A 42,326-nucleotide genomic window follows, 5' to 3' on the forward strand; every position below is an offset into this window, starting at 1 on the left:
GGGTTTTCTGTCGCAATGGAGAACGCAGCACGTGAGACAAAAGCTATCGCCAAATATTTAACAGATTCAAATGAAGAAAGCGGCGTCGGAAGAGCCATTATGAAGTACGTCAAACAGGAAAATGAATAAAAAAATGGACTGAGCAATCAGTCCATTTTTTTTATTCAATGATTTGGATGACTCGAGCAGGTACGCCTGCAACTACGACATTATCGGTCACATCTTTAGTGACAACACTGCCACTCGCTATGACTACATTGTCTCCGATTGTCACACCTGGATTAATGACTGAATGGCCACCAATCCAGCAGTTGTGACCAATCTTAACAGGTTTGGCATACTCGACGCCGCTGTTACGTTCAACTGGATTCACCGGATGTGTCGCGGTATAAATATGCACGCCGGGCGCAATCATACAGTTATCACCGATATCAATACGCGCGACATCAAGCAATGTTAAATCAAAGTTTGAATAAAAATTTTCACCCACGTAAATATTATAACCATAGTCGACTCGTAGATTACTTTCGACATGAATCTGTTCACCTGTTGAGCCGAAGATAGCCTTCACTTTTTTCGCACGTTCTTCTGCTAAGTTTTCAGGTATCGCATTGAAACTACGTGTTGCAAGTTTCGCCTGAACACGGTCACTGACAAGTGTAGGATCTTGCGGATTATAAAGCTCGCCGCGCAGCATCTTTTCTTTTTCAGTCATAAGGGCTCCTTATTTACTGTATTTAAGACGGGCAAACGCATCATGCTGGTGAATAGATTCCTCGTTACGACATTCAATCTCAAATCCTTTGATGAATGGTAATTCTACTAAATCAGCAGCAATCAAACGCAGTAAATCTTCAACAAAACGAGGGTTTTCATAAGCACGTTCTGTAACAGATTTTTCATCTGTGCGTTTTAAGATAGGGTACAGCATACTTGATGCGTTGATCTCCATCGCTTCAAGCATCTGTTCTTTGTAATCAGCGGGCAGTTCTTCAGCAAGGTCCGCTTTGACCGTCACGACGCCGCGCTGGTTATGTGCAGAATATTCACTGATTTCTTTTGAACATGGGCAAAGCGTCGTCACTTGTGCTTTAATCGTCAATGACTGGCTGATGACTTCTTCATCAGCGACTGTCATCTCAAATGTGGTATCCGCATGGCCGACTGCTTTTAAGTTAGTGATCGGGCTGTAACGGTCGAAGAACCAGACACCTTCTACTTCAACAGAGGCGTTTTTTTGTTTCATCGCTGTCTGAAGTGTAATGAGAACTTTCTTCAGAGTATCGAAGTCGAGTGTCAGACCATTTTCATAATGCGACTCAACAGATTCCAGAATACGACTCATGTTAATGCCTTTCTCATCTTTTGCCAGATGAGTAGACAGACTGAAATTGCCGACTGTCTGGAAATCACCGATACGGACAGGATAAGTCAGATTCTTGATACCGACATGGTCGATTTCAAATAAAAAGTCTTTTTTAGAGCTCTGTAAATCCATCATCAATTCTTTTTCGGTCGGTTTAGTACCTTTGATCGGGTCAACGGAACCAAAATGTCTCCAGCGACCTTCACGTGTCTTTAAATTATATTCTTTCATTTTACTAATCTCCTAAGTTTCGTTATACAGTATAGCTGTAAAAGCGTTCTGTTTTCATCCACATATCACGCGCTTCTTCTGCCTGCTGAGAGTCTGCGGCGAGATTTTTAAGCATTGGACCTGTCTGTGAGGCATGTGCTTCCAGCACGCGCATTTTCTGTTCTTCATATCCTGTTATATCAACGACAACGTCTGGTGCACCTAGAACATCAAACGTATCATGACTGAAAGCGACAAGATTGAGTTTAGGTCGTTCATTTTCAGGCAGGCGTCTGACTGCTTCAATCACTGCATCTGCTGTAGCCTCGTGGTCCGGGTGCACAGCGTGGCCTGGATAGAATGAAATGATGAGAGAAGGTTTCAGTTCATCTATTAAAGCACCGACCATGTTAGCCAGGTCTTCGGTTTTTTCAAATTCCAGTGTTTTATCGCGGTAGCCCATTTTTCTTAAATCTTTAATACCGATAGCTTCCGCTGCACGTTCCAGTTCCTGTTCGCGGATAAAAGGAAGTGACTCGCGCGTTGCAAACGGGGGATTACCTAAATTACGGCCCATCTGTCCAAGCGTTAGACATGCGTAAGTAACAGGAACGCCTGCATCTACGAACTGTGCAAGGGTACCTGAAACACCGAATGCTTCGTCATCAGGATGTGGGAATACAACTAATACTTGTGATTCTGTCATTTTGTGCACCTCTTATAAATGAAATGGTGTTCGACTGATTTCAAGAGCGGCAGCCAGTTGTCCATCATAGTTATGGCCGGCCATCAGAAAAGCACCATCTTCTGCGATTTCGTAATGCGTAAGTCCTTGTACATAAACCCAGCCGCCTTCGAGCTTTAAGCCGACGCGGTACGGATCTTTTTTACCACCCGTGATCTTGCCTTGAATGTAAGTTACTTTAATATTGCGAAGAAAAGTACCCGCATTGAAGACGCGTTCATCGAAATGTGATGCATATGCGCCATTTGTTGTCTCAACATGAAGATAGACAGGTGTATTGGCGAATTCGTCCAGATGCTGCTGTACAGTTTGTTCATTAATTAATTCCATCATTATAACTCCTCATGAAATACTGCTACTATTTTACTAAAGTCAGCAGCTGATTTATAGCTTTTATTGATAAAGAAGAGTGCACCATAAGGTCCACTCTCCGCTGTCGTCAGTCTATACTTCTTTTGTTGCTACTTCGATTTTCTCTACTTTATTAGAAGCACCGTGCTGAACAGGTCCTACGAAGTCATTCATTTTCCAGCCGTGTTTAATAGCAGAAGCGACGAATACTTTAGCATTGATGACTGCTTCACGTGGAGACTGACCGTTCGCTAAGTTTGCTGTTGTCGCAGCAGCGAATGTACAGCCAGCACCGTGATTATAAGAAGACTGGAATTTTTCTGTTGTCAGCAATGTATAAGTTTCACCGTCAAAGTAAAGGTCAACTGCTTCTTGTCCTTCAAGTGCTTTGCCACCTTTAATGATGACGTGTTTCGCACCGCGTTCATGAATAATACGCGCCGCTTCTTTCATCTGGTCGATAGAAGTCAGTTTACCGAGACCCGATAATTGGCCAGCTTCAAAAAGGTTAGGTGTAACGACTGTAGCAAGTGGTAACAGTTCTTTGATCATCGCTTCAGTATTACCAGGATTTAAGACTTCATCTTCTCCTTTGCAGACCATAACTGGGTCCACAACGAAAAAGTCAGCATCTGAATCTTTGTAGGCTTGTGCTGCACGGCCGATAATCTCTTCTGAACCGAGCATACCTGTTTTGATTGCATCTGGACCGATAGATAATGCAGTCTTAATCTGTTTATCTAATAAATCGATTGGTAGTGGTGTAACATCATGACCCCATGTTTCAGGATCCATTGTAACAACTGCAGTCAGTGCGACCATACCGTATGTGTTTAACTCCTGGAACGTTTTTAAATCGGCCTGCATGCCTGCTCCGGCACTTGTGTCAGACCCTGCAATAGTTAAAGTTTTCTTAAGTGACATGTGACATACCCCATTCTTTTTCTGATTATTATTATCATAGCATGAATACGGGTATGACAAAATAAAATGCTTACAAATTATGATACAATCCATATGAAGAGGTGATGAGATGAATTGGGATACAATATTCAAGGAAATCAAGGGAAAACACGATTTTACGGAGATGGATTCATTTCTGGAAGAAGCTTATGAAACAAAAGAGATTTATCCGGCGCGTGAGAACATCTATAACGCGTTTAAATACACGCCGTTTGATAAAGTAAAGGTTGTGATACTCGGGCAGGATCCTTATCATGGTCCGGACCAGGCACATGGTTTAGCGTTCTCAGTCAAGAACGGTACCAAGTTGCCCCCTTCACTGCGCAATATGTATAAGGAACTTGAAGAAGATACAGGCTGTGTCAGACAGACAGGTGAACTGACAGGCTGGGCAGAAGAAGGTGTCCTGTTACTCAACACGGTCATGACTGTGGAGAAAGGACAGGCGAACTCACACCGTGGCATCGGCTGGGAAACCTTTACGAACGAAGTGATTAAAGCAGTCAGTGATGAGAAAGAGCATGTTGTGTTCATACTCTGGGGAAAACCGGCTCAGAGTAAACTGCCTCTTATTGATACGACGAAACATCATATCATTACAAGCGTCCATCCGAGCCCTTTAAGTGCTTTTCGCGGCTTCTTTGGTTCAAAGCCTTATAGTCAGACAAATGACTATTTGAAAGCACAAGGTCTTGAACCGATTAACTGGTGCAAGGAGGTTGTGATGCATGAAAAATAAGGTCATTCAGCAGATAGAGGCTGAACTGAGTAAGGCAAAGATGTCAGACGGTGAAATGTTTGCAAGACATATGTACGCAGTTGAAACACTTGCAAGACTTGCTGCAACTACCGCGGATGCAGATGAGAAAGTGCAGTACGTGAGTCATTCAAATCCAACCACCTCTCAACCTGTCATATCTGCTGCAGAGCTGAAGATGATGGGTGCGAAAGTCCCAACGAAAGAAAATAAAGCAGTAACAGATGATGGTTTTGGCAATGGCGATTCATTATTTGATTTTTAGGAGGATAACATGAAGACATTTATTATAATAGGTGCACTTAATGCACTTATCGCAGTGGCGCTCGGTGCTTTTGGTGCACATGGACTTGAAGGAAAGCTGAGCGAGAAATATCTCGACATCTGGAACAAGGCGACGACTTATCAGATGTATCATGCACTAGGATTAGTGTTGATCGGTATCCTGATGGGGACGACTAAACTGAACCTAAATACAGCAGGATGGCTGATGACAGCGGGTATTATTTTCTTCAGCGGTTCACTCTATGTGCTTGCCGTAACACAGATTAAAGTACTAGGCGCGATTACACCAATCGGTGGCGTTCTCTTTATCGCCAGCTGGGCGTTGATGATTCTTGCAGCATGGAAAGCATAAAAAAATGACCCTCAGACGAGGGTCATTTTTTTAGCGGTTATAGTTGTTTGTGTTGTTACGTTTGTTTAACTGACGTTGTAAAATCGGTAAAATGATGGGTGCTAATTTAATTAATAATGAGATTAATCTTTTCATATTGAACTCCTCTTTTCACGGTTTTCTTATTTATAGCCGTTAAATAAATAGCTTAAACATGCTTTTTAAGGAACAGATAAAAAGGAATACCGACGGCAACGATTATCAGTGAATAAAGCGCCCCAAGGAAGTCACTCTGCAGGGTACTGATAATGATGAACAGACCTCCTAGAATAGCGACAATCGGTACGACTGGATAAAGTGGTACCGAGTAAGCTCTTTGACCTTTAAAACGTTTTCTGAGCAGGAATAAACCGACAAAAGCCATGATATAGAAAACATAGATGACAAAAATACAGATTTCGGATAAGTAGTCCGCATTGACGACTTTAGGAAACGCCATCGTCAGAAGGACGAGCAGAAGGCCAAGCAGATAAACGATACTGAGTGCGCCGACTGGTGTATTTGTTTTCGGGCTGACGTAACCGATGACTTTAGAGAATGGCAATAAGTGATCGTCTGCCATCGCAAATGGTACACGAGGGAATGTCATGATCTTACCGTTCAGACAGCCGAAGATGGAGATGATGACACCGATATTGACGAATTTTGCCCCGATAGAACCGAAGAGAACAGTCGCTGCCTGTGCTGAGCTGGTATTACCCATACCGATCAGTTCTGATGCAGGAATGACATGGAAGACGGCAATATTGATGAAAACATAAGCGAGCGTCACGACTGACAGGCCGATAAGCATCGCGAGCGGCAGATTGCGTTTCGCATTTTTCATCTCGCCTGTTAAGTTCGTCAGCATAATCCAGCCGTCGTAAGCGAATAGCGTCGCGAGTACAGCACGACCGAAGTTGATCTCATCCCCATCTTTAATAAGACTCGTTACATCTTGATTAAAGATATCTGCTTTCCCCCATAATAATCCAAAGATGATAATCGCAAATACTGGAATCAGTTTAGCGACTGTTGTGAAGTTCTGCATCGCTCCGCCAAGACCAGTACCCAGAATATTAAGAATGACTAGGAATGTGAGTGCTGCAATCCCAATCCAGATACCCAGGCTCTCACTGAAACCAAAAAAGTTAGCTACTAAAATACCGAAGAATAAAGTGAGAGAAGCGATAATGGCTGGACCATAAATAACAGTCTGGACCCATCCCGTTAAGAAGCCCCAGAAACGACCGTATATATCACGAATATAAGCATAAAGCCCACCTGTCTTCGGAATCTGAGCACCGACTTCAGCGATGGTCAACCCCGCAGCAAGCGTCAGCACACCCCCGACAACCCAGGCTGCAATCGCCATATTGCTGGATCCTGCATGGCCGAGAACGACTGATGGCTTAACAAATACACCGGATCCAATAATCGTACCGATAACAATTGTGATGGCTGTCATCAAGCCGATGGATTTCTTCAGAGAATCCTCCTGATGCATAAAAATACCCCCTTAAATTAAATAATACTCTCTCAATATAGCATGAAAGAGAAGACATAAATACCCCGTAATGAATGCGTATACAAAATAATAAATATTTTTTTCTATTAAATAGGAAAGATTAACATGTTATTAAATTAAATACAGAAAAAAGGTTGAAATGCGTATTAACTTTGTTATCATTATAAATGATAATGATTATCAATTGCAGAGGAGCTTTTTCATATGAAGTTGCGGTACCTGGTTATCCTACTCATTGTACTGTCTATGCTGTCTATTTTTATCGGTGTAGTGGATCTTGCGCCCAGACACCTTTTGCAGCTGACAACCAATGAAAAAAATATATTGATCAACAGTCGACTGCCGAGGACTATCTCGATCATTCTGGCAGGTGCTGCTCTCAGTATTTCAGGGCTGCTGATGCAGCAGCTGACACGTAATAAATTTGTTTCACCGACAACAGCAGGAACGATGGATTTCGCGAAACTCGGTATTCTGATTGCCATAATTTTCTTCACGGAAGCCCATATTCTCATCAAACTCATCTTTGCGATAATGGCTGCGATTATTGGAACGCTCTCATTTATGTTCATCGTCAACCGTATCAAATACAAAGATGCCATTTTTATTCCGCTCGTCGGACTGATGCTCGGTAATATCGTTTCCAGTTTTGCGACGTTCATGGCGCTTCGATTCAATGCGATGCAGAGTATCGGCAATTTCTTTGTTGGTGATTTTTCGATGGTGACGTCGGGACGTTATGAGATTCTCTATATTATTATTCCGATGGTCATACTGATTTATTTCTTCGCACATCATTTCACCATTGTCGGCATGGGAGAATCGTTTAGTCGCAATCTAGGCATTCCATACGAACGCATCATGAATATCGGTGTTATCATCAGCGCCGTGGTATCGGCGACAGTCGTTGTAACAATCGGAGTTCTGCCGTTCCTAGGTCTTGTCGTGCCGAATATCGTTTATATGCTTGTAGGCGACCACCTGCAGAAGACGCTGCCGTTTACAGCGCTGATTGGTTCGATCCTTGTAATGGTTGCGGACATTTTCAGCCGCCTGATTATTTTTCCTTACGAAATCCCGATTGGTCTGACGCTCGGCATTATCGGCAGCGTGCTTTTCATGCTGCTTCTCTTGAAAAGGAGGAACGAGTATGTCGCCAAAATCTAAGAAAGTTCTGCTATTACTAGTGACGGCGGTCGTATTAATTGGTCTTTATATTCTGATACAGCTGAATATGAATGCACTCGGCTACGTTTTACCTGCACGCGTGCGTAAAGTTGCAGTTATTATTCTGGTAGGCGCAGCCATCGGTGTCTCATCACTGATTTTTCAGACGCTGACAGAAAATCATCTGCTGACGCCGTCAGTCATCGGCCTTGATGCTGTCTATTTATTCCTGCAGACGGTCATCATCTTTATATTCGGGGCTGTCAGTTCGCTGCTGATGAATACGTATATTAATTTCTTTCTTTCTGTTGCTCTAATGGTTCTGTTTACACTCGGACTTTTCAAACTCGTTTTCAGAAAAAATACATCAGTTTACTTTATCCTGCTCTTCGGTCTGGTGATGGGAACTTGCTTTCAAAGTCTTTCAAGCTTCATGCACATGGTCATGAATCCCGATGATTTCCTGATGCTGCAGGACAGATTATTTGCAAGCTTCAATACAGTAAACGAAAAGCTGCTGATTCTCTGTGCAGTTTTAATCGGTTTACTGCTCATTCTCGTCTACCGCAGGAGTCATGAACTGGACGTTTTAAGTCTTGGGAAGATTCATGCGGTCAACCTTGGACTTGATGTCGACAAGTTAACGCGTTCAATGCTGCTGATTGTTGCAATTCTTGTCAGCATTTCAACAGCCCTTGTCGGACCTATCACATTTCTGGGTATCATCGTCTGTAACATTACCTATCAGTTTATCCGGACTTATGAACATAAGCTGCTCATTGTCTGCACGATACTGATTTCAGTGATTACGCTGCTGATCGGTCAGATGATGACCCAGTATATTTTTGATGGGACGACTGAAATTACGATTATGATCAATTTTGTCGGAGGACTCTACTTCATCTATTTACTCTTTAAGGAGGGCGCACATGATTAAAGTCAGTCAATTATCGCTTGATATCGGAAAGAAAAAAATCCTTAAAAATGTATCGACAGAAATCAGACAAGGCGCTATAACGGCGATTATCGGTCCTAACGGCGCGGGTAAAAGTACATTGCTCAATGCTGCGACACGTCTGATTGATGTGACAACGGGTTCTGTTGAACTGAACGGGACTGAAATCACTCGTCTGAAAAGTGATCAGGTTGCAAAGGAACTGGCTGTTCTGAAGCAGAGCAATCATACCAATTTAAAACTTACAGTCCGTGAACTGGTGAACTTTGGCCGTTTCCCGTATTCGAAAGGACGACTATCGAAGACAGATAAACAAGTGGTCGATGAATCGCTTGAATATATGGGACTGACGAACATGCAGGAGGCTTATTTAGATGAGCTGTCAGGCGGGCAGAGACAGCGTGCTTTTATCGCGATGACGCTTGCGCAAGATACAGACTATATCTTTTTAGATGAGCCGCTGAACAATCTGGATATGAAACACTCTGTTCAGATGATGCAGCTACTCAGACGTCTCGTAAGAGAAAAACAGAAGACAATCGTCATTGTCATACATGACATCAACTTCGCTTCATGCTACGCAGATTATATCGTCGCGATGAAAGAAGGCGAAATTCTGCTCGACGGACCAAAGGATGATGTCATCACGCCGGAAGCTTTAAAGTCTATCTATGATATGGACATCAACATTGAATGTATTTTTGGGCAGCAGATCTGCGTCTATTTCGATGATGAAAAAACAGTGGATGACTACGTCAGAGAAGTACAGATGGTATAGTCACGCATAATGAAAGGAGTGATGCTGGGGATTAAGTGTTACGTTGGGCGCAAAAATTCGGGGAAAAATTTAAAATACAAGGAGATTACCATGAAGAAATATTCACTTTTAGTACTTAGTTTTGCATTAATTTTAATCTTAGCAGCATGTGGCAGCAAAAAAGAAACGACAACAGAAGAAAAAACAGCAGGAGACTCATCAGAAAATACTGTAGAAATCACAAATGAATACAAAATGATGGGTGAAAAAGAAGATGGCAGCGATGCAAAAGATGTATCAGAAAAAGTAGAAGTCCCTAAAAACTCTAAAAAAGTAGCAGTATTTGATTACGGTACATTGACAACAATGCAGGAACTAGGTCTGAATGATCACGTCATCGGTTTACCTAAAGGTGAAGGTAATCGCTCTGTCCCTGAATTTTTGAAAGAATTCAAAGACGATAAATACACAAACCTCGGCTCACTTAAAGAACCTAACTTTGAAAAACTCGCTGAACTGAGTCCGGAAGTCATCCTTATTTCAGGACGTCAGGCATCAGCTAAAGTCATGGATGAAATGAAAAAAGCAGCACCAGACGCTAAAATTGTCTATGTCGGTACTAAAGATACAGCTTATGTCGACAGTGTAAAAGCCAATACAGACAACATCGGTAAAATGTTCGATAAAGAAGACGAAACAACAAAATTAAACAAAGAATTAGACGACAAGATTGCAGAAGTGAAGAAAATGACAGAAGCATCTGACAAAAAAGGTCTTTTCGTATTAGCGAATGAAGGCGAACTTTCAGTGTTTGGTAAAGGTGGACGTTTCGGCTTCATCCATGATGTATTAGGAGTAAAAGAAGGGGACAAAAATATTAAAGCAGAAGGTCACGGCCAGGTCGTGAACTATGAATATTTCAACAAAGTGAATCCTGACATCATCTTTGCGATGGACAGAGGCGTAGCAGTCGGTGGTAAATCATCAAGCAAGCAAGTGTTATCGAATAAAGTGATTAAAGACGTCAACGCTATTAAAGAAAACAAAGTTATCGAATTAAACCCATACTTATGGTACTTCTCAGGTGGCGGCGTTAAAACAACAATGCAGCAGATCGATGAAATCGAAAAAGCTTATCAATAAACTTAAAATCCGGCAGCAGCCGGATTTTTTTGGTATAAATTGACATGTCAGTAGGGCAGTATTACACTGAAGAAAACTTTGAGGTGACATGATGAATAGAGGATGGTTATGGTGGGCAGTATTGATCATTGCAGGACTAGGTCTTACGATGATGACAGTCATACAGCAAAGAGAAGTACAAAATAGCGGGGTTGAGCCTGTCCGTGATGAAGCTATTGCTCAAGTAGAAGCCGAGACTTATGCATCTGTAGATGAAGCTAGTAAAGCTGTGAAAGAAATACTTTACAAGGATATGGAATTGAATGGGAATAGTTATGGTGGCGATGGGAATCACTATATCGGTACAGCGAGCTATTATAAAAATAAACAATTATACTTAACGCTTTACTATTTTGTAAAAGAAGGAAGTCACTTTAAGCTTTTCATTGGCCGTCATGATATTAAAGCAACACATGATATAGAGAAGTGGCAGGACCATGCGGGTTCTTATACTTTCGATTGTATGTTAGGACCGTACGACAAAGTTAGGAAGTATGAAAAGAAGTATAATTCTTTGAATAGATTTGAAGACAATACCACTCTTTTGGTTAAGGGAGATAAGTCATCTTAAAAACAGCAGTAGGGATGAGGGAGTGTCCGTTATCCTGAGTTTGTCGGACACAACTCACTCGCCTCACAACCATTCGATAGAGAAGTGTCCGCCATACTACATTTGTCGGACACAACTCGTCCGCCACGCGACTATTCATCAGGGAAGTGTCCGCTATCCCGCATTTACCGGACATAACTCGTCCGCCACGCGACCATTCATCAGGGAAGTGTCCGCTATCCCGCTTTTACCGGACACAACGCGCGGTCACATAACTATCCATCAAAAAAGAGTCCGCTATTCATAAAATAGCGGACTCTTTTACATACACATATTACACCTTAGACTTCAAATAATGACGACAGGTCATCCTGCGCTAAGATATTACCAACGAAGAACTCACCAAACTCGCCGTAGCGGGCAGAGACTTCGTCAAAACGCATTTCATATACTAACTTTTTGAACTGCAGTACATCATCAGCGAAAAGTGTTACGCCCCATTCATGGTCGTCAAAACCGACAGAACCTGTGATGAACTGTTTCACTTTACCGGCGTAGCCGCGTCCAATCATGCCGTGTGAACGCATGAGGCCTTTGCGGTGATCCATGTCAAGCATATACCAGTTATCATTGCCCTCGCGGCGTTTATCCATTGGATAGAAACAAACGTACTCTGTGCGAGGAATTTCTGGGTATAAACGTGAACGGACGTGAGGGTTCTGATATGGATCTTCGTCAGAGTCACCAGCTAAGTAGTTGCTGAGTTCAATGACTGATACGTATGAATAGGTCGGGATTAAATAGTCGCTGATAGCCAGTTTATTGAATTCTGTTTCAAGTGCTGTCAGCTGTTTCATTTCAGGGCGCAGCATCCAGAGCATTAAGTCTGCTTTCTGGCCAGTGATATTATAGAACGCATAAGAACCTTCTTTTGCTTCATGGTTCGCTTCAAGTTTAGTTAAATATTCTTTCAGCTCAGTGACCATCTGTTCGCGGTCTTCTGCTTCCACTAGTTTCAGGCTTGTGAAATCGATGGCATAAAATAAATGGAGGCTGTACCAGCCATCTAATGTTTTTGCTGCTTCAATCATTCATATCTCTCCTCTTGTCTTAGTCCTCTCCAATATACCATAATTAGCGGAAAATTCTGCATTCAGACTTTTACAAATTGATGACGTGAATTCTATTCGCAAATGCTCTATAATAAGGATGTAAATTGTATGAAACACTACTAGGAGGCTATTATGGCTAATTTAATGGATGTATTAAAAGGCAAATTAGAAGGTAAGAATGTCCGCATCGTCTTCCCTGAAGGTAACGATGAGCGTGTTCTCGCAGCAGCAGTGGAACTCGGTAAATCTGATTACGTATCACCTATCGTGTTAGGTAAAGAAGAAGAACTGAAATCACTTAGCGAAAAACTCGGTGTATCTTTAGACGGTTTAGAGACAATCGATCCTGCGACTAGCGAATTACGTTCAGAATTAATCGCTTCTTTCGTTGAGCGTCGTAAAGGTAAAGCAACTGAAGAGCAGGCTGAACAAATGATGAACGACGGCAACTACTTCGGGACAATGCTTGTTCATACAGGTAAAGCAGCAGGGCTTGTATCAGGTGCTGCTCACTCTACAGCTGATACAGTGCGTCCAGCGCTTCAGATCATCAAAACAAAACCTGGTGTTGCGAAAACATCTGGCGTCTTCTTCATGTTACGTGAAGATGAACAGTATGTATTTGGTGACTGTGCCATCAACCCGACTTTAGAAGCATCTGACTTAGCTGAAATCGCTATCGAGAGTGCGAAGACTGCACAAAGCTTCGGCATGGATCCTAAAGTAGCAATGCTCAGCTTCTCAACTAAAGGTTCAGCAAAAACCCCTGAAACAGAAAAAGTCGTAGAAGCGACTCGTTTAGCACAGGGAAAACAAGCAGAAGCGGGACTTGAAAATGTCGTAATCGACGGTGAATTCCAGTTCGATGCTGCATTCGTTCCTTCTGTAGCTGCTAAAAAAGCACCTGAATCTCCAATCCAAGGTGATGCGAATGTCTTCGTATTCCCAAGTCTTGAAGCGGGTAACATCGGTTACAAAATTGCTCAACGTTTAGGTGGATTTGATGCGATCGGACCTATCCTTCAAGGTTTAAATGCACCTGTTAACGACTTATCACGTGGCTGCTCAACTGACGATGTCTATGACTTAGCAATCATCACAGCAGCACAAACACTTTAATGTCCAAGTTTCAGGACAGATGGCAATATACTGATCATACGACAGGACTGCAGCCTATGCAGTCCTTCAGTTTTGATGACACCTTTTGTCATTTGGTCGGCAAGGAGAACTGGGACAGTGTCGTACGCACGTGGGTTCACCAGCATGTCGTTATATTAGGAATCCATGACAGCAGACTGCCGCACTTAAAAGAGGGAATTGATTATCTTATTGAGCAGGGGTATGGTGCCATCGTTCGGAATTCAGGTGGACTAGGTGTTGTACTTGATAGTGGTGTCTTAAATATCTCATTAATATTTAACGGCGGTGAATCGTTCTCGATAGATGGTGGCTACGAGCTGATGTATGACCTTATTAAAGAGATGTTCAAAGAGTATGGTGTCATAATTGAATCGAAGGAAATCGTGCACTCGTATTGTCCTGGCAGCTATGATTTAAGCATCAATGATCGTAAGTTTGCCGGCATCTCACAGCGCAGGGTGCGTGGCGGGGTCGCCGTGCAGATTTATCTCTGTGTAGAGGGTAGTGGCAGCGAGCGCGCCTGTCTGATGCAGGAATTCTACAAGCGTGCACTTCAGGATGAAGAGACAAAATTCAGTTATCCAGAGATTCACCCTGAAGATATGGCGAGTTTAAGTGAACTCCTGGGATTTGAACTGACCGTACAGGACATTCTGTTCAAGCTGCTCGGTGCAATGAAATCTCTCGGTTCACAATTATCGATGGTAGAGATGACAGATGAGGCCTGGTCATTGTATAATGATTACTTCGATAGAATGATTGAGCGTAATGATAAAATGAGAAAAAATATGGAGGATGTGAACAGCAATGCGCAATAAGTTTCAAGTCTGCGATGACTGTCAGGCGGTTAACCTGCGAACTTTATTACCTAAACTCGAAAAAATAGATCCAGATGCGGAAATAGAAGTCGCATGTCAATCTTACTGTGGTCCCGGACGAAAGAAAACATTCGCATTTGTTAACAATCGTCCATGTGCGGCTCATACAGAAGAAGAACTGATGGAGAAAGTCGAGAAACGACTAGCTCAAAAGCGTGATCCGGAAGAAGAGGCGAGACTTCAGAAACGAAATGAAGAACGTAAACGCCGGATGGAAGAGCAGGAAGCTAAAATTAAAGCAAAACGTATGAAGTAAAGTTCTACCGTTATAAACGGTGGAACTTTTTTTCTTTACAATGTAACAACATTATCTTTATCTCAAATTTACAGGACCTTTACAACTGGCTGATATAGTAGAGGAGAAGAATAATGACGAGATGAAGGGTGGACTCATACAGATGAAACGTATTCTGATAACAGGTGCACGTGCACCGATCTCTTATGCAGTGGTTCAACAGCAGGTCGCACTCGGCAATCAGGTTTATCTGACAGATTCAACAAACAAAGTCAGCATCAAAAATACAAAATTCATCGAGAAATTCATCATGACGACTTCTCCCCGCTTTTCTACACAGGAATATATAGAAGATATCAATTCCATTGTGCGTGAATATGATATCGATTATATTCTGCCGCTCAACGAAGAATCGTTCTATCTTTCATACTCTAAACATTTGCTGGCGGCACCGGTCTGGGTAGAAGACATCGATAAAATGCTGTCTGTCCATAATAAATTCAATTTTACAAAGCTGATGCAGGAGATGGGATTTAAAGTCCCTGATACCTCTTATGTCTATAATAAAAAGGAACTGACATCTTTTATTACAAACCATCCGGATGAACACTATATCGTTAAACAGCCTTTCGGACGTTTCGGTCAGTCTGTGCGTAAACTATCAAGATATTCACTGGAGTTCGGCAATGAAGTCCGGTTTCCCTTTATGATTCAGACGCTTATCTACGGGACAGAATGGTGTTCTTATTCGATGGCTTATGAAGGACAGGCTCTGTCAACGTCACTCTACTTGTCTAACACACATGAAAGTTATAACTGTTCCACTCATTTTCATTCACAGAAGAATCCTGAGCTGCAGGCAGTGATTGAAGAAGTGATCAGCAAACTGAACTGGTCTTATCAGATCGCGTTTGACGTTATTCAGTGCAGTAAGACAGGAGAATTCTATTTCATCGAGTGTAATCCTAGAGCGACAAATGGAGCTTTATTCATGAAGCCTGAAGTCTGGAATCTGGAAGTCACTGCACCGACCTATGAGGTCAGACAGCTGATTTTCGTCTCGCTTTTCAACTGGATGAAGAAACCGAAGAAAGATACATTTGAGAAACTCAAGTACGGTAAAGATGTCTTCTGGCACCCTAATGAAAAAGTGATTTTCTTTGAACAGCTGATCAGCGGTGCCCAGTGGTGGGTATCAGCGAAAAGAAAGAAAGTCGCAGTCAATGCGATAACGACGTATGATATTGAATGGAACGATGAACTGATCAGCTTATAAAGCGAGGGATTCTATGATTTACACGAGATTTGAGACCATTCCGTTCGAACAGGTCACTGATCTGCACATCAATAAAGACTATCTTAAATATATGATGAATGGCATGGAGCGCGGCATCACAAATGTACACGCTAAAGTAGAAGTGCTATTGATAGATGGACACTTAATTCCATACAGCGTTAAATCAGGTGCTTATAATGACAGCTGGATTCATTCATTTACCGGGCAATATATCGAGGAAATGGTCAGTGAAGTTGAACGCATGACCCTACCTTCTATTGCTCGAAAGGGTGCTGCTCTCCTGCTCAGTGCAGGGCGATTAATCTTAAAAGGAACAAGGGAAAAGACAGTCACGGTCTTCCCGTCATTTATGTCAACGACGCTCTATAGCGATAATCAGCTGAAGTATATCAGTCAGCTGACAGAAGAACTAAGCCGCCGCTACCCTCGTCATGCGCTTGTCTTCAGGACAGTCAGCGAAGAAGCAGTTAAAGAGCAGCTGGAAGCAGCGGGCTACGCACCGTTGATTTCACGCGCCATCTATGTTTATGATGCTGCTGAGTCTCATACTAAGAATGAACGAAAAGACCTGAAAAAAGATATTAAAAAACTGGAGAAAAGCGGACTGTCCGTATCTGATGAACTATCAGCAACTGACTTTGATGCACTCATTCCTTTATATACTCAAGTTTATCTTGATAAATATTCTATACATAACCCGCACTACACCGCTGACTTTTTCCGTTTTATATATGACTATGTGCCCCTTAAATGGTTTGTTCTAAGAGACGGTGACCATATCGTTTCGTTTATGGTGGTGCAGCAAAAAGGGGATATGCTCTTTCCGGCATATTTTGGCATGGATCAGTCTTATAAAGGATTATATTTTATGACAAGCGGACTGCTCTATCAGTATGCTAATGATAAAGGGCTCAAAATCAATAACAGTGCGGGCGCAAAAGACTACAAATTAGCGCGAGGCTCGAGACCTTTTCTTGAATATCACCTCGTCTATACGAAACATCTGAAAATCGAGCAGCGTATCTTCTATGATTTATTTGTTAAATGCGCCACACCCCTCGGTGCATTTTTACTCAAAAAACTCCAGTTTAAATAAATAGTTTATCTACTATTCTGACAATTTTAGGCGTATAATAAATCTATCATTTTAAAAAGAACAGTCGGACGCAGGTCCGTCTTTTCTTTTTTTATAACGAGGTGTGGAATATGGTTAATATCAGAAAAGCGAATGTAGAAGATATACCGGCTATTCGCCGTGTTGCGACGATGGCCTGGCATGACACTTATCAGAATATCGTAGCAGCAAGCACAATCGCACAATTTCTTTCTGCAGCTTACAGTGATGAACGTCTGACTAAAAGACTGGATAGTTCTGTATTTCTAGTGGCAGAGGAAAATAACGAAGTCGTTGGTTTTACAAACTTTATCAACGGCACAGAACTCTTCTTATCAGCCATTTACGTTATACCCGGTTACCAGCGTCAGAATATTGGCGGCAGACTCATTGCGGCTGGTCTTGAAATCTGTAACGACTATCATGAACTTTTCGTTGAAGTGGCAAGCGATAATGAAACAGCCGGTAACTTCTACCGTAAAAATGGATTTGTACTTGTTCGTGAATACGAAGAAAACTTGTTCGGAGAGAAAGTCACAACAGGTTTACTGAAGAAAAAACTATAATTAGACGAGGAAACGCGATACGAGAGCGTTTCCTTTTTTTATGGTAAAATTGATATATTCTATGTTGGAGGACACGAATGAGCTATCAATTTCAGAAAATGCCTGAAGAAAAAGTATTTAAGGATCCAGTCCATCGTTATATCCACGTCAGAGACCAGCTGATCTGGGACCTGATTAAAACGAAGGAATTTCAACGACTGAGACGTATCAAGCAGCTCGGCACACTCTATCTGACGTTCCCGTCTGCAGAGCATTCAAGGTTCACACATTCGCTCGGTGTATATGAGATTGTAAGACGGATGATTGATGAAATCTTCAGAAACAGACCGGCCTGGCATAACGAGGATCGACCGCTTGCGCTTTGTGCAGCGCTTCTGCATGATTTAGGGCACGGACCATTCTCACATTGTTTTGAGAAGATATTCAATACCGATCACGAAGCCTATACCCAGGCTATTATTACAGGTGATACAGAAGTCAATGCTATCTTGTCCCGTGTACATCCAGGTTTCGCTCAGGAAGTAGCTGATGTCATCAACAAGACGCACAAAAATAAACTGGTCATCTCGATGATCTCTTCACAGATAGACGCTGACCGTATGGATTATCTGCAGCGAGATGCTTACCATACAGGTGTAAGCTACGGCAGTTTTGATATGGAGCGTATCTTAAGGCTTATGCGTCCGACAGAAGATGAAGTCGTCATTAAAGAAAGTGGCATGCATGCGGTTGAAGATTACTTGATGAGCCGTTATCAGATGTACTGGCAGATTTATTTTCATCCGGTCAGTAGAGGCGGCGAAGTACTGCTGAACCGTTGTTTTAAACGGGTAAAAGTATTATACGAAGCAGGCTATCAGTTTAAGTCACAACCCATGCATCTGCTGCCGTTTTTTGAAGATGCGGTCTCTGTTCAGGATTACTTAAGGTTGGATGAGACGGTTCTATTTTTCTATCTCCAGGAGTGGATGAACGAGGGAGATGCTATTTTAAGTGATTTGTCGCGTCGATTTGTGAACCGGGATCTATTTAAATATTTACCGTTTGATGGTTCTGTCATTACAATCGGTGAACTGACAGAGCTCTTCACGCAGGCAGGTATTGATCCGGAATATTATTTTGTATCAGATGCATATAGTGATCTGCCTTATGACTATGACCGACCAGGCTCGAAAAATAACCGTAAGCCCATTCATCTGCTGACAAGGCAGGACCAGATAAAAGAGATTAGTACTCAGTCCGTCATCATCAATAGTATTACCGGCGTCAATCGGATGGATTATAAACTCTACTATCCAAAAGAGATGATTGTGAACATAAAAGATCCAGCAATTAAAGGCGCCATCATTAATCTGCTGAATGAATTAAACTAGAGGTGAAGTCAAATGGCACAATTTCAGTTCAATATTATTAAGAACGACCCTTTAGACGGGCACAAAGGAACAAATGCAGGTTCTATCAGTCTTGAAAATGTCGCACCGGTCTTTATTGACGTACTGGAGAAGCGTGCTTTTATAGATATCGGTGCGATGCACGCCAGAAGTGAAGTGGAAAAACGCGTGAAATGGATAGATGACGAGCAAGAAGTAAAAGGCGCGGATGCTAAACCTTACTGGCTGGTCTGGGTGACAACAGAACGGGGTGCAAACGGCCCTTACTATGCTGGGGTGACAGCCTGCTACATGCTCGTCAATAAAACGAAAAAAAGAGCATTCAAGCGCATGCATGAACATGTCAACATGATGGATAAATCGATGAAACATCACTTTATTCTCGACCAGATTGGTGATGACAATAAGCAAGTTCTCGCTGAATTTCTAGAGCAGCATAACAAAGGGATGTGGCAGAATGCGCCGCAGGAACTAAAAGCGCAGTTAAATGTGTCAGAATAGTGAAACCCTTGAATTTTTAGAGTGAGAGTCGTAAGATGGTACTAGCTATCAAAATAGCTAGGACACTAAAGAAAGCAGGTCACTGTACCTGCTTTCTTTATTTTTTGCTATAATGTTGGCAGGTGAATAAAAATGAAAATTTGGGTAACGACAGAGCAGAAAATTAAACAGCATAATGAACTGCAGAAATTCAGAGGGGAGAGCGCTGGCGAGCTGACCGAAAAACGAGTGGCTTATCTCACTTATACAGAAGAAGTGGGCGACGAGGCAATCGCTGTCAGAGTGAAGCTTGACCCGGCAGGTATCCGTATATCCCGTAAAGGCACGATCAATATGGATTTTCTGTTTATAGAAGGAAAAACAACGCAGAATATTTATGAAACCCCAGCAGGACGTACTGTCATGGATGTCCATACTACAAAACTCGACTATAAAAAACTATCGGCCGGTGGCCGTCTTGTCATTGAATATGAACTCAGTGAGCAGAACATCAGTCACGGGCATTTTAGATATCAACTAGACTATAAGGAGAGATTACAATGAATATTGTTAACGCGCTCAAAAGTACTTTGATCGAAGAAATCAAAGCTGCTATTTTAAAGGCAGAACTCGTGACTGAAGTACCTGAAATTAAGATTGAAACACCGAAAGATACAGCAAATGGAGATTATGCTTCTAATATTGCGATGGTATTGACAAAGCTTGCTAAACGTAATCCGCGTGAAATTGCCCAGCTGATCGTAGATAACCTCAATGCATCTAAAGCACATGTTGAAAAAGTGGAAATTGCCGGCCCTGGTTTCATCAACTTCTACATGGATAACAGTTATCTGACAGATATTATCTCTCAAGCCTTATCTCAGCAGGACAAATTCGGCCATCAGTCTGAACAGAAAGAAGAGAAAATTCTTCTTGAATATGTATCTGCGAACCCGACAGGCGATTTGCATATCGGACATGCACGTAATGCGGCAGTCGGTGACACACTGGCCAATGTTCTCGCGGCAGCAGGTTATCCGGTAGAAAGAGAATATTACATCAATGATGCCGGTAAACAGATTGAGAACTTAGCGTATTCAATTGAAGCACGTTACCTGCAGGCACTCGGTCAGGACGCAGAACTCCCGGCAGATGGTTACCACGGTAAAGATATCATCGGTATCGCAGAAGACCTTGCTAAGAAGGATGCGAGCTACAAGGATATGCCGTCTGAGGAACGTCTGAAAGCGTTCCGTCAGCTAGGTCTGGAATATGAGATGAAGAAACTGAAACAGGATCTCTCTGATTTCAATGTTCATTTTGACAACTGGTTCAGTGAGACAACGTTATACGAGACAGGTAAAATTGATACGGCGCTGTCTAAGATGCGAGACAATGGTTATATTTTTGAAGAAGACGATGCGACATGGTTACGGACTACTGATTTCAAAGACGATAAAGACCGTGTCCTGATTAAGAAGGACGGCAGCTATACTTACTTCCTGCCTGACATCGCCTATCATTATGACAAAATTGAACGCGGTAACGATACGCTGATCAATTTATTCGGTGCTGACCATCATGGTTATATCCCACGTCTGAAAGCGTCTCTTGAAACACTGGGTATCGATTCAGAACGTCTGGAAGTTCAAGTGATGCAGATGGTTCGTTTGATGAAAGACGGCCAGGAGATGAAGATGAGTAAGCGTACGGGGAATGCCATTACATTACGTGACATCATGGACGAAGTAGGTATTGATGCTGCACGTTATTTCCTGACGATGCGAAGCCCTGACACGCATTTTGACTTCGATATGGAACTTGCGACAAGTGAATCAAGTGATAATCCTGTTTATTATGCTCAGTACGCACATGCGCGTATCTGTTCAATCATTAGAGCGGCAAAAGAACAGGGAATCGAGATTGATTCAAATGCAGATTTCAGTCTTATCACAAATGATAAAGCGTTTGAACTGTTGAAACGTGTTGCTGACTTTGAAAGTACAATAGAATCGGCAGCAGAACACCGTGCCCCGCACCGTATTACAAACTATATTCAGGATTTAGCAAGTCATTTCCATAAATTCTATAATGCAGAGAAAGTTCTGACAGAAGATGCTGCGAAGTCAAGCGCACATGTTGCGATGATTGAAGCGGTCAGAATCACATTGAAAAATGCACTGGCATTAATCGGTGTTTCTGCACCGGAAAAGATGTAAATCCTAAGCGGAACTGAAGAATCAGTTCCGCTATTTTTCTATATTAAGGGAGATGTCGATGAAAAAGTCAGTATTAATATTCTCGTTATTTATGCTCAGTGGTTGTCAGGCGGATCAATCGGGAGATCGAATCGTCAGTCTGATGCCAAGCAATACAGAGATTCTTTATGAAATGGGGCTCGGCGATGAAGTCGTCGGTGTTTCAACAAATGATGACTACCCAAAAGATGTAAAGACTAAAGAACAGTTTGACAGTTTTAATCTCAATAAAGAACAGTTACTGCGAGCGAAGCCTTCAGTGATTGTCACCCATGAATCTGCACGTGCGAGTCAGCAGAAAGTACTGGATTCTCTAAAAGATAAGGGTATCAAGATTGTCTATGTCAAAGAGGCGAAGAAGCTGGATGAGATAGATGACACAGTGATGCAGATTGCTGAATCGGTGGATCATGAAAAAGAAGGTAAAGAGCTGGCAGAGCGCATTGATCAGGATAAGAAAAGGGTCCTGAAAAAGTACAGCCATTTACCTGAAAAGAAAGTATTTATTGAAGTTTCATCAGAGCCGGACATCTATACAGCAGGCCAGCATACGATTATGGACGATATGCTGTCGAAACTTAAAATGTCTAACACATTCCATGATATAGAAGGATGGCAGCCAGTTGCTCTTGAAACAGTCGTGCGACGAAAACCGGATGTCATGCTATCTGTGACGGGTGCTAAGGCTGAGGATTACAGGGCACTTGTCAAGAAGCGTCCAGGACTGAAAAATGTAAAGACCCATACATTGAACGATGACTGGATAACGCGCCCGGGTCCAAGAATCTCGAAAGGACTGGAAGAGCTTGCAAAAGCGCTGGAAGATTAAGCTCGCCTGCGTCCTGATAGGTGTTATGTTCTGTCATATTTTCTTTGTCAAAGGACATCTTCTGCCAGTCGATGCCTTTGACTGGCTGATTATCCGTGATATCAGGTTGCCACGCACGATACTCGGATTCCTGACAGGTTTCATCCTTGCGATCACAGGAGCAGTTTTTCAGACCATCTTCAATAATAAACTAGCTGATTCTTTCACACTTGGTATCGCAGGCGGTGCAAGTCTCGGTAGTGCGCTTGCGGTCGTGATAGGTATATCAGCGGCAGTCATGAGTGTCGCAGGAAGTCTGCTGACGCTTCTCGCAGTCGTCTTGCTCACGCAGCTTTATTTTCGTCATGAGCAGCGTACAGGTATGATACTTTTCGGTATGTTTATTAATTTCTTCTGTTCAAGTGCACTGTATGGCCTGGTCATCCTATGGCCAGGCCAATCGAGACAGCTCTTAAATTACCTTTTCGGCAGTATCGGCACAGCCGAATGGCAGAATATCTATGTGCTTATTCCCGTTACTTTAATCGGCCTGGCTGTTCTCCTTAAACTGGCCCGTCCTATCATGATAGTTGCGAGCGGTGAGACCATTGCACGCGGTGTAGGCGTTGAACAGCAGAAAGTGGAATATACAGCGCTCATTATCTCTTCAATCATGACTGCTGTTCTGGTCAGTATAACCGGCATTATCGGGTTTGTCGGATTGATTGTGCCGCAATTTTTTAAACAGACAACAACGCTGCTGATAACAGGTATAGTAGGCGGAATTGCAGTTATAGCAGCAGATTTTCTGGGTAATAATATGTTGACGCCATTACAGATACCCGTCAGCGTGCTTCTTTCACAAGTAGGACTTCCTTTACTGATGATGATCATGCTCAAAAAAGAATGGAAAAGGAGATAGCGATGACTACTTACTATCATTATCATGATGGCAGCTGGACCAAACAGACACTTCATTTAGATACTATCAGGCCAGAAGAGATGACCTGGACAGAACGGATTGATGAAATGTCGGGCCTGACTGGAAATATACTGAAGATTGAAACTAGAGAAGACCATGAGTCATTATGGGGCTCACATATTTACAGACAGAGTCTGGAGGACGAATCTGATCACGCAGACTTTCAGTTTTATCTCGACAGGGATGACTTAGTCTTGATCAATATCGATGTACCGAAGATGTTCTCCTATACAGAAGCAGAACTCTTGAATGACAAGAGTAAGCGTTCAGCCGTCGAGACATTCTATATCATCATCAAAAATACGACACATGAATATATGTCGCAGATCGATATATTTGAGCAGAAATTGCATTCAATTTTATGGGAAGTTAAAGAGCGTAACAACATCAAGATTCTTAATCAGGTAGCTGAAGCGGACCATCAGCTGCTGCTCTGTAAAACACAGATTGTGACGGTGACTGAACTCTTTATGATGACTGAAGAAGTTTTTGGCAAGGAAATTACTGAAAGCAGATATCATCATCAGATGAAGATGCGTGTTGAACGTGCACGTTTCTTGATCAATGCTTATGAAGAAGAGATTGATGCATTACTTGACTTCGAGAACCTTGTCTCATCATACCGAGGCAACGAGATCACGAAAACATTAACGATTTTCACTGCTTTGTTTGCGCCAGCGACACTGCTCGGGGCTATATGGGGAATGAACTTTAAACATATGCCTGAACTGGACTGGAAACTTGGCTACTTAATTGCACTTCTATTGATGGTAATGGTGACTTATACCATCTATATCTATTTGAAAGGTAAAGGCTGGATGGGCGATCTGCTTGATAACAAGTCGCATCATAAAAATAAGTTTTTCTGATAGAGATGGAACTGATAAAGTGAAGCAATATGGAGTGCGTTCTGAAACTGACCATTGATAATAGCTGTTTCAGCTTCAGAGAGAGGCATGAGTTCAGTAGAGATAACTTCGAATGAATCCATTTGAGTCTGGCCTGTATCAATCGTTTCTTGGATCAGCACCGTATGACAGCGATTCGTCTGTACAGCAGGATTAGGCAGCATCTCGCTTAGCAGTTGACCGTGTCCTTTATAACCGGTCTCCTCCAGTAGTTCACGCTCTGCTGCGGCAATGATTTCTTCTCCATGTTCGATGATTCCGGCAGGTAGCTCCAGTATCTCTTTATCGCAGCCAATTCTATACTGTTTTTCGACAATAAGCTGTCCTTTATGGAAAGCGATAATATTGACCCAGTCAGGCTGTACAATCTGATAAAAGATTCCTTTTTCACCATTAACCATCATTTCCAGTGTCTTAATTTTAAAGATATGATAGTCATGCTGTGCAATTAGTTTTTTCACGAATGATTCCTCCTGTCTATTCGTTACTATCTTAACAAAAAGGGTATAACATAAAAAAACATTTGGTAGAGGAGCTGTGAATGACAGTGGAGAGACAAGATGGAGGTATTTTTGAAACGATTCACTTGGACCAATCTGTAACTTATGCCTCAAGTGTTGAAGCGAATGAGATAGACGTGCAAAGTGGCTCTGTTGTTATTGAAGGACGACTGAATGCGCCTTATTTAAGCAATGCAGGCGGGCTGGAAGTCACATCAACTCTTGAAACAAATGAGCTGGCGAATAAAAAAGAGGCGCATCTGAAAGTCGCAGATAATGTTGTGGCGCAAACCGTTAATAATGCAGGTACTCTGGAACTCGGCCATCACTTTAAGGCAGAAACAATTGAATCGACTGGGAAACTAGTCGCTGCTGGAACGATTGAAGCCACATCGGTACGTTTATCGGGATTCATTCAATTGCATGATATTCGTGCGGAACGCTTGGATATCACCGTCACTCACAATAGTTCAGCTGATTATCTGGCAGCATCAGATATTAGAATCAAGGCTCAGCGAGAAGCTCTTATTTTTAAGGACGATGATCATTCATTAAAAGTAAACGAAATAGACGGCGGAGAGGTCTATTTAGAGAATGTCATCGCTGAACTTGTCAGAGGCGACCGGGTCACTATCGGTCCGAACTGTACCATTAAAGTTGTAGAATATACAGAGGATTACAAACTGGATGAACAGTCTGATGTCCTTGAACTAGGGAAAATAACAAGAGACTAGGAGAACAACATGAATATTATTGTAACGGAAAATGATGTAGCGATTCATTATGAAGTGAGCGGAAGAGGATATCCGCTTATTTTACTGCATGGACAATTTATGAACGTGACTATGTTCAATGACTTTGAGACAGCCTTAAAAGAGCACTATCAGCTGATCAAAATCGATTTAAGAGGGCATGGTTATTCAGATAAACCTTTCAAGATTCGTATAGAAGATTATATGGAAGATGTGCTGACGGTGATGGACGAACTTCTCATCAAGCAGGCTCATTTCCTGGGTTATGGTCTAGGCGGGATGGTCGCAGAAGCTCTCGCAAGCAGTTATCCGGGGATTGTCCAGCGCCTGATTCTGGTGACAGTCGGCAATGAACCGTTTAACGTCTCAGAAGATAAATTTCAAGCGCAGTACTCTAATATCCTGCGGACGATGAAGCCTGAAAAACGTGAAAAGTTTCTTGAAGAGTATATGTATCATGATGCTAAAAAAGTGAACAGATGGAAGAAGTCACTGCGCGATACAGATACTAACTTAACTAAACGAGAACGGCTGGCCGTCATTCGTTCAACAGAGAATATTGATTTACTCCGGAGCGCACATCTTATCACAGCGCCAACACTTATCATCAGCGGTAAACATGATGAACTGATTAAACCGGATAATGGTTATACATTAAACAGAGAAATACCGAATAGTTTTCATTATCTTTATGAAAACAGCGGACATGCACCTATGATTGAGGAAAAAGAAAGATTTCTTGAAGATGTTCAGACATTTCTCTCTATAGAAACACAAGTTTAAAGAAACACAGTCATGTGTTTCTTTTTTATTTATCTATAATTATTTACAACAGTGAAAATTGGGTAATAGACTAGAAAGGAGGAGCTTGATTATGAGTGAATTTAAATCGATGGACGGCACAATGATTAATTATGAATCAACAGGCTCCGGTGAACCGCTTATTATGATACATGGAATAAATGGTAACCTGAAGATGTTTGAAGGAATAAAAGAAATTCTCGCAGAAAACTACCGCGTTATTACATATGATGTCAGAGGTCATGGCCGTTCAGACCGGCCTGTCAATTATACTTTGGATGATCATATAGATGATTGTTTAGAACTTTTCACACATTTAGATATCAAGAAAGCGCATATTTTAGGGTATTCAATGGGATCTTATATTGCATTAGGCTTAGTCACACGTTATTCGCGCAAAGTAGATAAACTAATCTTAGTAGGTGCAAAATCTAATGCAGCAGTCAGTTCATTTGCCCGTATCATGATGGAACATCGAAGTGAGATTAAAAATAAATCTAAAAAAGAAGTCCTTGAAGTTCTGGATAACTACATTTTCTATAATAAAGATAAAGTGAAAGCATGGCAGAGCGACATGAATCATTACAGTAGTACGTTAGATGCAAATGAAGAAGCAGTCGCTTCTAGAAGTATCAGTGGTTTTGATTATCGCAATGATTTGTCTAAAGTGCCTAATCCGACTCTTCTGATCACAGGTGAACATGACCAGCTGAACCCGCCTGAAGAAAGTGAACTGATTGCTCGGAAAATACCGAACAGTCAGCTTGTGAGATTTAAGTATTCCGGACATGCACCTCTTGCGGAGGAACCTGAACGTTTTGTAGCAGAAGTACAATCATTTTTAAGACAGTGAGAATAGAGAGAAGAAGATAACTTCGACAACAGTCGAAGTTATTTTGTAGAGATAAGCTATACAGATGTAAGAGGCGTCCGCTATAATATATAAGTGAAAAAGATTATTGAGGTGTAAGATGTCGAACAAGTTTAGTTTAGAACAGATGACAGAAGAGGAAATCAAGCACTTCGAGCAGCCGCTTGCTTTTTATCTTCAGCATGAGAAGATGGAAACATTAAAAAATATCTGTAAATATTATCAGATGAAAGGCTATTCAAATAAAAAGAAGAGTGAGCAAATTGACTTAATTGTTTCTCATGTCTTTAAGGACTTTACAGCGGCTGACCGCATGTTCGAGAACATGTCTGTAGAGAACTATAACGTGTTAAACCATTTACTGATTGCAGACGTATTCTCTTCAGAAGAAAACAGAGAAGTACCTGCTCAGCATTTCTTATTTGTTAAGGACGGCTATGTATTTATCCCGGTGGATATAAAAGAATATTTAAGACGCTATGTGGTTGAAAAAAGTCAGTCACAGGAACTGAGCGATGGCGTTAAGCTGCTTGTCAGTGCTGTTAACCTGTATGGTTACTTCTCACTCGCTCATTATAGAGTACTTGCTGAACGCTTTATGTCCAGTCAGCAGACAGAAGAGCAGCTGGCTGAAGAACTGCATGGAGTTGCTACTATAAAAGATGGTTTTGTATTAAATCCGCTTATTGAAGCTGCTCATTTTAGCGGTGTCGGCATAGAATCTAAACGTCAGTATTACATTCCGGATAGTTGGGAAGATTTCCAGAATTACTTTGCGTTTGAGTATCATGAAGAGAGTTCTGGAATCGAAGTATTACTGCAATTCCTTAAGCCTTATATTATTGATGTCAATCAGCAGAAGGATGTTCGTGATACAATTATTGTGATGATGAAAATGATTGATAATCCTGCGAATTTAACATCTATTCTGCAGGATATGATCGACCAGAGCGTGCTCAGAGCATTCGATGTGAATCAAGCTTCTGTACTGATGCTGAATGCTTACCAGACCATTCGCAACTGGCATCTTGGCGGGTATAAAATGACCGAGATGAAACAGCCTGAAAAACGTGTAATTAATAAACGTGTAGAAAAGAAGAGTAAAAAACGAAAAAAGAAAAATATCAGCCGCCTGAAAAAATAAGCTGCCATTGGCAGCTTATTTACGTCTCGTTCACTACAAGGAATGTAACACTTTCCTGAGTGTGATTGTACCAGTAGTGTGGCTCAGTCGCTTGATACATATATGATTGATGAGGTGTCAGATTATAGTTTTCATCTCCGACCACAAGGGTAAGAGTACCTTCCAGACAGTAAACAAACTCTGTTCCCTTATGAGAAATACGGCTTGAAATCTGCGAATTAGGCTGAATAGTAATTTTGAGGGGTTTGAAAATGCTGTTTACATGATTACTGAGATCCCGGTAGTCAAAATCATTCTTATTCACAACAGTAGGTTCTGTCAGTTCATTGTAATCAAAGAAAGCACTTGGGTGGACACCTAACACATCAGCTATATTGCGTAACGATCCCATAGTCGCATTGCACTTATCTCTCTCTAGTTGTGATAAGAATGGAATAGAGAGCTCTGTTTTCTGTGCAATTTGTTTTAAAGTCATTTTCTTTAATAGGCGTATTTCACGTATCTTTTGTCCGATAGTCAATCCTGACACCTCTCACAATTCTGATTATTGAAATTATAGCATTTATCAGACAAATTAAATATACGTTTTGAATATATTTTTGATGTTTTTGGTCATATTAAAAATTGACTTTAATCTTAAGCAATATAATGGGAAGTGCTTCTTATTATTGCTATAATAGCTGTAATAATCCAAAGGAGCGATCATCATGACAGTTTATGATTACAAGGTGAAACTGAGTAACGGTGAAACATATCAACTGGAACGTTATAAAGGTCAAGTCATTCTTATCGTTAATACAGCAAGTAAATGTGGCTTCACGAAACAATTTGATGGTTTAGAAAAGCTATATCAATTATATAAAGAACAAGGTTTTGTCGTTTTAGGTTTTCCGTGCAATCAGTTCGGGAAGCAAGAACCAGGTTCTGCTGAAGAAGCGGCGAGTGCATGTCGTTTAAATTATGGTGTTACATTCCCGATGCATGAGAAGGTTGATGTCAATGGGGAAAATGCAGACCCGTTGTTCACTTATCTCAAAAAAGAGACAGGGGGTCTGTTAGGCAGTGCGGTCAAATGGAACTTCACTAAGTTTCTTATCGACCGTGAAGGAAATGTAGTTGAACGCTTCGGCCCACAAAAAGAACCTGAAAAAATGACAAAAGATATTGAGAAATATCTCTAGAAATGACATCATTCCAATCAGGGATGAAGGAGTAATAAATGGAAAGTAAGAAAATGGATATTAAATGGGGTACATTGTACCGCCTATTGAACTTTTTAGTGATTATTTTGGTTATTCTGCAGTTTGCGATAGCAAGAGATGTTTCGCTCTTTATTATATTAACGCTTGCTGCTCTTCTCATCACAGGACTACTTGATAGTCTTGATCATCAACGTTTCCGAGAGAATAAGGGACGCCATATATTTGATGCGGTTATCTTAGCGCTCTATACATTGCTGACTTATATCTAAAAAGAACTTTACCTGACCGGTAAAGTTCTTTTTATTGTTCATCTAATTGACGATCGATATTCATGACATAGTCAGACTTCATATGATAAGAATCCATCTGCTCAGTTTCGTTAAAAACAGTAATAAAATGCAGTACTTTAAGTAGCGTGTGTTCATTATTCATACTATCTAATATTTTATTAAAACCAGCTGAGCGGCAACGGATTCTCATAAATGAAGGTGCATCTCGATACTCTTTATTTTTGAATATAGTACATGTCCATCTCTGGCCGAAGCGATCAAAAATTTCATATTTACGCTCAATGGAATCCATGGGTCAGCCCCCTTTGTACACTGTAATAATAAAAAACTTTCGAGTGAAATATTTTTCAGTCAGGTCGTAAAATAATAAGTCATAGGTGAAGTGTGTAATGATTGACTAAAGGGTAAGATATAGTTAATAAAGAGTGGGGTGATAGAATGGAAATTAAAAAGGAAGTATTTGGTTGTTTAAATAGTCAGATAGTCCATCGTTACATCGTTATGACAGATGATATGCGTTTTTCTTTTATTGACTACGGCGCAGCACTGCAGAAGATTGAAATGCCTGACCGTCAGGGTCAGCATGATAATATCATTATCGGCTTCGATACCCTGAAAGATTATATTAACAATAGCACGTATGCAGGCCTATGTATAGGACGAGTTGGTGGAAGAATAGCAAATGCGTCATTTAAGCTAGGCGATCAATCTTATGATCTTGAAAAAAATATGGGCAATCATCATATGCATGGCGGTAAGAATGGTTTAAGCCATCGTATATTTGAGACAGAGATAATCGAAAATGCTAATCAGCAAGAGATTGCGCTGAAGATGATTGCAGAACTGAGAGCAGAAGAAGATGGTTATCCCGGTAATATGAAAGTCCAGATTACCCATACCATTAAAAGTGACAACACATGGACTATTCATTACTTTGCAGTGACGGATCAGGAAACACTCTTCAATCCAACTAATCATACTTATTTTAATCTTAATGGCGGACAGACAGATGTAACTGACCATTTGCTATGCATAGAAAGCGCCAGTTTTCTACAGACAGATGATGAACTGATTCCAACTGGAAAATTAGCAACGGTTGAAGGAGCCATGGACTATAGACAGTCAAGACCAGTCCAGTTAGGGCTGGATACTGCTTACAGGTTAACAGGGGACCCCTGTAAAAAACGTATCGAACTTTTGCATGAAGCATCCGGACGACAGGTTAAGGTTCAAACAGATGCACCCTATGTAGTGGTCTATTCAGCAGAAGGCATGGATTTTACAGATAGTTCTGGACGTCACTTTGACAGCGGGGCAGGTATTGCGCTTGAAACACAATCCATGCCAGATGCTATTCATCATCCTGAACTAGATGACATTCGCCTGAAAGAAACAGAAACCTTTCAGACAGCGACTTCCTACCACTTCAGTGTACTTTCTTAATATTCACCTTTGTGTTCTTCGAGTACTCATTCTATAATTAAAGAAAAAGATTTAGGATGATGAATGTGGATTATAGAGAAGCACTGCATAATTTGAATGATATAGATTTGAAATATATTTATGAGCAGCTCTTTCAGGAAAAGGCAGCAGAACTCCATCAGATTGAGCTTATAGAGTCTATCCGAAAAGAGGTCTTCAGTCCAACCTACCTGAACCGAATCCTGCAATTAATGCCATCAGATGAATACTCACTTTTAATGCACTCTATAGAAGAAGAACACGAATTTGTACCTGTTCCAAGTGAACGAGTGTTCTTTGCACTGCAATCACTTCTGATGTTTGAGACGAAACAAGGAATGATTCTACCATTTGATCTTCGGCGTATGATTAAACAGCTGGATAAGCAGGATATTGAGGTGAAACGTCAGCAACTCGAACAAGATCTGGAGTTTATAACAGGTGTGCTATTTTTGTATGGTTACGTGCACAGACAACATGTTGAGCAACTATATAAGCGATATTTCAATCAGGAACTGTCAGAAGAACGCCTAAATTATCTACTGCAGCTGTTAGGCATTCAGCCGGTAGAAGATATGATTATCTTACCGGTAATCAGAGACGGATTTGTGGCTCAAGAACTGCCTGCATATGATGCAGAACACTACTATGTGCCGGAAAATTTTGCAGAGCTTAAACTGTATGCGGGAAGTCATCATCATCAACATGAAGAAGCACTTAATCATCTTATCGACTTCATTCAGATACATGCATCTGAAGAAGAGGAAGAAATAAGAGAACTGATTGATACTGCTCGTTTTCTGATTATCGCGAGTAATAATGCGAACCTGACTATGGAAGAGCTGATTAATCTGTTTGCCAAGGATTTACCTGAACCTCAGTTTGAAAAGTTTGAACAATTATTTATCACTGCTTTAAATGAGACGAGACTCTGGATTTATGGCGGCAAAAAATTATCAGAAGTCAGTCAGGAAAATGAAGCACAGAAACAAGCTGAAGAAGAAGAGAAGGAAAAAAAGGTAATTAATCTGGATGTCTTTCGAAAAGACATATAAAAAGGTGAGCTGAGATGAAAAAATGGTTAAGTGTAAGTTTAATAGCATTACTTCTCGCAGGATGTGCAGCGAATGATGAGTCGAAGAGAGCGACAGAAAAAACACCTGACACTGTAACATCAGAACAAGCCAGTACTGAAAAAGAAACAACAGAACAACCTGAAACAAAGTCGTCTACAGAGAAGCCGCAAACAGATGCACCAAGTACAGAAACAGCAAATAAAGAAAATGATTCAGTTGAAGGAAACGTATCTGCCACACAGGAACTTGCACAAAGAGTTAATTATTCAGCGCTTGCTAAACAGCAAGTCACAGGTTATATGAAGCAGATGCCGGTCGCATTTAACAGTCGTGATCTAGCACTGTTGAATATTTACGTTAAAGAGGATTCTGAAGCAGCACGTTATTTAAGAAATAAAATTCCGGCAGGTCACTTTGACAATTATAAAATCAATCGTTTTACAATAGATCAAGTGAAGAATGACCGGTTAAAACAGCATGTCATCACGACACGTGTTATGGCTTCAAACGCAACAGGGGGAGAATGGAAAAAAGTCGTGACGGTTTATGATTTAGTCTATAATCCGATCACAAGAACAATGCAGATTTATGATTTCAATGATCAAGGTATCTATGCAGTGGATAATTTGCAGAATAAAGCATTGAATGCTGTCAGCAGTCAGTACAGAACCGCTGCAGAAAAAGAAGCAGGAAGTGCGGTGCGTTTTGAAAAAGCATATCCTGCAGTTGAGCAGGATGCCAGTGGTGCTTATTACCGCTTCAAAGCTGTCGACGCTCAGAACCGGCTCGTTCATTCATATAAATACTATCAAAATACAGGGCAGATTGTTGTAGAATAAAAGAGTGCGCTCAAATTCGAGCGCACTCTTTTATTCTCCCCGACCATCTGATGCTTGAGCGGGATTATTAAGCTGTTCTTTTTGATTATCTGTTAAAGTATCGTCTTTCTTATCTATTCCGTCGATACTGGAGTCGTAATTTTTAGCTGCAGGATCTGTTTGCTGCGTTACTTCTTTATCCACACCATCTAAACTATTATCGTACTGTTTATTGTTAGCCATTATAAAGTCCTCCTTTGAACTTGTGCTTTCACTGTTAAACCTATCAGTTCCTGTTGCTGCTGTATAATAAGCTTCTGCTGCCTGGTCAATCTAGCTAGAAAACCTACAATCACAAACAGAAGAAAAGCGATGACAATAAATGGCGACATCAGCAGAAAAAGACTTAAACCGCTAAGATGTAACCATTCAAACATTACTTATCATCTTCTTCTATCATCTTTTTGTCGGTCGGTGGGTTTGGATCGAGTTCCTGGACGCCTGCATCTGGTGCCACATTCAATGAATCATTGACTAAAGCAGCACTTTCCTCTGCACCTTGCTGGTTTAAATATTCTTTTTCAGTATCAAGAACATCATATTTTTCTTCTGCCATTTTTTCACTCCCTTTTAAAATTAAAAGTTATTAGCTTTTACCCTTCTTGATTTTCAGAAAACCTTCTTTTATTAAGTTTATTTGACAATATCTCAATAAAGTTAGTAAACATGAAAGAAAACTGTAACATCCAAAGTAATATGTCTATGTCATAATTAATCTATTAAAAGAAACCGGAGGAATTAATCGATGAGAAAGAAGGTCTATGCATTAACAGCTACTGCAGGAGCTTGTGCGCTCTATTCACATACAGCAGATGCAAGTGAATATACAGTAAAAGCAAATGATTCATTATGGGCAATCGCAACGCAGTATAATACTTCTGTATCAGAGTTAAAAAGTTTGAATAACTTAACGTCTAACTTGATATTCGTCAATCAGAAACTGCAGATACCAGGCGGCGCTACTTATTCTCGTCCTGTACCAAATACGCAGTCTGGCCAGGCTACTACTGCTGCAATCCATACTGTACAGGCAGGAGAAAGTTTATCGGTCATTGCAGCTAAATATGGGACTTCATATTCTCAGATCATGCGTCTGAATAACCTTAACTCATATTTAATTTTTCCGGGTCAGCGACTGAAAGTAAAAGCAGGTGTGACAGATCAAAGTACTACAGCGCCTGCCACATCAACACCTTCTGCACCTCCCGGAAAATACACAGTTAAATCAGGTGACAGCTTGTGGCTGATTGCAAACAAATTTAATATAACTATTTCAGATATTCAGCGCTGGAACAATTTGAACTCATATCTCATCTTTCCAAATCAGCAGCTTGTAGTTTCAGGAGATACGCGTTCTACTACGACAAAAACTGAACCGCAGTCACCAAGTACAGTCCAGCATGCACCGAGCACAGGGCCTGTTTTCAATCACAGTAATCTGTATGATTATGGTCAATGTACTTGGCATGTTTTCAATCGTCGTGCTGCTATCGGTAAAGGCATTTCTACCTACTGGTGGAATGCAAATAACTGGGCAAATGGTGCACGTAAAGATGGTTATGTGGTTAATAATACTCCAACTGTGGGTTCTATCGCACAATCTACAGAAGGTCCACTAGGACATGTGGCATTTGTTGAACGTGTTAATCCTGATGGTAGTATACTCGTGTCAGAAATGAATTATTATACACCGCCTACAGTAGTGGGTTACCGCACAATCAGCATGGCAGAACGTAGCCGCTACGTCTTTATTCAATAGTAAAAAGCATTGTTTCTCAATGAAACAATGCTTTTTTATAGACCGATTTTTTTGAGAAGCGTATCCAGCAGCTCATCTATAAGCTCATAGAGAAACTGGCGTAATTCCTCTATTATGTCAGTTTCCTGCTGACGTTCTTCTTCTGTGGCATTAAAGCCTTCACCATCTTCATTGACGAATCCATCCATGGACCATATTTTAAGCTTTTTACTTTTAGCCTGCCGTTCAGCTTCCTGCAGTTCAGTTAAATGATCTTTCTGCTGATAAATATAACCGACACGTGCATAGCCTTCACGGACAAGTGATTCGTTGACCATCTTATCCCCGCAGTAAAGGTAGACAAGTTCACGTTTGTAACGGTCATATCTGCCCTTCGAATCATGTTCAATACTAAGGTCGCAGTGTGAGACGAGTGATTTTGTATAATCAGCCGCCTCTAGACTATATGGCTGGACAGGCGTATTTGGTTTCTTGGATTCAGGTGTGTCAATGAGGAGAAGACGCACGGTTTTCTTATGGCCGCGCTGTTTAATAGACAGCGTGTCGCCATCGATTACGCGGTCAAGTGTAACAGGAATATGTTCAGCTGCCTGTACTTGTACTGGTTGTACGCTAAATAGAGTAAGCAGACAAATGATAATAAAAGTTTTCACGTCTTCCTCCTTAATTAGATATTTTAATATTATAGCATTATGTTAAAATAACAGCGAGGTGACGTTATGAAATGGCGTGGAATTTTGCTCTGCCTATGCATCGCAGTGATTGCAACTCTGGCAGGGCAGTGGATGCCGCTGATTGGTGCAGCGGTTTTTAGTATTATCTTAGGGATGTGTGTCAGACCTTTTGTGCAAATGGACAAAGTCAGTACAGGGGTGAAGTTCTGCTCGAAGAACGTGCTTCAGGCCTCAATCATTTTGATGGGACTGACGCTTAATTTTAAAGTAGTGGCATCACTGGGGTGGTCTTCACTTCCGCTCAGTCTGTCTACTATAGCATCGGCACTTATCGCAGGATTAGTTTTAGGTAGAATGCTTCAGGTAAAAAGTAAGCTGAGAACGCTAATAGCAGTAGGTACAGCAATCTGTGGGGGTTCTGCAATTGCGGCAGTGAGCCCGGTCATCGAAGCGGAAGATGAAGAAATAGCCTATGCTATTTCAATCATTTTTCTTTTCAATGTAGTCGCTGTCTTTCTTTTTCCTGCCATTGGCCATATGTTGAATATGTCGCAAGAAACATTTGGCTACTTTGCCGGCTCTGCTATCAATGATACAAGCAGTGTAGTAGCCGCTGCCTATACTTACGGTGTAGAAGCAGGTATGACTGCGACGATAGTCAAATTACTGCGCGCATTGATGATTGTACCCCTTTGTCTTGGTATCGTCTGGATGAACCGCAGAAGCGTTTCTGTAGGGCGCATCTTCCCGTGGTTTATTCTTTATTTCATGATCGCGAGTATTATTGCCACAGTTGTACCGATACCTGCTGGATTAGCTGCAATCATAAAGCAGTCGTCAATGTTTTTAGTTGCTGTTGCGATGAGTGGCATTGGACTGTCAGTAGATTTGAAACAGTTTAGACAGTTGGGTTACCGGCCGGTTTTGTTAGGGGTGTTACTCTGGTTTATTGTCACAGCTGTCAGTCTTGTGATACTTTCTAAGTAGGTGAAAACGATGAGAAAAATAATATTATCAATATTGCTTGCATTTATAGCAATGTTCTTTCAGAAAAATAAGGCAGAATAACTAAGGGGGGATATGGAATGAATTATTTCTGGTTGAATTGCGGATATAACCGCTTTAACCATTTTGAGAATCTCATAGGACAAGTTTCAATCTTTGATTCATCTGTTCACTTCAACCCTTCAGAAGGCTATGCAGCATTCAAGCGTGCCCAGGTCGGTGATAAAGTCATCTTTTATCAGGTGCAGAATAAAATCGGTCTGCTGGGCGCAGGGACAGTCGTTAAGTTCGAGGAACCAAGAAGAGGTCAGATCAAGATTCATTTTAAATACGAGGAGAATTTGCTGCCGCTCACTAAAGATTACCTTGAACGTAATGAGCAGTTGAAAATTTCATTATTCAGAATGAAAGAACAACTTCTCAATCAGATCAACAAAGAAGACTATGAACTGATTATGGGACTAGGACGCGGAGAAGAAAAGATTGACCGCTACTTCCTGATGAGAGAGATGGAAAACTTCCAGACTGATGAGAAATATACCATCTTCACTAAGACGGTAAACGGAATTGAACGTAATGGCTACAAACACTATAAAGAAATGCAACGTGGCGATAAAGTCATCATCTATCGTACAGCGCCGGAGCGCGGAATTTATGGTACAGCAGTTGTCGAAGAAGCGATGCATAAGAAGCCTGTTATGATGGGGCGGACCGATACTACTGCTATCACCATTAAATACACAGGAGACATTGATTACCGGACGATTTATGATCTTGACCGTGAACCGATGCTGAGAGCACAATATTTTGTCGGTGAGAACTGGAATGAATCGGTGACAGAACTGACAAAGATTCAGTATGAGGCCATGCTTAATCCGACTGAACAGGAAGAAGCACCTGCCATCACTTCTTACGCAGAACAGCTGGCTAAAGCAGCGCCGAAGAAACAAGTTAGTATTAAAACATATGAAGCAGGCAATTCAAAGAAGCGTATGACAAATGAATCACATAAGCTAATCCATCTCTTTTTAAATACACATTACAGCCCGAAAGTTCTGGATGTTCTGAAGTTAAGTGAAGAGACACTGTATATGGTTGCCGATGAATGCTGGACTCAAGGGATGTTATATGGCCAGTATGTAAAAGAGGGTGAAGAAATGATAATGAAAGAGGGAATCATCACGCGTGCCCTTAGTAAACAGCAATCCGTAATTATTGAAGATATCGAGTGTATGGATGTGCGTCATTTTAAACCGCTGATCCATGCAGCAGCCGGCAGAACAGTTCAACTAGGTTTAAATGAATCGTCAATCGGTAAAGAAAATGCTACTTATTTAGTGACAGATGACTTTAAATTAATTGGTTTGACTTCATTAACTATTGATGAAGTGAAGGAATACTTTCCAAAGGAAATGCACCCCTACATAAAAGTTTACCAATCAACAAATAAATAGAGGATAAAACCAGAGAACTTGTTTAAGTTTTCTGGTTTTATTTTGAATAAGTTAATCAAGCTTAAAAATGTGTTATTTCATGCAACAAATCGTGTATCAAATTATATTTGTTAATATTTAGTTTAAAAAAATGATTTTAATAAAAATTTACAAAAATATAATATTTAAGTTATTTTATACTAGAAAATGATTTTTGATGCTTTGATGCCTTAAAACCAACTGAAATAAACAGTATTAACTATAAAGAAGTTATAATTTAAAAATGATATTTAAAGATGTGTATAAAAAAGATTAACTACCATAATGATTATAAATCATATTGTCTGATATTTAATTGAAATAAGATATAATAGGGTAGAGTTAATATATTAAAAAGATTTTCAAATTATATAAGCGCATTAATTATAATGCCAATGGAGGAAATATGAATAAGAAGCCTAACAACCGGAGATTTGATTTTATTCCTAACCGTCTGAACAAGTATTCTATCCGAAAATTCACTGTAGGAACAGCGTCGATTCTTATCGGATCATTGTTGTTCCTTGGTCAAGGACATGAAGCGGATGCTGCAGAAGATAACACAACTGCAGGGGCTGCTTCGACAAAAACTCCGACTACTGAAGCGCCAACGACAGAGCAAGCAACAACTGAAGCACCGGCTGCGCCAGTAGCACCTACAAATATATCTTTCAATGCTGATAATACTGTTTTAACAGGTGAAGCGACAGAAGGAACAGTGGCTAAATTAACCTTAGCAAATGGGGAAGTATTGTCTACAGATATCAATGCAGGAAGTTTTATATTTAGCGGCTTATCTGTAGCAGATGGCGAAGTTGTCTCAGTTACTGTACTAGATGCAACTGGACAAGCCAGTGAGACAGTTAAAGTTCAAGCTAATGTAATAGCAACTGAGCCGCCGACGACAGAGAAAGCAACGACGGAAGCGCCGACGACAGAGAAAGCAACGACGGAAGCACCGACGACAGAGAAAGCAACGACGGAAGCACCGACGACAGAGAAAGCAACGACGGAAGCGCCGACGACAGAGAAAGCAACGACTGAAGCACCGACAACAGAGAAAGCAACGACGGAAGCGCCGACAACAGAGAAAGCGACAACGGAAGCGCCGACGACAGAGAAAGCAACGACAGAAGCGCCGACGACAGAGCAAGCAACGATCGAAGCACCGACGACAGAGAAAGCAACGACGGAAGCGCCGACAACAGAGCAAGCGCCGACAACAGAGCAAGCGCCGACAACAGAGCAAGCACCGACGACAGAGAAAGCGACGACAACAGCAGTTTCAGAAACAGCGGTTGCATTAGCTTCTGCTGATACAGTGACAGATAAAGAGCAGGTACTGGCTGATACAGTAGTTTCTAACACCGGTATTTCTTTAGAAAATGCACAAGCATACGTATCGAACTTAAACCTTGATTATGCAAATTTAACAAATGAACAATTATTAACAATTCTTTTACAAGCTATTGTTGATAGTCAAGCTGCTAATCAATTACCGGCAGTAGCGCCAACACAAGATAGTGCACTTGAAAATGCTGAAAGTATTAACTTATCTATTAATGAAATTCAGACGACAGGTATCGATCAGACTATCAGTCTTTCTGGCTTAAGCACATTCAATACATTAACTGCAACTGAAACTACACAAGTCGCAGGGGATTCCACTTTAGTTATTGATGGTGTGAATGTTATTGAATCTGGATCTTCTACTGCTATTCAACATACAGTCAATGGTAAAATTGTTCAGCAATGGACAGGTAATCCACTTGAAACAAATAATACGACAGTAGCTACACCTTTAGAAGGTGTTCGAGTCTATGCACAATGGTATGAGAAAGATGGATTTGCATCACCAATTTTTACAACTACAACAGCCGCAGATGGAACTTATCATATTGTAATGAAAAGTTTGACATTAAATGATGGCACAGTGGTCAACTTTGATGCAGATCCTAACTTACCAGAAGGTGAAAAGTGGCGTGTGTGGGCTGAAACACCTGAAGGATTAAATCTTTACTACTCTTGGGAGAACAGTCAAGTTGGGCCACAATCAGTTGCAATGGATACAAGTTACAATGCCGGCAATGGTATTGGAATGGATCAACTAACTGATATTAATTTTATTTATGTTGCTGAAACAGATAATGCAGTTATGCATGACCTAGCTAATGCTGAAACTAATGTAAGAGTGCCTGGTGAAGAAGGGTATATTACTGGACAAGTATTCTGGAATAACAATGTGAACGTAGGTGCTCAGACAATGGGTGCTACGGCTACATATAGTCCGGGTACAACTGATACCGCCGCACCAAATGTTACTGTAGTAGGTTCATATTTATCTGACTATGCTTTAAATAAAATTTACACTGCTGGACAAACTTATATTGGAAAGGCTATCAGAGGTACTTCATGGACTGATGCTGATGAAGCGAAACTTCAAGCATGGATTAAATCTCAAATTGCTGCTGAAGGCACAGCATTATGGATTGGCGAAACTGTCACTACTACAACTGATAGTAATGGAAATTACGCACTTCAATTTAATGGAACTTATGGAAAAGAATATAATCTTAGAGGATATGATGGACCTCTGAATGACTCAGCACTAAATACAAATGTGGTTCTTCCGGAGTCATTGGCTATTTCTGAAGGTCTTCCAATAGGTTCCACATACGCAGATCTATTTAATCGTGTCGCATCTTCCCCGACAATTGGATCGTGGTATGGTGATGTGAGTACAAGCAGTACTAAGCCAAATATAGAAGCAGCACCAAAGCATATTAACTTAAATTGGACATATGTATCTTTACAAGGTATGGATAGTTTTGGAATTGCCAGTCCTTATTACGGTAATAAATTTGCTTTTGATGATGCGAGTACATCTTGGACAAATACTTATAAAATTGATGCTGTAGCTGATCAGCATATTACGGGTGCTGATTTTGCATTATTTTTAGATGAATTGAAATTTGGTATAATTGATTATAATAATACGACTACTCCAGCATATATTGGCAATACAGTTACCACAGTTACGGCTGGTCTTCCAGCTGGCAGTATGGGTGATAATAAATATGAAATAGTATGGTACGACTCAAATGGAATTGAAGTAGCAAGTACTGGCGTTCAGAGTCCGACTGAACAAGGGACTATTTCTTCGGCAGATTTTATCGTTCCTACGACAGCCAAGCCCGGGGATATTTATACTGCCAAATTATATGCAATTGAACCAGGTGATAATGTGACGCGTTCTCCTTATCCGTTATCTTCAGATTCATTTATAGTCGCAGCTACTCCGTTTGCCATTATTAATGAACCGGACTATATTGACGCAACTGTAGAACCTGGCGAAACTTTGACAGTTTCAGCACCACTCAATTCGGACGGTACAACACCACCGGCAGGCACGAGCTATGCACCGGCAGATGCGACGACCCTGCCGACGTGGGCAGTGGTGAATTCAGATGGTACTATTGCAGTGAATCCAGATATTACTGTGCCAGCCGGACAAACAACGATTCCGGTAACAGTTTCTTATCCAGATGGTTCTTCAGAAGAGATTAATGTAGTGGTGACCGTAGGTACGACCGATGCAGTAGACAACCAGCCGGACTATGTGGATACAACAGTGGAGCCGGGTACAGCGGCAACAATCGCAGCGCCGCTCAATTCAGACGGCACAGCACCACCGGCAGGCACAAGCTATGCGCCGGCGGATGCGACGACCCTGCCGGCATGGGCAGTGGTGAACGCGGACGGCACCATCACGGTGAATCCGGACGCGACGGTGCCGGCCGGACAAACAACGATTCCGGTAACAGTTTCTTATCCAGATGGTTCTTCAGAAGAGATTAATGTAGTGGTGACCGTAGGTACGACCGATGCAGTAGACAACCAGCCGGACTACGTGGATACAACAGTAGAGCCGGGTACAACGGCAACAATCGCAGCGCCGCTCAATTCAGACGGCACAGCACCACCGGCAGGCACAAGCTATGCGCCGGCGGATGCGACAACCCTGCCGGCATGGGCAGTGGTGAACGCGGACGGCACCATCACGGTGAATCCGGACGCGACAGTGCC

General features: G+C 41.3%; 49 protein-coding genes (1 of these 49 only partly in view). 35 read left to right on the forward strand and 14 right to left on the reverse strand.

Going from position 1 to position 42,326, the window contains the following annotated elements:
- A protein-coding gene (locus tag ERX27_RS05680; protein ID WP_133431866.1) for a Cof-type HAD-IIB family hydrolase crosses the window boundary here: on the forward strand, window positions 1–129 show its 3' end. The gene continues 741 nt to the left of window position 1, outside the view; the window shows 129 of its 870 coding nt (coding positions 742–870); its start codon lies off the left edge, out of view; its stop codon occupies window positions 127–129.
- 31 nt (window positions 130–160) lie between these two features.
- Here the strand turns inward: ERX27_RS05680 and ERX27_RS05685 are convergent, their stop codons facing one another.
- The 5 genes from ERX27_RS05685 to thiD form a co-directional block, all read right to left on the reverse strand.
- Complete coding sequence (locus ERX27_RS05685; RefSeq protein WP_208001761.1) at window positions 161–715, reverse strand: sugar O-acetyltransferase; 555 nt, start codon at window positions 713–715, stop codon at window positions 161–163.
- Window positions 716–724: 9 nt separating this feature from the next.
- Window positions 725–1,597 (reverse strand): GTP cyclohydrolase FolE2, encoded by an 873-nt coding sequence (folE2, locus tag ERX27_RS05690; RefSeq protein ID WP_133431867.1) that lies wholly within the window; start codon window positions 1,595–1,597, stop codon window positions 725–727.
- A gap of 22 nt (window positions 1,598–1,619) precedes the next feature.
- The gene (gene bshB2 / locus ERX27_RS05695; protein WP_133431868.1) at window positions 1,620–2,282 is read right to left on the reverse strand and encodes a bacillithiol biosynthesis deacetylase BshB2; all 663 of its coding nucleotides are present in this window, start codon (window positions 2,280–2,282) and stop codon (window positions 1,620–1,622) included.
- A gap of 12 nt (window positions 2,283–2,294) precedes the next feature.
- Window positions 2,295–2,651 (reverse strand): YojF family protein, encoded by a 357-nt coding sequence (locus tag ERX27_RS05700; protein ID WP_133431869.1) that lies wholly within the window; start codon window positions 2,649–2,651, stop codon window positions 2,295–2,297.
- Between the two features lie 114 nt (window positions 2,652–2,765).
- Window positions 2,766–3,596: a bifunctional hydroxymethylpyrimidine kinase/phosphomethylpyrimidine kinase gene (gene thiD, locus ERX27_RS05705; RefSeq protein WP_133431870.1), complete on the reverse strand. Its 831-nt coding sequence runs from the start codon at window positions 3,594–3,596 to the stop codon at window positions 2,766–2,768.
- 109 nt (window positions 3,597–3,705) lie between these two features.
- On the opposite strand from thiD, the gene ERX27_RS05710 reads away from it, so the two are divergent.
- Genes ERX27_RS05710 through ERX27_RS05720 form a run of 3 tightly spaced genes read left to right on the forward strand, consistent with a single transcriptional unit; the run spans window position 3,706 to window position 5,029 of the window.
- The gene (locus ERX27_RS05710; RefSeq protein WP_133431871.1) at window positions 3,706–4,374 is read left to right on the forward strand and encodes a uracil-DNA glycosylase; all 669 of its coding nucleotides are present in this window, start codon (window positions 3,706–3,708) and stop codon (window positions 4,372–4,374) included.
- On the forward strand, window positions 4,364–4,657 hold the full coding sequence (locus tag ERX27_RS05715) for a YwdI family protein (protein WP_133431872.1): 294 nt from the start codon (window positions 4,364–4,366) through the stop codon (window positions 4,655–4,657). The genes ERX27_RS05710 and ERX27_RS05715 overlap by 11 nt, the downstream gene beginning before the upstream one ends.
- Window positions 4,658–4,666: 9 nt before the next feature.
- On the forward strand, window positions 4,667–5,029 hold the full coding sequence (locus tag ERX27_RS05720) for a DUF423 domain-containing protein (RefSeq protein ID WP_133431873.1): 363 nt from the start codon (window positions 4,667–4,669) through the stop codon (window positions 5,027–5,029).
- 187 nt (window positions 5,030–5,216) lie between these two features.
- Here the strand turns inward: ERX27_RS05720 and ERX27_RS05725 are convergent, their stop codons facing one another.
- On the reverse strand, window positions 5,217–6,554 hold the full coding sequence (locus ERX27_RS05725) for an APC family permease (protein ID WP_133431874.1): 1,338 nt from the start codon (window positions 6,552–6,554) through the stop codon (window positions 5,217–5,219).
- A gap of 225 nt (window positions 6,555–6,779) precedes the next feature.
- Between ERX27_RS05725 and ERX27_RS05730 the strand changes: the two genes are divergently transcribed.
- The 5 genes from ERX27_RS05730 to ERX27_RS05750 all read left to right on the forward strand — a co-directional run bounded on the left by ERX27_RS05730 (window position 6,780) and on the right by ERX27_RS05750 (window position 11,207).
- Window positions 6,780–7,742, forward strand: a complete 963-nt coding sequence (locus ERX27_RS05730) for an ABC transporter permease (protein ID WP_133431875.1) — start codon at window positions 6,780–6,782, stop codon at window positions 7,740–7,742.
- Window positions 7,726–8,679, forward strand: a complete 954-nt coding sequence (locus tag ERX27_RS05735) for an iron chelate uptake ABC transporter family permease subunit (protein WP_133431876.1) — start codon at window positions 7,726–7,728, stop codon at window positions 8,677–8,679. The genes ERX27_RS05730 and ERX27_RS05735 overlap by 17 nt, the downstream gene beginning before the upstream one ends.
- Complete coding sequence (locus ERX27_RS05740) at window positions 8,672–9,475, forward strand: iron ABC transporter ATP-binding protein (RefSeq protein WP_133431877.1); 804 nt, start codon at window positions 8,672–8,674, stop codon at window positions 9,473–9,475. The genes ERX27_RS05735 and ERX27_RS05740 overlap by 8 nt, the downstream gene beginning before the upstream one ends.
- A gap of 90 nt (window positions 9,476–9,565) precedes the next feature.
- Window positions 9,566–10,597, forward strand: coding sequence for a ferrated catecholamine ABC transporter substrate-binding lipoprotein SstD (locus ERX27_RS05745; protein ID WP_133431878.1), 1,032 nt, complete (start codon window positions 9,566–9,568; stop codon window positions 10,595–10,597).
- Window positions 10,598–10,688: 91 nt separating this feature from the next.
- The gene (locus ERX27_RS05750; RefSeq protein ID WP_133431879.1) at window positions 10,689–11,207 is read left to right on the forward strand and encodes a hypothetical protein; all 519 of its coding nucleotides are present in this window, start codon (window positions 10,689–10,691) and stop codon (window positions 11,205–11,207) included.
- 320 nt (window positions 11,208–11,527) lie between these two features.
- Here ERX27_RS05750 and hemQ read toward each other — a convergent pair whose 3' ends face one another.
- Window positions 11,528–12,277 (reverse strand): hydrogen peroxide-dependent heme synthase, encoded by a 750-nt coding sequence (hemQ, locus tag ERX27_RS05755; protein WP_133431880.1) that lies wholly within the window; start codon window positions 12,275–12,277, stop codon window positions 11,528–11,530.
- A 153-nt stretch (window positions 12,278–12,430) separates the two neighbouring features.
- Between hemQ and pta the strand changes: the two genes are divergently transcribed.
- From pta to ERX27_RS05820, 13 genes are all read left to right on the forward strand, one after another.
- Complete coding sequence (gene pta / locus ERX27_RS05760; RefSeq protein ID WP_133431881.1) at window positions 12,431–13,417, forward strand: phosphate acetyltransferase; 987 nt, start codon at window positions 12,431–12,433, stop codon at window positions 13,415–13,417.
- Window positions 13,417–14,256, forward strand: a complete 840-nt coding sequence (locus ERX27_RS05765) for a lipoate--protein ligase family protein (RefSeq protein ID WP_208001762.1) — start codon at window positions 13,417–13,419, stop codon at window positions 14,254–14,256. The genes pta and ERX27_RS05765 overlap by 1 nt, the downstream gene beginning before the upstream one ends.
- Window positions 14,246–14,572 carry a YuzB family protein gene (locus tag ERX27_RS05770; RefSeq protein WP_133431882.1) on the forward strand — a complete coding sequence of 109 codons (327 nt, stop codon included), beginning with the start codon at window positions 14,246–14,248 and terminating at the stop codon, window positions 14,570–14,572. The genes ERX27_RS05765 and ERX27_RS05770 overlap by 11 nt, the downstream gene beginning before the upstream one ends.
- Before the next feature lie 142 nt (window positions 14,573–14,714).
- Window positions 14,715–15,827, forward strand: a complete 1,113-nt coding sequence (locus tag ERX27_RS05775) for an ATP-grasp domain-containing protein (protein WP_165983102.1) — start codon at window positions 14,715–14,717, stop codon at window positions 15,825–15,827.
- A 13-nt stretch (window positions 15,828–15,840) separates the two neighbouring features.
- Entirely contained in the window at window positions 15,841–16,944 is a 1,104-nt protein-coding gene (locus tag ERX27_RS05780; RefSeq protein ID WP_133431884.1) for a GNAT family N-acetyltransferase, read from the forward strand.
- 110 nt (window positions 16,945–17,054) lie between these two features.
- Complete coding sequence (locus tag ERX27_RS05785; RefSeq protein ID WP_133431885.1) at window positions 17,055–17,528, forward strand: GNAT family N-acetyltransferase; 474 nt, start codon at window positions 17,055–17,057, stop codon at window positions 17,526–17,528.
- Between the two features lie 77 nt (window positions 17,529–17,605).
- A complete protein-coding gene (locus ERX27_RS05790) occupies window positions 17,606–18,901 on the forward strand; it encodes an HD domain-containing protein (protein WP_133431886.1) in 1,296 nt (431 codons plus the stop codon).
- A 12-nt stretch (window positions 18,902–18,913) separates the two neighbouring features.
- Window positions 18,914–19,420, forward strand: coding sequence for a YwhD family protein (locus tag ERX27_RS05795; RefSeq protein ID WP_133431887.1), 507 nt, complete (start codon window positions 18,914–18,916; stop codon window positions 19,418–19,420).
- A gap of 132 nt (window positions 19,421–19,552) precedes the next feature.
- Entirely contained in the window at window positions 19,553–19,963 is a 411-nt protein-coding gene (locus ERX27_RS05800) for a YwiB family protein (protein WP_133431888.1), read from the forward strand.
- Window positions 19,960–21,618, forward strand: coding sequence for an arginine--tRNA ligase (gene argS / locus ERX27_RS05805; protein ID WP_133431889.1), 1,659 nt, complete (start codon window positions 19,960–19,962; stop codon window positions 21,616–21,618). Before ERX27_RS05800 ends, argS begins: the two co-directional genes overlap by 4 nt.
- Before the next feature lie 58 nt (window positions 21,619–21,676).
- Window positions 21,677–22,486 carry an ABC transporter substrate-binding protein gene (locus tag ERX27_RS05810; protein ID WP_133431890.1) on the forward strand — a complete coding sequence of 270 codons (810 nt, stop codon included), beginning with the start codon at window positions 21,677–21,679 and terminating at the stop codon, window positions 22,484–22,486.
- A complete protein-coding gene (locus ERX27_RS05815) occupies window positions 22,464–23,387 on the forward strand; it encodes a FecCD family ABC transporter permease (RefSeq protein WP_133431891.1) in 924 nt (307 codons plus the stop codon). Before ERX27_RS05810 ends, ERX27_RS05815 begins: the two co-directional genes overlap by 23 nt.
- Window positions 23,388–23,389: 2 nt before the next feature.
- The gene (locus tag ERX27_RS05820) at window positions 23,390–24,316 is read left to right on the forward strand and encodes a magnesium transporter CorA family protein (protein WP_165983103.1); all 927 of its coding nucleotides are present in this window, start codon (window positions 23,390–23,392) and stop codon (window positions 24,314–24,316) included.
- Here the strand turns inward: ERX27_RS05820 and ERX27_RS05825 are convergent.
- Complete coding sequence (locus ERX27_RS05825; protein WP_133431893.1) at window positions 24,295–24,816, reverse strand: NUDIX hydrolase; 522 nt, start codon at window positions 24,814–24,816, stop codon at window positions 24,295–24,297. The two genes, ERX27_RS05820 and ERX27_RS05825, sit on opposite strands and share 22 nt — an antisense overlap.
- An 80-nt stretch (window positions 24,817–24,896) precedes the next feature.
- Here ERX27_RS05825 and ERX27_RS05830 point away from each other — a divergent pair, with 80 nt between their 5' ends.
- From ERX27_RS05830 to ERX27_RS05845, 4 genes are all read left to right on the forward strand, one after another.
- A complete protein-coding gene (locus tag ERX27_RS05830) occupies window positions 24,897–25,589 on the forward strand; it encodes a hypothetical protein (RefSeq protein WP_133431894.1) in 693 nt (230 codons plus the stop codon).
- Between the two features lie 9 nt (window positions 25,590–25,598).
- Window positions 25,599–26,390: an alpha/beta fold hydrolase gene (locus ERX27_RS05835; RefSeq protein ID WP_133431895.1), complete on the forward strand. Its 792-nt coding sequence runs from the start codon at window positions 25,599–25,601 to the stop codon at window positions 26,388–26,390.
- A 91-nt stretch (window positions 26,391–26,481) separates the two neighbouring features.
- Window positions 26,482–27,261 (forward strand): alpha/beta fold hydrolase, encoded by a 780-nt coding sequence (locus ERX27_RS05840; protein WP_133431896.1) that lies wholly within the window; start codon window positions 26,482–26,484, stop codon window positions 27,259–27,261.
- Window positions 27,262–27,379: 118 nt separating this feature from the next.
- The gene (locus tag ERX27_RS05845; RefSeq protein WP_133431897.1) at window positions 27,380–28,423 is read left to right on the forward strand and encodes a hypothetical protein; all 1,044 of its coding nucleotides are present in this window, start codon (window positions 27,380–27,382) and stop codon (window positions 28,421–28,423) included.
- 19 nt (window positions 28,424–28,442) lie between these two features.
- On the opposite strand, the gene ERX27_RS05850 is transcribed toward ERX27_RS05845, so the two are convergent.
- Window positions 28,443–28,943: a helix-turn-helix domain-containing protein gene (locus ERX27_RS05850; protein ID WP_133431898.1), complete on the reverse strand. Its 501-nt coding sequence runs from the start codon at window positions 28,941–28,943 to the stop codon at window positions 28,443–28,445.
- Window positions 28,944–29,127: 184 nt separating this feature from the next.
- Between ERX27_RS05850 and ERX27_RS05855 the strand changes: the two genes are divergently transcribed.
- Together ERX27_RS05855 and ERX27_RS05860 are read left to right on the forward strand one after the other, a co-directional pair.
- Window positions 29,128–29,604, forward strand: a complete 477-nt coding sequence (locus ERX27_RS05855) for a glutathione peroxidase (RefSeq protein ID WP_165983105.1) — start codon at window positions 29,128–29,130, stop codon at window positions 29,602–29,604.
- 38 nt (window positions 29,605–29,642) lie between these two features.
- The gene (locus tag ERX27_RS05860; RefSeq protein WP_133431900.1) at window positions 29,643–29,894 is read left to right on the forward strand and encodes a hypothetical protein; all 252 of its coding nucleotides are present in this window, start codon (window positions 29,643–29,645) and stop codon (window positions 29,892–29,894) included.
- 31 nt (window positions 29,895–29,925) lie between these two features.
- Here ERX27_RS05860 and ERX27_RS05865 read toward each other — a convergent pair whose 3' ends face one another.
- Window positions 29,926–30,207 (reverse strand): hypothetical protein, encoded by a 282-nt coding sequence (locus tag ERX27_RS05865; RefSeq protein ID WP_133431901.1) that lies wholly within the window; start codon window positions 30,205–30,207, stop codon window positions 29,926–29,928.
- Between the two features lie 146 nt (window positions 30,208–30,353).
- On the opposite strand from ERX27_RS05865, the gene ERX27_RS05870 reads away from it, so the two are divergent.
- The 3 genes from ERX27_RS05870 (at window position 30,354) to ERX27_RS05880 (ending at window position 33,291) form a co-directional block, all read left to right on the forward strand.
- Window positions 30,354–31,358 (forward strand): aldose epimerase family protein, encoded by a 1,005-nt coding sequence (locus ERX27_RS05870; RefSeq protein WP_133431902.1) that lies wholly within the window; start codon window positions 30,354–30,356, stop codon window positions 31,356–31,358.
- A gap of 65 nt (window positions 31,359–31,423) precedes the next feature.
- Window positions 31,424–32,431: a hypothetical protein gene (locus tag ERX27_RS05875; RefSeq protein WP_133431903.1), complete on the forward strand. Its 1,008-nt coding sequence runs from the start codon at window positions 31,424–31,426 to the stop codon at window positions 32,429–32,431.
- Window positions 32,432–32,445: 14 nt separating this feature from the next.
- Window positions 32,446–33,291 (forward strand): TcaA NTF2-like domain-containing protein, encoded by an 846-nt coding sequence (locus ERX27_RS05880; RefSeq protein WP_133431904.1) that lies wholly within the window; start codon window positions 32,446–32,448, stop codon window positions 33,289–33,291.
- A gap of 30 nt (window positions 33,292–33,321) precedes the next feature.
- Here ERX27_RS05880 and ERX27_RS05885 read toward each other — a convergent pair whose 3' ends face one another.
- From ERX27_RS05885 to ERX27_RS05895, 3 genes are read right to left on the reverse strand one after another with little or no spacing between them, the layout of a single operon-like run.
- Window positions 33,322–33,513: a hypothetical protein gene (locus ERX27_RS05885; RefSeq protein ID WP_133431905.1), complete on the reverse strand. Its 192-nt coding sequence runs from the start codon at window positions 33,511–33,513 to the stop codon at window positions 33,322–33,324.
- Entirely contained in the window at window positions 33,513–33,707 is a 195-nt protein-coding gene (locus ERX27_RS05890; RefSeq protein WP_133431906.1) for a hypothetical protein, read from the reverse strand. The genes ERX27_RS05885 and ERX27_RS05890 overlap by 1 nt, the downstream gene beginning before the upstream one ends.
- Window positions 33,707–33,886, reverse strand: a complete 180-nt coding sequence (locus ERX27_RS05895) for a hypothetical protein (RefSeq protein WP_133431907.1) — start codon at window positions 33,884–33,886, stop codon at window positions 33,707–33,709. The genes ERX27_RS05890 and ERX27_RS05895 overlap by 1 nt, the downstream gene beginning before the upstream one ends.
- A gap of 189 nt (window positions 33,887–34,075) precedes the next feature.
- Here ERX27_RS05895 and ERX27_RS05900 point away from each other — a divergent pair, with 189 nt between their 5' ends.
- Window positions 34,076–35,089 carry a LysM peptidoglycan-binding domain-containing protein gene (locus ERX27_RS05900; protein WP_133431908.1) on the forward strand — a complete coding sequence of 338 codons (1,014 nt, stop codon included), beginning with the start codon at window positions 34,076–34,078 and terminating at the stop codon, window positions 35,087–35,089.
- 35 nt (window positions 35,090–35,124) lie between these two features.
- On the opposite strand, the gene ERX27_RS05905 is transcribed toward ERX27_RS05900, so the two are convergent.
- Window positions 35,125–35,742 carry a thermonuclease family protein gene (locus ERX27_RS05905; protein WP_165983104.1) on the reverse strand — a complete coding sequence of 206 codons (618 nt, stop codon included), beginning with the start codon at window positions 35,740–35,742 and terminating at the stop codon, window positions 35,125–35,127.
- A gap of 66 nt (window positions 35,743–35,808) precedes the next feature.
- On the opposite strand from ERX27_RS05905, the gene ERX27_RS05910 reads away from it, so the two are divergent.
- The 3 genes from ERX27_RS05910 to ERX27_RS05920 all read left to right on the forward strand — a co-directional run.
- Window positions 35,809–36,750, forward strand: coding sequence for a YeiH family protein (locus ERX27_RS05910; protein ID WP_133431910.1), 942 nt, complete (start codon window positions 35,809–35,811; stop codon window positions 36,748–36,750).
- A 98-nt stretch (window positions 36,751–36,848) separates the two neighbouring features.
- Window positions 36,849–38,222: a hypothetical protein gene (locus ERX27_RS05915; RefSeq protein WP_133431911.1), complete on the forward strand. Its 1,374-nt coding sequence runs from the start codon at window positions 36,849–36,851 to the stop codon at window positions 38,220–38,222.
- 424 nt (window positions 38,223–38,646) lie between these two features.
- Window positions 38,647–42,326 (forward strand): Rib/alpha-like domain-containing protein (locus ERX27_RS05920; RefSeq protein ID WP_133431912.1); only part of this gene is annotated, 3,680 nt, incomplete at its 3' end.

Source organism: Macrococcus brunensis, assembly GCF_004359615.1.
Taxonomy (GTDB): Bacteria; Bacillota; Bacilli; order Staphylococcales; family Staphylococcaceae; genus Macrococcus; species Macrococcus brunensis.

Excerpts from the sequence above, each read along its gene's own strand:
- ERX27_RS05910 (WP_133431910.1), top strand. The coding sequence starts at position 35,809 with ATGAAATGGCGTGGAATTTTGCTCTGCCTATGCATCGCAGTGATTGCA.
- ERX27_RS05830 (WP_133431894.1), top strand. The coding sequence starts at position 24,897 with ATGACAGTGGAGAGACAAGATGGAGGTATTTTTGAAACGATTCACTTG.
- ERX27_RS05795 (WP_133431887.1), top strand. The coding sequence starts at position 18,914 with ATGGCACAATTTCAGTTCAATATTATTAAGAACGACCCTTTAGACGGG.
- ERX27_RS05835 (WP_133431895.1), top strand. The coding sequence starts at position 25,599 with ATGAATATTATTGTAACGGAAAATGATGTAGCGATTCATTATGAAGTG.
- ERX27_RS05730 (WP_133431875.1), top strand. The coding sequence starts at position 6,780 with ATGAAGTTGCGGTACCTGGTTATCCTACTCATTGTACTGTCTATGCTG.
- ERX27_RS05720 (WP_133431873.1), top strand. The coding sequence starts at position 4,667 with ATGAAGACATTTATTATAATAGGTGCACTTAATGCACTTATCGCAGTG.
- ERX27_RS05885 (WP_133431905.1), bottom strand. The coding sequence starts at position 33,513 with ATGGCTAACAATAAACAGTACGATAATAGTTTAGATGGTGTGGATAAA.
- ERX27_RS05740 (WP_133431877.1), top strand. The coding sequence starts at position 8,672 with ATGATTAAAGTCAGTCAATTATCGCTTGATATCGGAAAGAAAAAAATC.
- ERX27_RS05865 (WP_133431901.1), bottom strand. The coding sequence starts at position 30,207 with ATGGATTCCATTGAGCGTAAATATGAAATTTTTGATCGCTTCGGCCAG.
- ERX27_RS05800 (WP_133431888.1), top strand. The coding sequence starts at position 19,553 with ATGAAAATTTGGGTAACGACAGAGCAGAAAATTAAACAGCATAATGAA.
- ERX27_RS05750 (WP_133431879.1), top strand. The coding sequence starts at position 10,689 with ATGAATAGAGGATGGTTATGGTGGGCAGTATTGATCATTGCAGGACTA.
- ERX27_RS05700 (WP_133431869.1), bottom strand. The coding sequence starts at position 2,651 with ATGGAATTAATTAATGAACAAACTGTACAGCAGCATCTGGACGAATTC.
- ERX27_RS05745 (WP_133431878.1), top strand. The coding sequence starts at position 9,566 with ATGAAGAAATATTCACTTTTAGTACTTAGTTTTGCATTAATTTTAATC.
- ERX27_RS05765 (WP_208001762.1), top strand. The coding sequence starts at position 13,417 with ATGTCCAAGTTTCAGGACAGATGGCAATATACTGATCATACGACAGGA.
- ERX27_RS05775 (WP_165983102.1), top strand. The coding sequence starts at position 14,715 with ATGAAACGTATTCTGATAACAGGTGCACGTGCACCGATCTCTTATGCA.
- ERX27_RS05860 (WP_133431900.1), top strand. The coding sequence starts at position 29,643 with ATGGAAAGTAAGAAAATGGATATTAAATGGGGTACATTGTACCGCCTA.
- ERX27_RS05725 (WP_133431874.1), bottom strand. The coding sequence starts at position 6,554 with ATGCATCAGGAGGATTCTCTGAAGAAATCCATCGGCTTGATGACAGCC.
- ERX27_RS05880 (WP_133431904.1), top strand. The coding sequence starts at position 32,446 with ATGAAAAAATGGTTAAGTGTAAGTTTAATAGCATTACTTCTCGCAGGA.
- argS (WP_133431889.1), top strand. The coding sequence starts at position 19,960 with ATGAATATTGTTAACGCGCTCAAAAGTACTTTGATCGAAGAAATCAAA.
- ERX27_RS05685 (WP_208001761.1), bottom strand. The coding sequence starts at position 715 with ATGACTGAAAAAGAAAAGATGCTGCGCGGCGAGCTTTATAATCCGCAA.
- ERX27_RS05900 (WP_133431908.1), top strand. The coding sequence starts at position 34,076 with ATGAGAAAGAAGGTCTATGCATTAACAGCTACTGCAGGAGCTTGTGCG.
- ERX27_RS05890 (WP_133431906.1), bottom strand. The coding sequence starts at position 33,707 with ATGTTTGAATGGTTACATCTTAGCGGTTTAAGTCTTTTTCTGCTGATG.
- ERX27_RS05780 (WP_133431884.1), top strand. The coding sequence starts at position 15,841 with ATGATTTACACGAGATTTGAGACCATTCCGTTCGAACAGGTCACTGAT.
- ERX27_RS05895 (WP_133431907.1), bottom strand. The coding sequence starts at position 33,886 with ATGGCAGAAGAAAAATATGATGTTCTTGATACTGAAAAAGAATATTTA.
- thiD (WP_133431870.1), bottom strand. The coding sequence starts at position 3,596 with ATGTCACTTAAGAAAACTTTAACTATTGCAGGGTCTGACACAAGTGCC.
- ERX27_RS05870 (WP_133431902.1), top strand. The coding sequence starts at position 30,354 with ATGGAAATTAAAAAGGAAGTATTTGGTTGTTTAAATAGTCAGATAGTC.
- ERX27_RS05785 (WP_133431885.1), top strand. The coding sequence starts at position 17,055 with ATGGTTAATATCAGAAAAGCGAATGTAGAAGATATACCGGCTATTCGC.
- ERX27_RS05790 (WP_133431886.1), top strand. The coding sequence starts at position 17,606 with ATGAGCTATCAATTTCAGAAAATGCCTGAAGAAAAAGTATTTAAGGAT.
- pta (WP_133431881.1), top strand. The coding sequence starts at position 12,431 with ATGGCTAATTTAATGGATGTATTAAAAGGCAAATTAGAAGGTAAGAAT.
- bshB2 (WP_133431868.1), bottom strand. The coding sequence starts at position 2,282 with ATGACAGAATCACAAGTATTAGTTGTATTCCCACATCCTGATGACGAA.
- ERX27_RS05715 (WP_133431872.1), top strand. The coding sequence starts at position 4,364 with ATGAAAAATAAGGTCATTCAGCAGATAGAGGCTGAACTGAGTAAGGCA.
- ERX27_RS05735 (WP_133431876.1), top strand. The coding sequence starts at position 7,726 with ATGTCGCCAAAATCTAAGAAAGTTCTGCTATTACTAGTGACGGCGGTC.
- folE2 (WP_133431867.1), bottom strand. The coding sequence starts at position 1,597 with ATGAAAGAATATAATTTAAAGACACGTGAAGGTCGCTGGAGACATTTT.
- ERX27_RS05915 (WP_133431911.1), top strand. The coding sequence starts at position 36,849 with ATGAATTATTTCTGGTTGAATTGCGGATATAACCGCTTTAACCATTTT.
- ERX27_RS05770 (WP_133431882.1), top strand. The coding sequence starts at position 14,246 with ATGCGCAATAAGTTTCAAGTCTGCGATGACTGTCAGGCGGTTAACCTG.
- hemQ (WP_133431880.1), bottom strand. The coding sequence starts at position 12,277 with ATGATTGAAGCAGCAAAAACATTAGATGGCTGGTACAGCCTCCATTTA.
- ERX27_RS05845 (WP_133431897.1), top strand. The coding sequence starts at position 27,380 with ATGTCGAACAAGTTTAGTTTAGAACAGATGACAGAAGAGGAAATCAAG.
- ERX27_RS05810 (WP_133431890.1), top strand. The coding sequence starts at position 21,677 with ATGAAAAAGTCAGTATTAATATTCTCGTTATTTATGCTCAGTGGTTGT.
- ERX27_RS05710 (WP_133431871.1), top strand. The coding sequence starts at position 3,706 with ATGAATTGGGATACAATATTCAAGGAAATCAAGGGAAAACACGATTTT.
- ERX27_RS05820 (WP_165983103.1), top strand. The coding sequence starts at position 23,390 with ATGACTACTTACTATCATTATCATGATGGCAGCTGGACCAAACAGACA.
- ERX27_RS05840 (WP_133431896.1), top strand. The coding sequence starts at position 26,482 with ATGAGTGAATTTAAATCGATGGACGGCACAATGATTAATTATGAATCA.